Here is a 57,671-nt window from a genome sequence, read left to right as displayed (position 1 = left end):
TGAGTTCTTGGACAGAGTTGGGCTATGCGGTGGACAAGATTGTGGTGTGCGAGCTGAAGGACGATACATTTTACGCCACCATCACCCTGCGCAAAGATGAAGAAAGCGTTCACATCGACTCTCGGCCCAGCGATGCGATCGCCATTGCGCTGCGGGCGGATGCACCCATTTGGACGATGGAAGAGGTGATTGCAGAAGCCTCAATTCCCGTCGATCAGGATGCCGACGACGCCGAACGAGAAGCTTTCCGTCGCTTTTTGCAGGGGGTAAGCCCCAAGGATTTCATCGGCACTCGACCATCCGATTCGACAGATGCAGAGGCCAATTAGGCAAGAGTTGCAGCCCCATAGTTTTTTTTTCTCTCGGCAGGTGCCACATCTAAGTCGATCCTCTACAATGGTCGCCATAGGGTATTGAGTATATATACGTTCTGGCGGACAGCATGGAAAACTCCTATCGTACTAACGATAATTTGTCGGATCGTGAATTGCAGGTAGTCGAGCTGATTGCAACGGGTTTGACCAATCAGGATATTGCCAAGCGGCTAGAGATCAGCAAGCGCACGGTGGATAACCACATCAGCAATATCTTAGAAAAAACCCGAACTGCCAATCGTGTGGCATTGGTGCGTTGGGCCTTGCAGTGGGGCAAAGTCTGTCTGGACGATGTCAACTGTTGCACTCTATCTTCTGGCGAAGTCCAATCCCAAACGGCCTAGCTCCTCTATGCAATTCGCAATTCGGTATCGTGACATGCCCCTGGCAGTCTACCGCGAGTTAGCTGCCCACCTGCGTTGCGTGCCTGGAGTAGATGCCCAGTTGGAATGGAGTCAGGCCCAGCAGTTTCGCTATGGCGACAGCCAGATTGAAGCAATTGTGGTGAGTCAATCCCCCGAAGCCGAAGAGAAGCAATTGACTGCGGTGCTCGATCTCTACGGTTTGTGGCAGCGCAGCCAGGATGTCAGTTTGGCCGACGACGAAAATTGACAGTTGGGGCAAAAGTGAGCCGATCGCCCCGCCAATTTAATCCGCACAATCTCGCCATCGCAGCGCCGACAGGGTTTCCCCTTACGGCTGTAGACCCATGCATGCCCCAGATAATTGCCGTTAACGCCACCCAGATCGCGGTAGCTACTGAAGCTGGTGCCCCGCTGCTCGATACTGTCACTCAAGACCTGAATGAGGCAGGCGCGGAGTTGGGCACTCCAGGGGCGGGTGAAGCGATCGCAGGGGGTCTGCGGATGCGTCTGAGCGAGAAATAAGGCTTCATCTGCGTAGATGTTTCCCACCCCCGCCACTAACCGCTGGTCGAGTAAGGCATTTTTAATCGGGCGGCGGCTTGTTTGCAACTGCTGGTAAAAATACTCCTCTGAAAACTCGGGGCTTAAGGGTTCCGGCCCCAACTTGGCCAACCCTGTCACAATTGTCGCTGTGGGGATGCCGCTGGGCACCAACCAGATTTGGCCGAAGGTGCGACAATCGTTGAAGCGCAATTCGCGGCCCTGGGCGATCGCCATGCGCACCCGCGTGTGTTTGTGGACCGGTTCGTCGGAGGACTCCAGCCAGAGTAACTGTCCGGTCATGCGCAGGTGAACTCCGAGGCGATCGCCACTGCTGAGTTCCCCCAACAAATATTTACCCCGTCGCTGCCAGTCCACCAGTTGCTGGCCGCTCAAGCGACTGCAGAAGTCAGCAGGCGAGGGATGGGCGATGGTGCGATCGAGCAGGACTTCGACGCTGGCGATCGTTTGATGCAGCGTCGAGCGTTCGAGATCGCGCCGGACGGTTTCAACTTCAGGTAATTCAGGCACAAATCGATTCGCCTCAAAAAATTCGCTTCAGACAAACGCAGGCTGTCTAACTGGACCCACCGCCATTCAGTGCCGGGATTGCAGAAGATAGCGATCCCGTCAGTTTGATTGACCCCACAGGCGATACACCTCATCATACAAACGGGAAGTATTTCCATCTGTACAACAGTCTGGACCGTTTTTGAGATGGAGCCCGAAAAGCTCGACTTTCCGTGGGTATAGGGAGCTAGCCAGAGGGCTTGAATCTATCATCTATCGCTAGCGAACAACTCCCATTGAATATCAATACAGATAAGCCAAGTAAATCATGGACACCAACCCTGTAGACGAGCGAGAAAAATTATTAGAACCTGAAGGGGAGAGCCCTCCAGTCATGCAACCCGAAACCTCGCACCATAGGTTCTCAGAACATCTCAAGGCTCTAAGACCTCGGCAATGGACTAAAAATCTAATTGTCTTTGCGGTCCCATTATTTGCATTTCGGTTGGATTCCCTTGGGTCTTGCTTCATTGCCTTTCTATTATTTTGCTGTGTATCCAGTGGCTTCTACCTACTGAATGATATCGCCGATCTCGAATCCGATCGCCAGCACCCGGTGAAATGCAATCGTCCGATTGCAGCAGGTAAAGTAGCCATACCGACCGCAATTGCAATGGCAGGGGGATTATTAATTGGAGCTCTCCTAGTTAGCGGATTGTGGAAGCCCACTCTTGCTCTAACGCTTTTTGCCTACATCCTCCTGCAAACTGCCTACAACTTGAAACTCAAACACAAGCCCATTGCCGATATTGGAGCCATTGCAACCGGCTTTCTACTTCGAGCCTATGCAGGTTCAGCCAGTACTGATATCCCGGTCTCGCCCTGGTTTCTGCTTTGCACGGCCATGCTTTCTCTGTTTTTGGCGATCGAGAAACGCAAAGCTGAACTCAAGATGATGTTGAGATATGGAGGGAGTACGCGATTTGTGCTGCAGCGATATTCACTTCCCTTCTTATACCGCATGGAAAGTACGGCAACCACCAGCACAGTAATGTGCTATGCCCTTTGGAGCTCTGGGCCAGTAGTCAACGGTGCATCAACTGCTTGGATGCTATTCACATTACCGTTTGTTATGTTTGGAATCTTCCGATATCAGTTCTTAGTCGATACCATCGATCGCAAGCTCGAGCTGGGTCAAGAATCAACCAAATCGACAGAAAGACCCGAAGATGTTTTATTGTCAGATATACCTATTCTCGTAACCGTCATATCTTGGGTGGCTGTCATTGTGGGCATTCATATATGTCAAACGGCAGGACTGATCGCATAACATTTAAAATTTAACCTCTAGCAAAAAAGACTTAGGAATTAGATTGCAGAACTGAAATGAGATAGTCTTCATTAAGCCTTATTGTCGCATTCCAAACATCCAAACCAATGTCTAGAAGAACATTCAGAAGATGTACAAGTCTCTCATCCTTAGATCTCAATCAACTTAAACAAATTGGAATTCGCGGGATTATTCTAGATTTAGACAACACAATAGTATCAGAAGACGATCGCTATCTTTCACCAAATTCTGAATCTTGGATTGAGCGGGCGCAGGAGGAGGGTTTCAGTCTATTTATCTTATCAAATGGAAAGCGCGAGTATAGGGTGAATTACTGGTCCGAGCGATTAGGGATAGATGCGATCGGCAGAGCTAAAAAACCATTTCCAAAAAGTTTCAAGATCGCATTATATAGCATGAGATTACTACCGATTCAAGTGGTTGTTATTGGAGATGGTTTTCACACAGATGCGATCGGCGCACTATGGAATGGATGCCATTGCGTTCAAGTGGCAAGTTTACCTCATAAAGCAAGGTGGTGGGAGAAAATCATCGGTCGTTGGGTGCAAATCCCCTACCCGAAGCATGCTCCGTTATGGTCGTTCAATCCGCAATATTACTCGAGCTCCTTCACGAGAACTTTACCGTCTATTCAGAAAGATATAACCTAAATAATTTGGCTCTTCCGGTCCTGCTATGCCAAACAAGGCAAAAAGAACAAATCTACTAAAATCGGCTCTACCGGACTTGGTATGCTAGTTTCGGCCTGATAATCCCTCAAAGCCTTATTAGCTAAGAGTTTGTTGGCAAAACACCCTTTTCTGGAGACAACATGGCATATAAGCCTTACTGGGTAAGGGGTTTGGTCATTTACAAGCTTCCATCAGCATAACAGGTACCGAAGAACCCTAAAATCAAAACTTCTATTCCGAGGCCAGAGCTCTTACTGAGCATGGATTACAAGAGATTGAATCATATAAATATCTGAATGATAATGTAGATATCATCTTTAGAAGATCATAATATGCTCGCCATAGCCTGTCAAAAACTACTCACAGAGACATTGGATCTGCCTGGGTCTCGGGTCACAGGATATCAAACTCTTGAAGGTATCGGCATCTTCTTGGAACTAGAGTCAGAAAGTCGACAAGCCATTTGTCCTCATTGCGGTTAGACGAGTCGAAGACTGCACCAAAATCACCGGTACTTAGTTAGAGACTTGCCAATGAGTGGACAATCTGTTTATCTACGAATCAATCGCCGTCAATTTAAGCGTAAGAATTGTGGAAAGCCATTCAGTGAAGTGCTAGAGCATGTTGACAAGAATAGAACTTATACAAAGCGCTTAGCCAGAGCAATCATTGGTCAGGTTTTGGATAGTGATATCCGGAGTGTGGCAGAACGCAACGATCTAAGTGATGATGAGATCCAAACAATTCTCAATGAATTGGGCGAGCAATTAATTCAAGAAGTACCGGAAGGATTAAAGAGGTTAGGAATCGATGAGATTTCATTAGTCAAAGGACAGGGTAACTATTGTGCTGTCTTAGTGGACCTAGATCTTAGGAAGCCACTCATGTTGCTAGAGTCACGTCGTCAAGAGGAATTGCGTCAAGTCTTTACTGGATGGGGAGAAGAGGTGTTGAGTAGAATTGTGGAAGCCAGTATCGATCTGTGGAGGCCATACCGGGATCTATAGCGGTCCTAAGCCATTTGTAAACGTCAGGATGCCTGAAGCCCAGTGCTGGCAAGGATCAGCATTTACAATTCATATCGGATTGCTATAGTTGAAGAAATGATGCCAAATGCGACAGTGGTGGCAGATAGGTTCCATGTAATGAAGATAGTCAACGAAGAGCTAGACAAAGAGAGAAGAAAAGAGAAGAAAGCTGCGGGAAAGATTGAGAGCAAAGCAGAAAGAGAGGAAAAGCTAGAAGCAATCAATAAAACAAAATATATTTCTGCTTCTAACGGATTCTATGGCACCAGTGTATAGTGAAGTACCAATGGATGTTTGATAGAGCTAGCTTGTCGTGGATGAGACGCCGATCGTGCCTGCAGCCAAACGGGGAGACAAGAGCATCTGCATGCCAGTCGAGACTGAAGCCCAGTATCAGAGCTTGATGGAGAATGCCGATGCCTGCCGCAGCCATCTGATGCAACTGTGGAGGCGGCATCCGGAGCTATTGCCTGCCCATTTCGAACAGGGCTTCCGCTTTCACAGCTTTGTCTATTCGCGCAAGCTGGGGCTGCGCATGCGTCGAATTGAGTTGCATGCCACCCAAGAGGTCTATCAACTGCGGCCAGATTTTGTCATGCCCTACATGGTTGGGCGCACCGAGCAGGTGGAAAAAGGACTCTACCTGTGCCGCTTTGGCGTTCCCTTCGATGGCTTAGCTTACGTGCTGGGGCGCAACAGCATGTATTGGTATCGAGCCTATCGCTCGTTGGGTCGCTGCTCGATTGTGGGCTCCACGGTCAAAGCCCCCGAACGCTTGCCCGAGCATCTGCTGGCCGATGAGAAGCATACCTGGTGGCAAGGGCAACGAGTCTACCTGCCCACCACCGTGGCTCAGGGGTGCATTTTAGGGGCTAGTCTGACCACTGCCGCGAGTACAGAAGCCTTGCGCTGCGGCTATCTGGAGTTTGTGCAGCAGGCTCAAGCGCTGCAACCGGACTACAAGCCCCAAACAGTCAACACAGATGGCTGGGAAGCTACCCAACAAGCTTGGTGCATATTCATCCGACTTCGGGGTCTTGTCCGCTTTTGGTGATGCAGAGAAGGTATAGGAGAATACCAGGTGCAAACCCTCACTCTGCCAAGCCCGTGGAACTTTTACAGCATCTCCTGCCCAGCCAAACGGATGTGAGCTTGAACAGTTGGAGTATCGATCCGGCCAACCAACAGCTCGTTGTTAACCTCTGCTCGACTCAAACGGTGGCCTGTTGCCCGCTGTGTCATCGCTCCACCGATCGCATCCATAGCCACTATGAGAGAACGTTGAGGGATTTGCCATTGGTTCAATTCACGCTGACGATATTGCTCCAAGTCTGTAAGTTCTTCTGCCTCAACGAGCGTTGCCCTCGGCGTATCTTTACGGAGCGTCTGCCCGAGGTTGTCGCGCCTTGGGCCAGACGCACGACTCGCTACACGGCTCAACTGGAAGCGATGGGCTTAGCCCTCGGTGGTTCGGCAGCAGCCCGCTTGAGCCATCAGCTCGGATACGGATACAGCCGCAACACCATCTTGCGAGCCATCTCCAAATTGCCCCTACCAGTCATGGCCACGCCAAAGATATTGGGGGTGGATGATTTCGCGTTTCGCACGGGTCATCATTACGGAACGATCTTGGTCGACTTGGAGACCAACCAACCGATCGCACTACTCCCCGACCGGGCGGCTGGGACCTTAGCAGCCTGGTTGAAAGAGCATCCTGGCGTGAAGATTCTCTCGAGAGATCGCTCCAAAGCCTACAGGCGAGGCATGAGCGATGGAGCACCCGATGCCATCCAGGTAGCCGATCGCTTTCATCTGTTGCAGAATCTCGAAGAGGCTTTAGAGAAAGTCTTTAAGGGACAAACCCAGTCGCTCGAACAGGTTGAGCAGCAACAGATTCAAGCCCAACAGCCAACCGAAGCACCGACCCCCGAAGCTGCTCCGGATAGATATCGAACCCAAAGGGAAGTCAATCGGGCCATACGACTGGAGAAGTGGGAACAAACCCATGCTCTACGCAAGCAAGGCTATGCCATTAAAGACATTGCCCATCACCTCGGCATTGGCGAGCGAACGGTGTATACCTACCTGGCCGCGTCAACGTTTCCGGAATGGCAATATCCTGTGGGGCGGCGGAGAAACCCCAGTTGTTTGGATCCATACAAGGCTTACCTGTCAGAGCAATGGCAGCAAGGGCGCCAACAAACTAAACAGTTGTTTGGCGAGATCCAACAGCAAGGGTACCCGGGCAGCTATATGACCGTCGCCCGTTACACTCGGCAGTTGCGTTGCTCTCTGCCCTCCATCAAGCCCAGCCGAGAATCCCTCAATGACTTACCGGGTCGGGGACCAGCGCCATCACCCGCCACACCAGTGTCAGAGCCTTTGAGTGCCAAGCGGGCGGCTTGGCTGCTGTTGACACGGCCTGAAAACCTTACGCCTGAGGAGAAAACCCTGCTGGAAAAACTGGGCCAGCAGCCAAAGTTATCGGGGGCGATCGCTCTGGCTCAGGGGTTCATCAAACTGGTGCGCGAGCGACTGCCTGGGGAATTCGACGATTGGCTGGAGACAGCTGTGAGCAGCTCAATCAAGGCATTACGGAGTTTTGCCAAGGGTCTTCAAGAAGATTACGATGCGGTGAAAGCAGCTCTCACACTCGAGGTGAGCAATGGGCCAGTGGAGGGTCAAAACAACCGACTAAAAATGCTGAAACGGCAGATGTTTGGAAGGGCTGGGCTCGAGCTATTGGCCAAGCGCCTCATCCTAATCAGTTGATTCTTATACGAAATAAGCGCCTCATTTAGGACAGATTTAACGATCACCAAAAGCGGACAAGACCCCGAAGTTGGGCGTGATTAGGGTGCCGAAGTTGGGGTTATTTTGCAACAACAATACTTTCGGGAATTGGAGGTGTTCTCACATTTATTTTTAGTGGACTTGGTGGTGGTAGTGGCAGAACCCAATTCTAATCAACTTTATTCATGCCGAAGTCAGAGCACTTACTTGCATACAACAAAACGATCCTTAGAGGGTGTAAATATTTGTGAGATAGAGCCAGATCATAAAGCATTTAGCTAAAGTGAAACACCTCTCGCCTTTCGTGTGGAGATTTCGCAGCTGACTGAGTAGGAGTTTAGAGTGTGTCAAAAGAAGATTATGCAAAGCAGTTCGAACTTGCGATGGAGTTCCGTCAGCAGGGGAACTACAAAGCTGCCTACGAGGCGTTTGTTGAATTGGCCTCGCAGTATCCCGGAAGACCTGAAATACACGGTATGGCTGGCGATATGGCGAAAAGGCTCGGCTTACGTGACGAGGTGGAAAAGCATTTTAGGATTACGTCAACACTGAGCCCAAAGAAAGAACTTCCCTCAGTGCTCTATTTTCATGCATTGATGAAGAACTCAAAAATTCGTGAAGCTATATTAGAACTCAAACGATTCTATTCAGTTGGAGAACCTAAAGAGTATGAACTGTTGTTGGACGATCTTCGTGAAGGGGCAAAAACTTCTGAAGCAACTAGTGATTTCCTCGAGGCTATTGAGGCAGAGCTGCAATCAAATGACACTTGACTTGGAGGCAATGATTGTGAAAGACGAAGAATATGAAAAGCAGTTTATGCATGCAATGGCTTTACGAAGCTAAAAAAAATATCAAGCTGATTATAAGGCATTTGTCGCATTAATTTCCAAGTATCCGAAGAGAGGTTCCGCCTACCCGATGGCTGGTGAAATGGCTAAGGAAATAGGGCTGTTCGATGAATCGGAGTATTTTTTTCAAAATCACCTCAAAGATAAGTTCAACTAATGAGTTAAGCTCGGTCTGTTACTTTCATGCTTTGTTGAGGACCAGACATAACGAAGAAGCTATCCGAGAGATACAGCGCTTCTACTCAGTTGGGAAACCGGAAGAATACGAACGAATCCTGGAAGACTTCAGAGAAGCAGCCCAAAACTCGAACACTACTAAGACTTTTCTTGAGTCGGTGGAGAGAGCGAGCGGCGAAATTTAGCTGGAGGAGAGACATTACACCTCGGGAATCAGATACAGCAAGGCTTAATGATGGAGGTGCGATCGCCGAGTATCGCTATCAGTACGATGCGGCCAATCGCATTACTGAGTTAGTTTCAATCGATGGGGTCAGCAGCTTCAGCTATGACGAGCGCAGTCAACTCATCTCGGCAGAGCATAGCTTCCAGACTGATGAGGTTTACACCTATGACGCCAATGGCAATCGCACCAATGACGGCTCTCGCTCAGGCCCTGACAATCGATTGCTCGAAGACGAGCAATTCCTCTACGACTACGACAATGAGGGCAACCGCATTCGTCAGACGGACAGAGCGACTGGAGAGGTCACCGAATACGAGTTCGACCATCGCAATCAATTGAGAACAGTTGTTACCCGCGATAGCGATGGCAACACCATCCTCTCGGCGGAATATGACTACGATGTCTTCGGCCGTCGCATTCTCAGAACTGTCGATCTGGATGGAGATGGAGCTTTAGCCGCGCAAACGGAGCGTTTTGTGTATGACAAAGAGCACATTTCTCTTGTATTTGATGGCGAGGGCGATCTGACTGCTCGCTATTTGCACGGTCCGGTAACAGACCAAATACTGGCTCAGGAAGATGCTCAGGGCAGAGCACTCTTTACTCTGACCGATAATTTAGGGACCGTGCGAGATCTGGTCGATGCAGGGGGTAGTATTGTCAATCACATTCTCTACGATAGCTTTGGGAATATTACTGGACAAACTAATCCCAGTATTGAGTTTCGATTTAGTTTCACAGGCCGCGAGTTCAACGTAGAAACTGGGTTCTACTACAATAGAAGACGTTATTATGACTCGTCCAGTGGACAGTTTGTAAGTCAAGATCAATTAGGCTTCAGTGCAGGTGATTCTAACCTTTATAGATATGTTTTTAATAGCCCTACAACCTTCACCGATCCCACTGGTGAATTCGTTCCATTATTTGTGGTTACTGGCGGAATAGGGCTGCTGGCTGGGGCTGCTGGCTCGGTTGCAGGCCAACTTATTTCTACAGGAAGTATAGATATTGGCGATGTGGTAATCGCCGCTGGAGTAGGAGCTGCTGCTGGTGCACTGGCACCTGTTGTTGCAACAAGCGCCTTGGGAGCTGTTCTTTTGGGGACAGGTGCAAATGTATCTCAAGTTACACTGACTGAGTTTTCCAATGGTAATGCAACCAGATCGCAATTGAAGATGAGCTAGGGCGTATTACGACTTCGGTCTACGACGAGCTGAATCGTTTGGCCGAAGTGACGGATGCATTGGGAGAAACTAACCGTCTGAGTTACGACGGCGAAGGCAATCTCATCGAGACTATCGATGCATTAGGCCGTGTTAGCACCCTCAGCTATGACGGGCTCAACCGTTTGGTGGAAACCACCAATGCTGTAGGCGATCGTGTCACTTTGACCTACGACGCTGTTGGTAACGTTATCGCGCGGGAGGACGAGCTCGGTCGGGTGACGACGTTCGCATTCGATAATCTCAATCGCTTGACTCAAACCACTAATATTTTAGGTGATAGTTTCAGAAATACTTACGATGCTGTCGGTAATCTGATTGCATTCCAAGACGAATTAGGGCGGGTTACGACTTCGGAGTATGACGTTCTCAATCGATTGGTACAGACTACTAATGCTTTAGGCGACAGCGTCACCTTTACCTATGATTCTGTCGGTAATTTGACTGCCTCCCAAGATGAGTTAGGGCGCGTTACAACCTCAAACTATGACGAGCTCAATCGTTTGGTGCAAACCACCAATGCCTTGGATGACAGCACCAACTTCATCTACGATGCGGCGGGGAATTTAACTGCATTCCAAGACGAGCTAGGGCGTATCACAACTTCGGAGTATGACGAGCTCAATCGTCTGGTACAAACCACCAATGCTTTGGGTGACAGCACCAATTTCACCTACGATGCCGTCAGCAATCTGATTGCTTTCCAGGATGAATCAGGCCGGGTTACGACTTCGGAGTATGACAAACTCAACCGTCTAGTTCAAACTACTAACGCTTTGGGTGACAGCACCAATTTCACCTACGATGCGGCAGGGAATCTGACTGTCTTCCAAGATGAATTAGGACGTGTTACGACTTCGGAGTATGACGAGTTCAATCGGTTGGTACAAACCACCAATGCTTTGGGTGACAGCACCAATTTCACCTACGATGCGGCAGGAAATCTGACGGCTTTCCAGGATGAATTAGGGCGCGTCACGACTTCGGAGTATGACGAGCTAAACCGTCTGGTGCAAACCACCAATACCTTGGGTGACAGCACCAATTTCACCTACGATGCGGCAGGAAATCTGACGGCTTTCCAGGATGAATTAGGGCGCGTCACGACTTCGGAGTATGACGAGCTCAACCGTCTGGTACAAACTACTAACGCTTTGGGGGATAGCACCAACTTTACCTATGACGCTGTCGGAAATCTGACTGCATCCAAAGACGAGTTAGGGCGCATCACTAGTTTCGGTTACGACGCGCTCAATCAACAAATTCGCATCACCGATGCCCTCGGCAACTCCACCCTGTTTAACTACGACGCTGTCGGCAACCTTAACGCTATCGAGGATGCCTTAGGGCGAGTGACGACTTCTGAGTATGACGTCCTCAACCGCCTTACCCAAACCACCAATGCTTTGGGGAATAGCATCAACTTCATCTACGATGCTGTTGGCAATCAGACTGCCTTTACTGATGAGTTGGGGCGCACTACTCGCTTCGGTTATGACGAGCTCAACCGACAAACTCGCATCACCGATGCCTTGGGTAACTCGACACTGTTCAGCTACGACGCCGTCAGCAATTTGACCTCGCAAGCCGATGCTTTGGGCAATACCACCCGCTTTGTTTACGACGAGCTCAATCGAGAGATCGCTACTATCGATCCACTCGGGTTTACCACCACCTCCAGCTATACCGCTGTCGGTACCCTCGCATCCTTCACTGACGCCTCCGGCAACACCACCACGTATGAGTATGACGCCCGCGACCTATTGGTGCGCGAAACCAATCCTCTGGGCGACAGCCGCACTTTTAGCTACAACGCAGTCGGTAACTTAACTAGCCTCATCGATCGCAACGGTCGTCAAACCGATTACAGCTACGATTTACTCGATCGCCTCTCACAAGAACGCTTCTCAGACAGTGTAGGTAGCACAGTTGACCAGATCGACTATAGCTACGATGCCGCCAGTCAACTGATTGGCATCCGTGACTTCGACTCCAGCTATACCTACATATTAAATGTCAACCATCCTGGCCGGTCGGCGTCAATCATTCTGACCGGTTACTGTAACGCGCAGTAAGCGGATGATGGTCGCATCAGCCAAGAAGTGCTCGGTGAGAGCAGTGGCGTCAGCCATCCTGTCGAGTTGCGATCGCCAAAAATGCAAACCTCGACGGCCTGCTGTGGCTGGGAACTCTCAGTTGGAATCGCAGTGTTTGTCGCGCTATCCAAACAGCGATCGGTGAAAGCAGTGGCGTCAAGCATCCTGCCGGGTTGCGATCCGCTAAGAATGCGAGTCTCGACAGCCTGCTATGGCTGGGAACCTCAGTTGGAATCGCGATGTTTGTCGCGCTATCCAAACAGCGATCGGTGAAAGCAGTGGCGTCAACTATCCTGCCGGGTTGCGATCGCCAACAGAGTGAGACTCAACGGCCTTCTGTCGCCGGAAACTTTCAGTTTGAATCTCGATGATGGTGGCGTGATGCACGAGGCGATCGACCGCCGCAACCGTCATGATGGTGTCGGCAAAAATAGAATCCCAAGCACTGAAGGGATGATTGGAAGTGATGGCCAAACTGCGCCGTTCGTAGCGATGGGAGATCAGCTCGAAGAGCACCGACGTTTCAGCCTCCGAGCGTTTGACGTAACCAATATCGTCAAGCACCAACAACTCGAACTGATCGAGAGCCAGCAGCTGAGTCGGTAGTGAAAGCTCAAGCTTAGCCTGCTGTAACTGCTGCACCAGAGTGGTGGCACTGACGAACTTCACCCGAGCGCCTAACTCAATCAGGGAGCGGGATACAGCCGTAATGACATGAGTTTTCCCAACTCCACTGGGTCCGAACAAGAGCAAATTTTCTCCTCGCTCCAACCAACCCCGGTCATTAGCTAACTGCATCAGTTGAGTCTGATTGAGATGGGGGCAGTGGTCAAAGTTGAAATTGGTCAGCGACTTGCCGGGAGGCAACTGAGCCTGCTTGAGATAGCGCTGTACCCGGTTGTGGTAGCGCTGAGCCTGCTCCTGTTCGCACAGAGCGGCGAGAAATTGACCGTAGGACCATCCCTGCTCGCTAGCCTGTTGCTCCAGGGAGCTCCACTGTTTGAGCATGTGGGGCAGGCGCAGGGATTTGAGCAATAGCGGTAGGGTCTGCTGGATGCGGGGATTGGATAGAGTCATGGCAAATCAGTTGGTCGTAGTCGAATAAAGAATGTTGATGTACCTCCAGCGGATGGGGGGAGGATTGAGTCTGCCCGAACTGTTGCTGCAAGCCAGATAGGGTCAAGCTTTGGGCCGCAAACTGAGATTCGAGATACTCCAGCACCGCCTGTTGCTTGTCTTGTTTGGCGGCGATGTAGAGGGATGCCACCATCAACCGGCAAGCAGTATCGGAACCGAACTGCTCGAGAAACTGGCCCCACAAACGGCGGTAGTCCTCGCTGGGAAGGAGCTGCTCGCGCCATTGACAGTTGAGCAGGGCTCTCGGCTTGCTCCTCAAACTGTCAATCACATGCCGGTAATCGAGCTGGCGACCCCGGCGGCTGGGAGCCTCTTTGGGCACGTGCAATCGCTTCAACTCCACCACTGGTTGCAGACCCACAAACCCCACCAAGCGGTCGTGGTGTAAGTGGATCGTCAGTCGCTGGCCAATCAATCGAGAGGGGACGGTGTAGAGGATACAGCACACGCTGATGGTACTGTTGCGAGTCACCTTAACCGAGAGCACTTCGCAATCCGGGTGACGATGAGTCGGCAGAGCTCCCAGAAATTCTCGTTCGATGCCGAACTCTGCCTCGCAGCTCTGATTGAGAGAGGCCACCACTTCGGCAATACAAGCCTGATAGTCGGCTTTCGAGTCGAAGTCCGTGCTTCCCCGCAGCAGCAGGGCTTGGCGTAATCGCTGTTTGAAGTGACCGTGCGGGGATTCGATGGAACCGTTCTCGTGACCCTGACCCCGGTTATTCCGACTGGGCCGCATGCGGTAGTGTTCGCACAGCTTTTGGTAGCTGAAACTCAAGTCTTTTTCCGCTCGTCCTCCCAGGTTGCGATAGGCAGCACTGAGGCTATCGGTGCGATGTGCTTTGGGCACTCCGCCACATTCATGCAGGGCATTTTGCAGGCATTCGGAGAGACTGATGAAACTTTCCCCCCCTTCCACAATCTCCACATATTGCCAACCGCTGTAGGCCAGACGGTAGTGATAGAGCAGGTGGGCAAAGGCTTCTCCCCCGATGGTGACCTTCACCTGTTTCAGTTGCGTGTAATCCGACAGACCTTGCTCGCCTGGACGATGCTCCTGGGGAAACATCACTTCTTTGGCTGGGCCATGCTGGGCTCGCCATTGCTGCACTCGCCTTTGCAGCGTTCTCAAGATGGAACGGGAATACTCGCCAGGGTGCTTCCTCTGTAGATAGAGCAACAGGGTCATCGGTTTGAGCTTCGGTTCCCGACGCAGCAACGGTTCCAGCTCACTTTCCCACACAGCCTCTAGCGGATCTGGGCGACTGCGCCAGCGCTGACGCGCCTTTCCCGGTTGATGCTCCCCCCTCTCAATTCGTCGACTGCTTCGGGTTGATATTCCAGCTTTGGCTGCCGCAGCTTCCTGCTCGCAACCTCCCTCTCTTGCATTCATATAGATCTTGACCTGTCGTTGATTGATTCGTTGACCGGGCACTGTGCAGATGGGGATATGGGTTGCTGCTTAGTTTCCGCTTTCACCGGCCAAGATGATTGACACTTGGCGGCCAAGATCATTGTCGCCAGATAGTGCTAGCCTGCGATCGCCCTAATGGGTTTAGCTATTGTAAGTTGGCCATCAAACCTAACCATTCGCCGCAGCGGATGCTTGGCAAAACTATTGCTCTTCGTTGAGAGGTTATCTAGCACCGCTAACCTCAAGGACGTTAGGCGGACCGATACATCTGCCCAGTACACAAGGGCTATACTGGTTATAAATACAGGTGTATACTCGGCCCATGCGAGATTCCAAGATCGAGTGGACTGATCATACTTTCAATCCTTGGTGGGGATGTACCAAGGTTTCCCCTGCTTGCGACAACTGCTATGCCGAAGCCTGGGCAAAACGAACTGGCCATTCAGTATGGGGCCACAGAGCTGAAAGAAGGTCTCTCAGTGACAACTATTGGATGCAACCGCTAGTCTGGGATAAGGAGGCCGGTGAGTCTGGCCGTAAGCGAGTGTTTTGCGCTTCTATGGCTGACGTATTTGAATGGCGCCAAGACCTCAACAAGTATAGGAGGCGCCTCTGGCAGCTCATAGAGGACACTCCAAACTTGGACTGGCTCTTGCTCACAAAACGACCGCATCTCGCTGGGCGCTTGACTCCTTGGGGGGACAACTGGCCGACAAACGTGTGGTTAGGGACAACAGTTGAGGACCAAGCCGCAGCCCTGAAACGAATACCCAAACTCGTAGAGAGCAATGCTAGGGTGAAGTTTCTTTCTTGCGAACCATTGCTTGAAGATTTAGATCTTTCGCGATGGATTAGCAGTCTTTCTTGGGTAATTACTGGTGGCGAAACGGGCTCAAAGGCAAGGCCCACCTCCCCTGATTGGTTTAGACATATCCGGGACGTTTGCGTCCAGCACAATGTACCTTTTCACTTCAAGCAGTGGGGTGACTGGTTTCCCGCACAAGAGATGGGAGACCAGTTTGTCACAAAGAAAGTGGAAGTTTGGTATGGCGAGAAATTCGTCAAAGTTGGCAAGAAAAACACTGGTCGGTTGCTTGATGAATTAATGTGGAATCAGCTTCCGGCAACTTAGCAAAAAGAAAAGGACAAGGAATGTCCCCAAGTAGCAGCGATAAGTTTTTCGACGAATCCCAAGAGCAGTCAGTCGTAAAGGCGACCATCGTCGAGAAGTACTTTGTGGCTTGGGCGAAGATTATTATCGCAACTCAGAAACGTTTTCCAAGACGTACCCAGAAGCTGGGATATGTAGATCTGTTTGCTGGGCCAGGTAGATACAAAGATGGGTCAATATCTACTCCACTTCGAATTCTAAACCGAGCACTAGATGATCCGGAGATCAGCGAGAGACTGGTAACAATCCTCAACGATAAGAACGAAGATCACTCAAGCTCACTCCTATCCGCAATTGGCGAACTTGAGAATATTTCCCGATTAAAAAACTCTCCAATCGTCTGGAACGAAGAAGTGGGAGAGGATATTGCCAAGCAATTCGAAGAGATTATAACAATCCCTTTGTTTGCATTTATTGATCCTTGGGGATACAAAGGGCTTTCGCTGCGACTTGTCGATGCATTCCTGAAAGATTGGGGCTGTGACTGCATTTTTTTCTTCAACTACTCTCGGATAAATGCAGGGCTGTCTAATCCACTAGTCAAACAACACATGGAAGCATTATTCGGCGATGAAGCTGAAGCTCTGTCAGCCAGGTTGAATGGCATGTCATCACAGGAAAGAGAAACAACCATAGTCGAAAGTTTGGCACAGGTCCTCAAATCCTTCGGGCACCGATACGTCCTACCGTTTTGTTTCAAGAATCAAAGCGGCAAGCGTACTACGCACCACCTGATCTTCGTATCCAAGGCTTTTAAGGGTTATGAAGTGATGAAAGAGGTCATGGCGAAGGAATCATCGAAAGAGAATCAAGGTGTTCCATCGTTTGAATTTGTTCCACCGTCTTCTGCGGAACAGAAGTTGCTATTCGAGCTCAACCGGCCATTGGATGAACTGGAGCAACTTCTCCTCAGTTCGTTCAGAGGCCGCACGTTAACGATGAAAGAGATCTACGAGCAACACTGCGTTGACACCCCGTATATCAGCAGGAACTACAAGGAGGTGTTAAAGAAGATGGAGGATGAATCCAGAATTTCAACAACGGGCAGGAGGAGCAATAGGGGGTTTGCAGACTACATCCAGGTGACGTTTCCAGATTAGCAATCTAAAAGTCCGCCTAACAACAGCTTGTACGCGGACACTTGACTGCTGCCTCCCTTCGCTGCCGCTCCGGTCGTTGCCGTCAAGTGCCGGTGAAGCCAGGCGTTCGACTGCTTTAATTGTCGAGTAGACATGCGTATATTTTTTGAAATCTGGAGATAATTGCATGGTTTCGAGAAGTGATGACAGCAATCTTCTAGCGATTGCTCTTGTCTTATCTAGACTGGCAAATACCAGTGAGCGGAGATATGCAATGCTTCTGGACAGATTTCTGGAAAGGCGATTACCTCAAATGCTAGATATACACACAGGAGAAAAAGAATTAGATATTCTACTTGAAGATCTAATTCAGAGTGGTGACTTTGAGGATCTGATTTTGAGAGAAGATCCTAGAGGCAGGAAAGATCTTTACTCAAGAAGGGCATTAAGAGACGAAGCACAGGAAGTAGCAGAATTTACAGTTCAGCGTTTCCGTAGAGAATTAGAAGATTCAGTATTTCATCGGTTGGATGGTGTAAATAGACAATTGGAATCGATTCAACAAGCACAGACAAGATTAGATTCCGAGAACTTAAATAGAAATAATCAATTAGAGCTTTCTAAAGCTGAAATTCAATCTTATTTATGGCTTTTGACTACAGGAGCTGATATTGCTAGTATTGATATAAAACGGTATATACCTGTACGAATTTACGTTTCTGATCCTGTACCAAGTTCTGATGAGCTAAGTAATTTGCTCATCGCTCTTGATGAGATGTCTGGATTAATTGGCTTTGAAAAAACTGGTGAATTCCCAAGTGAGCAGGGATCATGGTGGAAGCAAATATTTTATCGAACTCAAGACGCTGTTTCGCAGAAACATGTACAGAAGAGACTTAAAAAAATAGAACGAGCGATCCAGACAAATTATTTAGATAAGCCACAAGCTGAGGCAAATGAACATCAAGCAGATGCTGTTTCCTCCCTTGTAAATGTGCTGAAAGAAGTACCAGATGCATGTATTCAAGTCGGTTCATTATTGATGGTAAAAACTACAAGTTCTGATGGTAAATCCATGATAGTAGCCCGAACTTTGACAGCTCAAGAACTAAAGTTATTGGAAGAAAATCAACCTATGCTGCGCTGTCCTGATCGCATTCTCGAATGGCTGAATAATAGAGATAAACCTTTGTTTGGAGGAGTGGAAGATGGAGGCGACAGCGGTCGAACACTTCGTTGGAGCGGACAGTCAGAAGATCCTGGTGGTGATGCATAGGTTATTTGCTGCCGCTGATCTTGGGCGTTAGGTCTCTGTTGTCCTTAAGTTTTGTGGGTGAAATTGGGAGGTGCTAGCCTGCGATCGCCTTAATTGGTTTGGCTATTGCAAGTGAGCCATCAAACCTAACCCTTCACCGCAGCGGATGCTTAGCAAAATTATTACTCTTCGTTGAGAGTTGATCTAGCACCGCCAACCTCAAGACCGTTGGCCTTAGTTTCTCCACTCATATTTTTGCTTCGCCTTTAGTCTTTTGGTTGCTTCATTTTCAGCCTTTGTGTTCTGATTTAAAGCTTTTGATATAAATCTAATCTATATGGAGATCTGGAGTTTTTAGGTATTGCACTCGGCCCCCTAAATCTCCCACTAGTGGGGGGGGGGTAGGGGGGAAATATAGTATTTGACGACGTTAGTGAGAAGAACTGAAAAGTGCTCATTAAAACTATAAGTTTCTGACTAGATTGGGTTTAGGTGCGATTATTCTTAATCTTTTTTGCGTATTAGCATTGTTTTATTGCGATCGGTTCTAGTGCAATTCTAGACAGTGTAAATCAGCATCATTCAAAAGTGCTTGCGTTGCTTCCTTGCTACCCCGTATTAAAGCTTCAACTTGACTGGTTGATGTATTGCCACACCGTAGCCACACCACCTTAGGTGGAGAACCATACAATCGGCTTCTTTCTGCAAAGTCTGCATCTTGGGTCACAATACAGAAATCATTTTGCTTCGAAAACTCCCAGATCTCCGTATCTGTCTTCTCCGCTAGCCTATGAAATTGTACGTGGCTAGATCCAGGGAAAATATCATCCAAACGGCTTACCAACTTTCGGCTCAAGTTCTGGTCAAACAGTAACTTCAAGTTGCACTCACTGAAGTAACTAGGCGATGATCGCGATCGGCTGCAAACTCTAGACATGCTCTTATGTCTGTTTCCGTCAACTCTGGGAAATCGTCAGTAATCTCAGCGAAGGACATTCCAGCAGCTAACCAGCCCAACACATCGTAGACCGTGATCCGCATCCGGCGAATACAGGGTTTTCCGCCACGCTTATCCGGCTCAATGGTGATTATGTCACGATAGTCCATAAGACAGTGAGGACGCTTACATTTTGTTTAAGTATAGGACAGGCTAACACTGTGTTGCAAGGAACGCTTAATTTATACGTCATTCGTTTGAATTCTAGGTTACTTCCGCGCCCCTGAGTACGACCGTTAGGTTTCTACTGTCCTTAAATTTTGTGGGCAAAATTGGGAGTGCTAACCTGCGATCGCCCTAATTGGTCTAGCTACCGCAAGTTGGCCATCAAACCTAACCATAGGCCCTGAGGCAGGGTTATTTCATTCAAAGATAGTCCTGAGCTCGACTTTATCCATCTAGGCCGCATAGGTGAGCACGTCAGTCATACGGTTCAGCAAGGAGCGTGGAACTTTTACCATCTCAGGTGAATCATGAGACATGGAAAAAGTCGAAACCCAAAGCTCAGAGCGGACCCAAGCGATCGCATCTGCAAAGGTGGGCAAAGACTTGGAATACCATGCTGCCTGTCGGATCTTGAAGCGAGATTGCCGTTGCAATTGATCGGCCATTAGAGTGACGAAGGAGAACAAGCCAAACAATGCCGGAGTTGTGCGAGCGATCGCTAAATCCGACCATTGCCTCTGCGTCTCGACGCCCAAGTGAGCCCGCACTTGCTCGAACGTGACTTCTACTTGCCAGCGGCGTACGAACCACCGCACAATTTGTTCTGGCGAGTAATCCAAATTTGTAAAGAGCAAAGCTTGAGGCTCAAACTGACCTTGAGGGTCCCGCAGCAAGACCCATCGAATCGGCACCACTGGCTTGCCGACGTGATACCAGACCGCAGTCCCCGTAGCCATGTCAACCTCACGGGTGTCTCCACCATACCAAGGGGAGATACTTGCCCTGAACCATTGAGTATCGGCACTGCTCAAGACTTGTGCGAGAGTGGGCAGTCTTCGACCCTTACGTCGGGGACGACCCATCTGCCCTGGTTGGCGAACAGGAGCGGGTTCATACAAAGCAGCATCCAGCCGTAAGCGAGTAATCACATGGACTGGTTGGGGCAATCGGCGCAAAGCATCCAGGAAATCCAAAGCAGCAAAGCTGCTATCGCAGGTAACGACCATCTCACGAGAGGGTAGCCAGCGTCGAACTCGAACGACTACCTGCCTGCCCCAGTCAGTCAGAGTCTTGTGTCGACAATTGCGGCTGTGGTTGTAGCGCTCGGACGGAGCTAATGCCGTTAACACCGGTAAAGCCCAAACCCGCTCTGCCCAGGGAATCTCAGCCAGTAGCATCAAGCTCAACCAACGCAGGCCACTGGCTTTGACAAAATGACTGCGGCTGGAGCGCACCGGATCTCGATAGATGCCTTTGGCCTTGATTTAGGCTCCTCTGTGTCGCTCGAGCGTATCGTCCAAGCCAAAGACCAGCGGGCCCACTGGATGAAAGAAGGCCAACAGCAGATGTAACAGAACCTGGCTAACCGCCAAGCTAGACCATTGGGCGCGATTGAGGACGCGGTGGTAATTCTGAAACTGCCGCTGCTGGCCCAACCCCATGACTCGCAGTATTGCGCTTACGGTCCGCTTGCCGGGGGCGAGGATGGCTCCGACAACTAGCACTTGGGCTGAATTCCAGACGCTGGTTGAAAACAAGTTGGCAAATGGCAGCAGCAAGCTGGCTAGTTCCGTTGGCAGATTCAACATCAACAAGAAGGCTTTGACAGAGATACCAGCTTAGCTCTGCAGCAGTGCTCATACCCAAGAGGACTACCTGTCACTTACTGCTCGTTGCTGGATAAAGTCGAGCTTACAAACGGCTTGCCCTTAACGAGCATCTGTTGGACTTATTTATTTCCATGTTTGAGTTGGAGCCAAGTTCAATTAAATCCCACCCCAGCTACCAGAACCTGCTTGGCTACGGGGCTATAGCAGCCTAATTCTGTCCGGAGCATTGATACAGATGGTGTGGAGAAAATATAAATATAAGCCCCAGGTGCATACGGGGCAAAGACTAGAGGGTTTATTCTTATTCATAAGAGAGCTCTATATTCAAGAGTAAAAGCTTTCCACAACTTTAAATCCGATCGTCAAACTGAAGGCAAATGCAGAGATGAAATCCTCAAATCCTTACAGAACAGCTATTACAGGCGAGTAGCATTCTTTTTTCAAGTAGCTCAATCCTAAAAAAGTTATCTATCAATTTATCGAGCTTATCCCAATATGACAGAAGAGGGATATAGCAGCCCTAAATCAGTTGTGATTTTTCAAGATGTTATAATCAAGTTAGATATCTTGAGAGGTGTATGAAATGTCTAAAAGTAGTCAGACAGGCAATATAGAGAAGGCTGAAGTAGATGCATTAAAGGAACTAAGAGAGTTTATTGAAAGCAATCCTGACTCTCGAGAGCTCAAAAGGGCTTTGGCTGTTCGGATGCTGATTGAGGGTATGAGCCGAGCTCAGATTCAGGCGATACTAGAGGTATCGCTTCCCTTTATCAGCAAGTGGAAAGTAAATTTTGCTCTGGGAGGTATTGAAGCATTAAGGCTGGGTTATCAAGGTTCTGTAGGATATCTCAATCCAGAAGAACGTGAAGAAATTATTGAGTGGATCAAAACTCAGAATTCTTGGAGCTTGCCAGAATTAGAAAATCATATTGAAGATAATTATAATGTCTGTTTCAAGTCAAAGCAAAGCTACTACGAGCTTTTTAAAGAAGCAGGCATCAGTTGGAAGAAGTCGCAAAAAAAGAATCCAAAAAGAGATGATGAAGCAGTCAAGAAGAAACATCAAGAGATCTGTGAATTGCTGGAGTCCAATCGAGAAGACATAGAGTCTGGAAAGCTTGTGGTGTATTTGATTGACGAGTGTCATCTTCTCTGGGGAGATGTTTGTGGTTACGTGTGGGGTCCAAAGGGAGAACGAATAGAACTGGTTCTAACGGATTTTGTGGTCAGTCAGTGTGAGGCTGTCTACGTCCATTCATGGAGGAGGCCAGCAGCAAGTTGCGCAACCAGTTGTCGTGATAGCAGAAGCCATTGAGCTCGGCAAAAGGAGAATGGCGCTGTGGACAACGGTCTCGGGTGCGGGTGCCATAGGGATGGAAGTTCCACAGTAGAGCCATTGAGCGCAGGTAGAGTTTTGCCGAGTCCTGCGTGCCATGAAAATACTGCATGGCAAACAACAGTCGGTCTTGATAATTCATTAAGCGGTCAAGATGAGCACTAGTGCGATAGGCACCTGGCCAGTCGTAGGCCAAGGCAAAGCGGTCTCCCTGCTGCCAGAAGCGGCGGATGCGCAGTTGTTGTAGAGCCTCAAGGTTGGGCTGGGTCTTACTCCACTCATAAAAGCGCCGCAGCCGTTGAGAAAACTGGGCTTTAGTGGAGGCGTGATAGATGTGCCACAGTCGCTGGTTGAGTTGCGCGAACAACTGGGGTAGACGGCGGCACCCTCGGCGGAGCTTGAGCACCTAGTGCAGAAAACAGCTCACAATCGTAATGGCGGGCAACAGAATCTGCCAAGTGCAAAATAACGCCAACTTCGGGGTCTTGTCCGCTTTTGGTGATCGTTAAATCTGTCCTAAATGAGGCGCTTATTTCGTATAAGAATCAACTGATTAGGATGAGGCGCTTGGCCAATAGCTCGAGCCCAGCCCTTCCAAACATCTGCCGTTTCAGCATTTTTAGTCGGTTGTTTTGACCCTCCACTGGCCCATTGCTCACCTCGAGTGTGAGAGCTGCTTTCACCGCATCGTAATCTTCTTGAAGACCCTTGGCAAAACTCCGTAATGCCTTGATTGAGCTGCTCACAGCTGTCTCCAGCCAATCGTCGAATTCCCCAGGCAGTCGCTCGCGCACCAGTTTGATGAACCCCTGAGCCAGAGCGATCGCCCCCGATAACTTTGGCTGCTGGCCCAGTTTTTCCAGCAGGGTTTTCTCCTCAGGCGTAAGGTTTTCAGGCCGTGTCAACAGCAGCCAAGCCGCCCGCTTGGCACTCAAAGGCTCTGACACTGGTGTGGCGGGTGATGGCGCTGGTCCCCGACCCGGTAAGTCATTGAGGGATTCTCGGCTGGGCTTGATGGAGGGCAGAGAGCAACGCAACTGCCGAGTGTAACGGGCGACGGTCATATAGCTGCCCGGGTACCCTTGCTGTTGGATCTCGCCAAACAACTGTTTAGTTTGTTGGCGCCCTTGCTGCCATTGCTCTGACAGGTAAGCCTTGTATGGATCCAAACAACTGGGGTTTCTCCGCCGCCCCACAGGATATTGCCATTCCGGAAACGTTGACGCGGCCAGGTAGGTATACACCGTTCGCTCGCCAATGCCGAGGTGATGGGCAATGTCTTTAATGGCATAGCCTTGCTTGCGTAGAGCATGGGTTTGTTCCCACTTCTCCAGTCGTATGGCCCGATTGACTTCCCTTTGGGTTCGATATCTATCCGGAGCAGCTTCGGGGGTCGGTGCTTCGGTTGGCTGTTGGGCTTGAATCTGTTGCTGCTCAACCTGTTCGAGCGACTGGGTTTGTCCCTTAAAGACTTTCTCTAAAGCCTCTTCGAGATTCTGCAACAGATGAAAGCGATCGGCTACCTGGATGGCATCGGGTGCTCCATCGCTCATGCCTCGCCTGTAGGCTTTGGAGCGATCTCTCGAGAAAATCTTCACCGCCCAGGATGCTCTTTCAACCAGGCTGCTAAGGTCCCAGCCGCCCGGTCGGGGAGTTAGTGCGATCGGTTGGGTGGTCTCCCAGTTCGACCCAGGATCGTTCCGTAATGATGACCCGTGCGAAACGGCGAAATTAATCCCCCCCCCCATATCTTTGGCGTGGCCATGACTGGTAGGGGCAATTTGGAGATGGCTCGCAAGATGGTGTGCGGGCTGTATCCGTATCCGAGCTGATGGCTCAAGCGGGCTGCTGCCGAACCACCGAGGGCTAAGCCCATCGCTTCCAGTTGAGCCGTGTAGCGAGTCGTGCGTCTGGCCCAAGGCGCGACAACCTCGGGCAGACGCTCCGTAAAGATACGCCGAGGGCAACGCTCGTTGAGGCAGAAGAACTTACAGACTTGGAGCAATATCGTCAGCGTGAATTGAACTAATGGCAGATCCCTCAACGTTCTCTCATAGTGGCTATGGATGCGATCGGTGGAGCGATGACACAGCGGGCAACAGGCCACCGTTTGAGTCGAGCAGAGGTTAACAACGAGCTGTTGGTTGGCCGGATCGATACTCCAACTGTTCAAGCTCACATCCGTTTGGCTGGGCAGGAGATGCTGTAAAAGTTCCACGGGCTTGGCAGAGTGAGGGTTTGCACCTGGTATTCTCCTATACCTTCTCTGCATCACCAAAAGCGGACAAGACCCCGAAGTTGGGCGTGATTAGGGTGCCGAAGTTGGCGTTATTTTGCACCTGATGGTTTTATCCCCGCGCCAAGCAGCTACGGCGGGTGGGTGGGTGCGTTGCCCCCGCTTCGTTGATGGCACTGTTGGGCATTAGCGGGGTTGCGCGGGGGCGGCTTGGCGCGAATTGGGAGGCGCGATTAGCGCGGGTGGGGGGACTAGCATTGCCGTTGCACGACCGTGCGCTTGATCACCGGCGATGCGGAACAGGCGGAGCAAAGCGACTTCATTACAGTATCAGCCTCGGGGACGGACATGAGTCTGAGCTCCAATTCCGTGGACAGGAGCCACCCTACACTGCTCCCTACCCCCAGATGATGCCGTGGGTGGTACCCACCCAGCTACTTTTATGAAGAATATAGCCTGCCGTTATCACCCACCCAGAGTATTACAGGGATTTCATAAAAGTAAGTATTTAAGTCTACGTCATTTTCATCTTTAGCACTTTTTGGCCAACGATCTAGCAAGTATTGGATAATCGTACTTGTATCTTCATCCCAAATAATTCGACTCCCAAATTTTGACTTTGGATCTTCAAAATATATTTTCTTCTCGTCAAGTAGCTTCTTTAAAATATAAAAGAACACTTCTTTTTGGTCGCCAAAACTTATGCCTGGATTGTAAGCCGGAATGTTTCCAAATAAGGCTGTAATCCACATGCCAAATGAGGTCGATATGATATCATTTAAGCCATCTATTTTAATCATTATTACGTATCCAAAAATTATCTCAAGAACTTTATTTCAGCAGTCCCTCTTCTTCCGACTCCTCTTGGTAGATCGATCGTAAATGCTTGGCCTGTCTCTGATGCCGAGTTAGAGAAGTTTCGCAAGGTAAATGTACCATCAGGTGTACTTATAGAGATAACTTCACCTCTGCCTGGTATGACTCTGGGAGGTGGCAGCCGATCTACACCAGATAGTTCAGCAAAAACCTGCTTGACTTCAGCCTCAGAAGCACCTTGAAAAATCGGTGTATTTCTACTATTTGGCTTGGGAAGTAACGTTCTATCTCCTATCTCTATTCCACTTCGAGGATTAGATGAGTCAAATAAGTCTGCGACTTCTTGGCGTCGATTGATAACACCACCTGCTGAATTATTTGTGTCTTCTGATAAAAGGATGTGAGCTTGAGCAATAAGTTCGTCTGCCGCACCGAGGTCGGTTGGGCCAAGAATAGAGTCGACTACATCTTGCAAATCTTGGATGGAGTCTCCTCCAAGGACTTGATTTACTAATTCTCCAAGCTGTATGCCCTCAAGACCAGGTATATCTACAGGAATAAGAGGCAATTGGCTCGGAGTATTGGCATCGCCAACATCTGGAGTGAGATCGATCGCCAACCTAGCATTAAGTGTTATCTGACTGCTTGCTTGTCGGGCTTGCTGGTCTAGTGCAACCCCAATCGCTCCTCCCACCACAGCCGCTCCAACAGTACCGCCGACAATAACGGGCAGCGAAACCGGAGCCGTCGCAATCACTGCAGCTGCAGCTGCAGTAGTTAATGCTGCTTGAGCGACCACACTCACAATGGGTAGTGCTAGAGCTGGCGCAAACGCGTTACCTGACGGATCGGTAAAGTTGAGTGGAGAATTGGCGACATATCGATAGAGATTGGTATCGCCAGCACCGAAACCTAATGGATCTTGACTGATGAACTGTCCGGTTGAGGGGTCGAGGTAGCGAGCCCGGTTATAGAACAAGCCGGTTTCGTCATCAAACTCGCGGCCTGCATAGCTAAAGCGGAACTCAACCTCAGGATTGCTTTGACTGGTAATGTTGCCAAAACTGTCGTAGGTGAGGTGGTTAACGACATTTCCCTCCGCATCAACAAGGTCTCGAACACTCCCCAGATGGTCGGTCAGAGCAAACAGTACTGTGCCTTCGGCATCTTCCTGAGCCAATACTCGATCGATCGCCGGACCGTGCAAATAGCGGTAAGCCAGATTGCCCTCGCCATCAAACACCAAAGCGATATGCTCGCCATCATAAACAAACCGCTCCGTTTGCGCGGCTAAAGCTCCGTCCCCATCTGAGTCAACCGTTCTGAGAATGCGACGACCGAAGACATCGTAATCATATTCCGCCGAGAGAATGGTGTTGCCATTGCTATCGCGGGTGACTACTGCTCTCAATTGATTGCGATGGTCGAACTCGTATTCGGTGACCTCTCCAGTCGCTCTGTCCGTCTGGCGAATGCGGTTGCCCTCGTCATCGTAGTCGTAGAGGAATTGCTCGTCTTCGAGCAATCGATTGTCAGGGCCTGAGCGAGAGCCGTCATTGGTGCGATTGCCATTGGCGTCATAGGTGTAAACCTCATCAGTCTGGAAGCTATGCTCTGCCGAGATGAGCTGACTGCGCTCGTCATAGCTGAAGCTGCTGACCCCATCGATTGAAACTAACTCAGTAATGCGATTGGCCGCATCGTACTGATAGCGATACCGATACTCGGCGATCGCACCTCCATCATTCGATTGCGAGATCTGCTCCAGCCTGCCCGCGAGATCGTAGGTATAGGTAGAACTCACCGTTCGAGCATTTTGGATCGAGTCCCCGAATTATCCACGGTGGAATCAGTGTTTCAGGGCCTTTGCAATTAGTTGACAAAATACCAGCAGTATGATCTATGCCTGTTTTAATGCGGTCGATGGATATCAGTTTTTCGACACGCTACATGTAGTGCTTATCTGTAGGAAATAAAATCCCGTTACACCAGGAAAAATGTTCGAACGGACAGGTAGAACTGGCGACCAACTGAGTTTGAGCTAAATCGCTAAAACTGTCCAACTGCGTCAGTTGACTGGTAGCATCGTAAGCAAAATTTTTCTTGCGCTTACCTTAATCCCTAGTCGATCTATTGCATCTAATAGATCGTTGTCTAACAAACCATTAGAAATATCAAGTCCACTACCAGCAATTTCACTACTTGGACCCTATGATAACTGCGTTAAGCATATTCTTCATTTGATCTACGGCTTGCCATATTTCTTTCTGGTTTGCTTCTGAAAAATGAGTTTCTCCTCGGGCTGAAGTAATAGAATAAATTTCTTCCAGAACCCACCAGGCTCGACTGAATGAAGTCTTCCATTCCTTTTCTGGTTCTTCCAATACATCAATCAAGCCTCGAAGAGAGTTGATCAAGACATTTATCTTGACATTACCAGACTCAAAACCCTCTAAACATTGCCTCATCAGAATATATTGACGCTGGTCGTATTGATTCATGATTCAGTCACCTCACAAAATTCCCAAAGTCAGCAGTAATGACAGAACCTGTTGCATTATCTACGACAACAGTGACATTATTTTCAGGACTGAAGAAAAGATCGGTCCCATCCCGACCAGCAGATCTTTGTCCATTCTGAATCGCGTCTTCAACAACTGAAGGAACAAGACCTTGTTCTTGCATACGGTCAAGTGTATGACCACTAAACTCACGGTTTCCTATCGTCGTTCTTGTGTTAGCTGGAGGAGGTACTTGGATAGGTCCTCCTCTTGTTGGGTCTCCTCCTCGCCTTCCCACTGGGGTAGAGGGATTTACATTATCTACGCTTGAAAGGAAAGGAGCACTAGGGTTAATGGCTTGAAAACGCTCTAAGGCCGCTCTCCCAACATTATCTGCGGCAGTGAGATTTCGGGGATTAAGTATTGTGTCAGCTCCAGATCGCGCAGCGCTCTCTGCGGCATTCTCCAATGCTTCTCGGGCACTTCCTTGGACAACAGCAAAGGCTAGCTGTTCGCTACTCTCTCTTGTCAATGCTTCAACTGTCGCACTGAATAATGTTTCTCCTAGAGGAGCAACATTTCCTGTAAATAGCGCAGCCCCAGTCTCAATAGTAGCTTCAAGCGCAGCACGCTCGAGATCTCGACTTTGCTGCACGTCAGTTCCATCTGGAATGGCATCTGGCAATATCAATTCGGTAGCAATACTCACGACTATGGCGGTCACTAACGCCGTCACAATAATCTGGCCGGAGGGATCGGTGAAAGCAAGAGGGGAATTGAAGACGTATCGATAAAGGTTGGCATCTCCAGCACCGAAACTTAGTGGATCTTGACTGATGAACTGCCCAGCAGAGGGATCGTAATAGCGAGCTCGATAATAATACAGCCCGGTTTCCCCATCGAACTCACGACCTGTGTAAGCAAAGCGGAATTCAATATTGGGATTGGTCTGTCCGGTAATATTGCCAAAACTGCCGTAGCTGAGGTGGTTGACAACATTTCCATCGGCAGCCAACAGATCCCGCACGGTCCCGAGATGGTCGGTCAAAGAAAACAGGACTGTGCCTTCTGAATCTTCCTGAGCCAATACTCGATCGATCGACAGACCGTGCAAATAGCGATAAGTCAGATTGCCTTCGCCATCAAACACCAAAGCGATATGCTCGCCATCATAAACAAACCGCTCCGTTTCTGCGGCTAGGGCTCCATCCCCATCTGAGTCAACCGTTCTGAGAATGCGACGACCGAAGACATCGTAATCATATTCCGCCGAGAGAATGGTGTTGCCATTGCTATCGCGGGTAGCAACCGCTCTCAATTGATTGCGATGGTCCCAGTCATATTCGGTGACTTCGCCAGTCACTTTCTCCGTCTGACGAATGCGATTGCCTTCGCCGTCGTAGTCGTATCGATATTGCTCGTCTTCCAGGAGTTGATTGTTAGGTCCCGTGAGATAGCCAACATTCGTGCGATTGCCATTGGCATCGTAGCTGTAAGCCTCATCTGTCTGAAAGCCGTGCTCTGCCGAGGTCAACTGGTCGCGAGCATCGTAGGTGAAGTTGCTCACTCCATCGGGGGATACCAGTTGGGTAATCCGATTGGCAGCATCGTACTGATAGCGATACTCGGCGATCGCACCTCCATCATTCGATTGCGAGATCTGCTCCAGCCTGCCAGCGAGATCGTAGCTGTAGAGAGAGCTAGCGACCAACTGAGTTTGGGCTAAGTCGCTAAAGCTGTCCAACTGCGTCAGTTGACTAGCTGCATCGTAAGCAAAGGTAACAGCCTTTTCTGACACTCCTGTACCCGATTGAGTGATGCGCGTGACTCGATCGAGCAGATCGTACTCGAAGATTTCTATTCCTGCTTCCACTCCGTTGATGGTGTCGGTCACAGAAGTGAGGTTGTTCTGGCGATCGTAGGTATAGTCCAACGTCACTTCGGGAGCACCCACCGAGCCGACATTCGAGACCGAAGTGAGCCGCCCGGCTAGATCGTAATCGTAGCTATAGGTGTAGAGAGCGTCGCCAGCAGCGCGCAATTGGCTGGCCGCATCGTAGGTGTAAGTGAAACTGCGCTCGATCGCCCCACTATCCCCCAAGAACTGTTCGTTCGTCAGTCGGTTGAGTGGATCGTAGATATAGACCGTGCGGCGGTTGTTGCGATCGGTGCGACCCACCAAGTTGCCGACTTCGTCATAATCGAAGCTACGGCTATCCCCCAATTGATTGGTTTCCAACACCAAGCGATTGAGGCGATCGTATTGATAGGTGGTTAGGTTGCCAGCGGGGTCGAGCAGAGAGGTTAAATTGCCCTCGGCATCATAGGTGTAAGTTGCCTCATCTCCATTAGCATCAGTGGTGCTCAGTAGCCGGTTGAGTTCGTCGTAGGTGGAGACAGTGGTGTCGCCCAGTGCATCGGTAACGGATACGGCATTACCGATGCTGTCATAGGCAGTGGTGATGCTGTTTTCGAAAGGATCGATAACACTGGTTTGGAAATTCCGAGCATCGTAAGTGAAAGTAATAGTGCGAGCGAGTTCGTCCGTGATGGAGGTCAGATTGCCGTTGCTGTCATAGCCATAAGCAATGGCATCGTCCAAGGCATTGGTAATGGTGGTCAGGCGATTGAGTTCGTCGTAAGCGTACTCAACAGTACGATTTAACTCGCCATCAACTCCGACTAAATTCCCAACAAGGTCGTATCTAAATTGAGTAGACTGCAGCAGGGGATCGAGGATTTCAACTTGGCGATTGAGCGCATCGTAACGAAACTGGGTGGTTCGGTCTAATTCATCAGTTTCTGAGAGTAAGTTACTCGCTCCGTCGTAAGCATAGGAAATTTGACCGTTCAGTGCATCGGTTGTCCTAACAAGCCGGTTGCGAGCATCGTATTCGAGCTCGAAGCTGAATCCGCGCCGGTTGGTTTGACGTACTAGATTGCCAAGCTTGTCATATTCAAATAGAGCGCTATTGCTATCGGCATCGATTTGCTCGATAAGGCGATCGAGTTCGTCATATCGAAACTCAGTCCGATTGTTATTGCGATCGCCTAGAGAAATCAAATTAGGTTCTTCGGTACCTGTTATGCTGATGGAAGCTTGTAACTGACCAAACCCCTTACTCAGTAAGGCTTATATGCGATTTTGTCTCCAGAAAAGGGTGTTTTGCCAACAAACCCTTAGCTAATAAGGCTTTGAGGGATTATCAGGTCGGAACTAGCATACCAAGTCCGGTAGAGCCAGAAATCAAAGGGATATTTTCCTGAAAGCTATGGGACAATTGTGAGATGGTGTGGAGAGATCTGTGGTTACTTTGACCAGAAAACAAGCAGCGGTATAGTTGAAAGAATCAACAACAAGCTTAAACTGATTAAGAGATTAGGCTATGGCTTTAGAAACTTTGAAAACTTCAAAACTAGAGCTCTACTTTGTTGGTGGTACTTTGAGTCAAAAATAGCATAGTCAGAACCGATTAGCCCCTATTATTTTAAGTAGTATTTAAGGCATCTTCTATTTGTAAAAGGAATTTTTTTGATGACTCTGATTTTATTGCTCCTTCTTTGAGGTCTTTAATTAATTGTCTGTATTCATTTGGTTTTCCAACTGAGTAGAAGCGCTTCATTTCTAAGATGGCATCGGATTTTCTTCCATTGTCCAAAAGTGCATGAAAGTATAATACAGATGCAAACTCATGTGTTGGATATAACCTTGATGCATTTTTAAAATGCTTTTCTTTTTCCTCAAATCGGTTTGTTTTATCTGCCATATCACCAGCCATTAAGTGCATTCCAAATTTCTGCGGAAATCTTGAAATGAGCTCAACAAATAAATGATATGCAGCTTCATAATCCCCGTTTCTTCGGAGCCGCATTGCAAGTTCGCCCTTACGTCGATACTCATCATCTGACATGGCTCTAACTCCAAGCTCTTGTAACCGTTCACCTTCCCCCCTCAAAAGAGTGGCTAGCTAGCCAGTATTAGAGAATCAGGAAAGGGTGGTGCATCCAAGCCCTTGCGTCTGTCTGCAATCACCTGAGCGAGATAAGTCCAAGGATTGATACCTCTGAGCCGACAAGTCTCCATCACACTGAGTAGGGCTGCATAAGCCTGGCTCCCTTCGGCAGAGCGGGTGCCATAGCCAATGCGTCGGGCAATGACAGCATGACGTAAAGCCCGCTCAGCTTGATGATTGGTGACGGGTAAGTGTGGATTGTAGACAAAAGCTACAACCGCATCCCAATCATTGAGGATCTCCTGAGCTAAGGCCTTGAGCTTAGGATGCTCACTGCCAGTAGCGATCAGAGCGACCTTTTGTAAGCGGATAACGCCAGGGTCGTCAGGGTCGTCACTAGCCGCTGTGGCCATAGCATGGATCAGCTCTCGCATCTCCTCTAAAAGCCACTGTGCCAATTGTCTAGCCTCTCGCTCAACAGCTTGGGCTAAGGCCAGCGCTTTACGAATCAAATGGGCTAAGCAGCGCTGGCGATGTTCGTACCAGCGGTAGGCCCCATAACCATCGCTGACCAACCAGCCCACAAACGCTGTCGTCACGATGTGCAACAGCATCTGTTTGGTGCGTCGGCCAATGAAGAAGACTGCGATGGTACTGCTGGTGGCAACCCACAGCCAACAGAGCCGTCCCCATTCGTACCAGGGAGTCTCATCCAGATGGAGGACATCCGCTGGCTGCAACTGCTCACTCAACTCCTCCACCACCGGTCGACAAGCCAGACCTGCTTCTCGGATACTGCGGTCAATGCTGCCAACACTTAACTCGATGCCTGCCCAGTCCTGTAGAAATTCCTGAATCTTCGCTCTGGACAGACGATAGCGCACCGACAAACTGGCGAGAAAGCTCCCCAGCATCGGTCCCACCAACGTATACTCCTTCAATTGCAACTGCACTTGGCGACCGGTCACGGTTGAACAGTCCCCCTTGCCTGGAGCTGCTTGAGTGTGATGACCACAGCTACAGGTAGCACCGTAATAGTGATGCAGTTGGCACTCAATCCTAAACCCGCTGCCTTCGCTCACCAGCTCGAACTGGTAGTAGCCCATATAAGGAGCAGGGTTCACTTGAGCATTGTCTAATTGGGCATTACAAGCAGCGCACTGCTGAGGATAATGCTCGATGGTTCGCTCTGCTTTGAGCGGCTGAGTGCGCCATTTCCCTTGGGCTCCAGGTTGCTTGCCGGCTTTGCGCTTGCCCGCTTCTTTGCCAGAGTCTGGGCTATCGGCACTACCGGCACTGGCACTCTCAGGCGTCTGGGCTGGCTCGGGCGTCTGCTCGCAGAGCCCATCCTGGCAAGCGTCCGCAGATTCCTCTTGCCGCTTCGATGAGTGATAGGGATTGTCTGACGAGGGCGGACGCGAACTCGTCTGAGAGGTTTCCTCAAGCTTTTCTAACTGCTCGACAGCTAGCCCGTGCAGGTTCTTGGCCACTTCCACTAAACGCTCTGGGTCGAGAGCACGAAAATACTCCTCTCCCATTTGTTCCAGGTCTGCTTTGCTCAGTCGAGCCATCTCGCTAGCCGTTGTCTGATAGCCAAAGTATGAGCCCTAAACAGGCTATACAGAGTTCAAGAATCACTGAGATTTATGGCGACTGCCTTAATCTAGGAAGCTGCATTCAAGGGGGGAAGGTGAGCGGTTACATGACACATGTCCTAACTGATGACAAGCCCTAGATGTATACGGGGCAAAGACTAGAGAGTTTATTCTTATTCATAAGAGAGCTCTATATTCAAGAGTAAAAGCTTTCCACAACTTTAAATCTGATCGTCAAACTGACGGCAAATGCAGGGATGAAATCCTCAAATTCTTACAGAACAGCTATTACAGGCGAGGAGCATTCTTTTTTCAAGTAGCTCAATCCTAAAAAAGTTATCTATCAATTTATTGAGCTTATCCCAATATGACAAAAGAGGACTATAGCAGTCATAAGTCAGTCGTGAATGCTGAGAGACCTGAAACCCAGTGCCGGCAAGGATCGAGATTTACAATTCATTTAGGATCGCTATATGTATATCGAGTCGAGTTCCCACGCGAGTCTGTAACAGCAATCAGGTTATCATCGAGATTGCAGAAGAATTGGGTCAATACTCCGGGCAGTTTTTAGATCCGGCCGATCAGCGACGAGAGAATGAGGGTTTCAGCCCTCTGCACACCAAGCTTCGCCTACGAGAAATCAAGCGTTTCAGGCTTAATGCCAAAACTGTCCAGACTAATGTAAATTCCATATCGTTATTTTTAGTTTTAGTGGAGCGTAGAATTGATGATTGATATGGCTGCATACAATCCAGAAAAGCATGAAGTTATTCTATCCATTATTGAGGTTAGGCCCTGGGATGGTAGTGTCAATCAACTTCTTGAATTACAAGACAAAATCAATAGCTATATGGAGTTTATAGTTGATGGACATTTACAAAAGATGTATTCTAATGTAAGGATCGATAATGTAACGATTCAAATCGACTGTAGTCATGAACCAGATGCAAAGACCAGTGAGTTTCTAGAAGCTATCAGACTACAGCTTAGTCCTTACAATGTAAATATTGATTTGCAGTGTAAGAGCTAATTTGCAAAGTAAACCTTAAGGTATCTCTAGGCTTTACCAGGACTGGTTTTTAGTCAATTCACTTCAAAACAGGCAAAAACACTGAAACCCTTATGGGATAAGAGGTACACATTTGTTTACAAATCAGCTCTAAGACTCTTTAAATTTATCGAGTTTCTTATATGACCGAAAGAAGAAAGTTAAACATTAGGGGCCCTCGAAAAATTGCTTTCGCCAAAAAATCAAAGGCTGAAACTATTGAAAACTCGTTGAGTATTCTCAATAAATCGACTCTATTCTCAACAAACTTGAATTAATCGAGGTGCCCATTAAACTAGGTTAGACAGGGTTTAGACAGGTCGGTAGACCTAACATTTATCATCGCTCTAGGTGTTCGTCATCAGATATAATGTTTGCACCCAGAATACTACGGGCATACTCTATATTCTTGCGTACTAATGTATCCAAGTTCTGCTGCTTTTCAGAGTAGTATGAAACAAATTCATGATCATAGTCTTTCCAAATCCAGAGACTCGATGGTCTATCGAAACGCGATTTCGATTTAATAAATCGTCTCAGCTTTTCAAACACTGCTATGAACTCAGGATTGACAGAGCCCGTCCATAAACGGGCCTGGTGTGTGTCTTTACCCAGACTATCCGAGTATTGAATAACGTCTGATTCGAACCAATTATCTCCTGGCTTTTGATAGGCAAACCAGCACCCATTTAGATCGTTATATTGTTTCAAACCCAAGTGTTTACACGCATCAATGATACGTGCCTCTATTGCATTATTTCGGTATAGATTTATTTGTTTCCCCATCATGATTACATTGAAGATAATAGACTACTAGCTGCAAGGATATATCTCTAATCTCCTAGTATCATCCTAGATGTTTCATTCTGTCAAGTTTTCATACAAAACAGCACAAGAATGGCAGGAACTATTATCATGTCTGTCTGTTCAATTGGCAAGAGAAGTCAGCCTCACTTTCGAGCAATTGGTTGAATGGTGGCTGTTTAATCTAATCTGATGTGAGGTAGTATACCCCAGCGAGAACACTATATTTATGGCGGGAGAAAAAATATCCTTGCTCATGGTTAAGTTTATGGTTGAATAACACTTGGCCGATTAACATCAACAAATCGAATCGTTGAAGGTGAAAAGTTTTGAATATCTGGAGAAAAGATTATGTCATCAAGCGCTCTCCGCTCGCGAATGATAGGAACGCGATTATCGCTCCGTAAGGTTCTTCCAATTTGTATGCTCTCAACTTGACCTGTTTGAGGATTTGTGCCAACTACATCAGCAAACCTATTTCTACCCTGTCCTTGAGATCCTGTACGGAAATGAACTTCGGTTTGAATCGAAGTAAATCCACGATTCCTTAGATCATTAATAACTTCCTGGGTCTTCGCACGCGTTTGTACATTTCCTAAACGACCTCCTGGGTTTGGAACTCGTCTGCCTGAGCTACCACCTGCTGCTGAATTTGGAACTGGTCTTGTTGGGCCACCAACCACTGTTGAATTTGGAGCTGGCCTAGTTGAGCCACCGCCTGCTGCTGAATTTGGAACTGGTCTCGTTGGGCCACCACCTGGTCCAGCACTTGTAGGGAGCCTGCCTGGTCCAGCACTTGTAGGGAGCCTGCCAGGGCCACCACTTGTAGGGAGCCTGCCAGGGCCACCACCTCTGGGAAGACTGCCAGGGCCACTAGGTGATGCGGGAATGTTAAATCTAGGAGCCGATCCACCTGTTGGTGGCCGAGGGTCGACAAAACTGGTTTCAGAGTCCAAAAAGGTTCCAGAAATTAAATTGGAGGGTAAATCCCCCGTGGATTGCCCTGAGGGACCTGAACTCAAACTGTTGCCTAGAGTAGAGGTGCTAACTAATCCAGAGGGATCGGTATAGTTCAACGGTGAGTTAAAAACATAGCGAGATAGATTGGTATCGCCTGTCTCAAAACCAAGGAGATCTTCACTGAGGAAACGTCCTTGCTCGGCAGTATAATAACAAGCTCGATAGTAGTAAAAGCCTGTCTCCTTATCAAGTTCCCGACCCGACCGTATTAGCTTCGAGGGTGGGAATAAGCAGCTAACCTGAAAAAGAAACTTTTTCTTTTACTCCTCTCAATATCTCCCCAGGCTGGCAAAACAATTCACCATTTTCTATCGAGAAGAACTCATATGAATTGTCACCTTCATCATTAATGATCTCACAAATTATTTCGCCTTTACAATCAACAATAATAGCAGCCAACTCAGCAAAGAAACGAACAACATAATGATTTTTATCGCGTCCTGAATAATCAAATTCAAAATAATTCTCTCCAATATCAACTTCTAACTTGAATCTATTGGCAATTCCTTTGATCAAGGATATTGTACTTTGATCTATTTTATTAAGAATTAAGTATGCTGAATAATCTTTCATTGGCCTTCTTAGTTTTGACAAATTATTTATAATTTGACAAATTATTTATAAGGAGTATTAGTCAATCACCTCTATTTGGAAATTAACGTTCCTCCGTTGTGCGTTTCTGGAAATAAAATCTAAGACTGACCGATCTGGAGTCCCTCCTCTAAACCGGAAAAAAGCATCTCGTTCAATTGAAGCAGCAGCATCCAGTGTGGTTCTGATTTGTGTTCGTCTCGACTTACTTAAAAAGTTGCTTGGATTACCTTGAAATGATGGTGTCGCTCCTGGCTCGCTTGGACCAAAAGCTTGAGCAATAAATTGATCGCTCACCGCATCAAACTCTCTATTCCCAAACCCATCTATTTCTACGCTAGCCTGCCCACCAAGGCTAGATGCAAGATCTTGAGCATCGGGATCTTGCATATTAGTTAGTCTGATTCTCGGGTCATTAGCAACTCCACTATTTGGGGTTTCGGAGAGAAGGATATGACTATTCTCAATAATCTCCCTTGCCGCATCGAGATCCGTTGATTCGAGAATAGCGTCAGCGATATCTTGCGCAGTTTGAATCGCATCATTTCCCAAAACCAAAATTTGACCGATATTCTCTCCAAGCGGTATACCCTCCAGGCTTGGTAAATCCACAGGAATATCAGGTAACTGACTGGGAGTATTGGCATCGCCAACATCTGGAGTGAGCTCGATAGGCGTCGGCGACGGTAAATTAATTGGGGAAGCGGGCGCCCGCAGAATGGAGAGCCCCGCTAAAGCCGAGCCAAATAACTCAGAGGCAAGACCGCTATCGTCGATTTCCCCATCGCCATCTAAATCGATTGCCCCTGGCTCTGACGAATCGTCCCTGCCATCAAAGTCTTGATCGTTTAGAGATAAGGTTGGCACGAACGCTTGCAGACCACTGGGATCATTGAAAGAGAGAGGATTATTGAAGACATAGCGATAGAGATTGGTATCGCCAGCACCAAAGCCTAATGGATCTTGACTGATGAACTGTCCGGTTGAGGGGTCGAGGTAGCGAGCCCGGTTATAGAACAAGCCGGTTTCATCATCAAACTCGCGGCCTGCATAGCTAAAGCGGAACTCAACCTCAGGATTGCTTTGACTGGTAATGTTGCCAAAACTGTCGTAGGTGAGGTGGTTAACGACATTTCCCTCCGCATCAACAAGGTCTCGAACACTCCCCAGATGGTTGGTCAGAGCAAACAGTACTGTGCCTTCGGCATCTTCCTGAGCCAATACTCGATCGATCGCCGGACCGTGCAAATAGCGATAAGCCAGATTGCCCTCGCCATCAAACACCAAAGCGATATGCTCGCCATCATAAACAAACCGCTCCGTTTGCGCGGCTAAAGCTCCGTCCCCATCTGAGTCAACCGTTCTGAGAATGCGACGACCGAAGACATCGTAATCATATTCCGCCGAGAGAATGGTGTTGCCATTGCTATCGCGGGTGACAACCGCTCTCAATTGATTGCGATGGTCGAACTCGTATTCGGTGACCTCTCCAGTCGCTCTGTCCGTCTGACGAATGCGGTTGCCCTCATTGTCGTAGTCGTAGAGGAATTGCTCGTCTTCGAGCAATCGATTGTCAGGGCCTGAGCGAGAGCCGTCATTGGTGCGATTGCCATTGGCGTCATAGGTGTAAACCTCATCAGTCTGGAAGCTATGCTCTGCCGAGATGAGTTGACTGCGCTCGTCATAGCTGAAGCTGCTGACCCCATCGATTGAAACTAACTCAGTAATGCGATTGGCCGCATCGTACTGATAGCGATACTCGGCGATCGCACCTCCATCATTCGACTGCTCGATCAACTCCAGCCTGCCCGCGAGATCGTAGCTGTAGCGAGAGCTAGCGACCAACTGAGTTTGGGCTAGGTCGCTAAAGCTGTCTAACTGCGTCAGTTGACTAGCTGCATCGTAAGCAAAGGTAACAGCCTTTTCTGACACTCCTGTACCCGATTGAGTGATGCGCGTGACGCGATCGAGTCGGTCATATTCGAAGGTTTCTATCCCTGCTTCGACACCATTGATCGTATCGGTGACGGAAGTGAGGTTGTTTTGGCGATCGTAACTGTAGTTCAATGCCACCTCCGGAACACCCACCGAGCCTACGTTTGAAACCAAGGTGAGCCGACCGGCTAGATCGTAATCGTAAGTATAGGTATAAAGGCTGTCTCCCGCACTCATCAGTTGGCTAGCGGCGTCGTAGTTATAGGCAAAACTGCGCTCTACCGCCCCTCCATCACTCAAGAACTAGGATGATTACTTTGTCCCTTAGGTTCACCAGATTTCTGCGTTGCCCATAAAACCTCCTTAGTGCAGGCAAGACAGGCATTTCAGCCAGTTTATGGGTGACATAGAAGTTGCATGAATCGGAAAGGCCATCACTGACTGTGTCTACTTGCCAAACTACACAAGCATTATAGATTAAGCTTTTGTGTAGAGATCCAAGGACACAAAAAGTGCAGGAAACCTTGTTTACAGGCTGATCACCCTACCCAAGAACTGCTCGTTCGCCAGTCGGTCGAGCGGGTCGTAGGTATAGATGGTGCGGCGGTTGTTGCGGTCGGTCAGACCCACCAGATTGCCGACTTCGTCATAATCGTAGAGACGGCTATCCAGCAGTTGATTGGTTTCTAGCACCAAGCGATTGAGGCTATCATAGGTTACCGGCAAGGTCGAGCAGGGAGGCTAACTTCCCCTCCGCATTGTAGGTGTGGCTGGTCAGGCATTCATTGGTATTGAGTAGTGCGTTACTGGAAAATTCGAGTGAAGCCACTTCATATATCTTTATGTGGCGGATATAAAACAACTATGATATCCAATGGTATAGCAGTAAGCCTCTTAAGAAGATTAGAATCGAGGAAAAACTCTCCTTGATCGTCCAGATCTTTCGGAAAAAATCCACAATAAATATCTATTTTGGTGATTTTCGCTATCTCTTGAAATTCGTCTATTTTAGATTCAATTATAGAAGCCAATTCTTCAATGTGCTCTTCTAAAGAATCTGATATTGAGCCACTATCTAAGATCCAAGATGCTGCATTCCTAAGTCTTCCACCTGGACGACTCTTGTTGTAAGGGGTGCCTTTTTCATGAAACTCACTGGGTTGAATCTCCAATTTTTCTGATATTTCATGGGCACTCATTTGTTCACTTAGAATACAGAGACTAGCCTGACAAGATTTAGTTCTATTCATGTTCTCTCCTTTGCTTCCTAGTCAAATATATTGCCAATAGCGTCTCCGGAAAATATACCTTTTCCGAGTTCGACAATTTCAATAAAGATATCACCAGTTTCGGGATCAACCCCAATATCTGGATTTCTCCGGCCTTGATTTGCACGTACACTAGGATCTCTTTTGGCTCTATGAATCCTCGTATTCACCTCATCAATGTCGAGATCGAGTGCTCTTGCTATTTGTCCAGGTCTGCTCAATAGCTGCTCTGGATTTGGATGTAGAAACTCATCAAAATCAGATGATAATATATTTTGAATAAGTTCCTTTCCGACACTTAGATCGATCGGAGGGAGAAGAACGTTGATCGCATCCTTGATAGAGTCTTCTCCTCCAAAGACTTGAGGTAATAGATTTTCAAGCGGTATGCCCTTAAGATCGGTGATATCTAAAGGTATAGGAGGAGCTTGGCTCAGAGTGTTTGAGTCACCAACAGATTGAGTCAGATCGATTACTGCCGATGCTGCCAGATTAAAAGTCGTTTGACTGCTCGCTTGTCGCGCTTGCTGCTCTAGCGCCAATCCAACCACGCCTCCCACCACAGCCGCTCCAACAATACTGCCTGCGATAACAGGAACCGAAACAGGCGCAGTCGCAACCGCTGCTGTAGCAGCTGCAGCAGTTAATGCAGCTTTGGCGATGACAGTCAGAACGGGTGGAGCTAGAGCTGGTGCAAAAACATTACCAGAAGGATCGGTAAAGTTGAGGGGAGAATTCCCAACATAGCGGTTTAGGTTGGCATCTCCAGCACCGAAACTTAGTGGATCTTGGCTGATGAACTGTCCGAGGGAGGGATCGTAGTAGCGAGCTCGATAATAGTACAGCCCCGTTTCTACATCGAACTCGCGACCTGTATAGGCAAAGCGGAATTCAATATTGGAATTGGTCTGTCCGGTAATATTGCCAAAACTGTCGTAGCTGATGTGGTTGGCTACATTGCCTTGCGTATCAACCAGATCTCGAACACTCCCGAGATGATCAGTCAGGGCAAACAGTACCGACCCCTCAGCATCTTCCTGAGCCAATACCTGGTCGATCGCCGGTCCATGCAAATACCGATAAGCCAGATTACCGTTGCCATCAAACACCAGCGCAATATGCTCGCCATCATAAACAAACCGTTCCGTTTCCGCCGCTAAGATCCCATCCCCATCAGAGTCCACCGTTTTGAGGATGCGGCGACCGAACACGTCGTAGTCATATTCCGCCGAGAGGGTGATGTTACCTGCCGCATCGCGGGTGACTACTGCTATCAGTTGATTGCGATGGTCCCAGTCATATTCGGTGACTTCGCCAGTCACTTTCTCCGTCTGACGAATGCGATTGCCTTCGCCGTCGTAGTCGTATCGATATTGCTCGTCTTCCAGGAGTTGATTGTTAGGTCCCGTGAGATAGCCAACATTCGTGCGATTGCCATTGGCATCGTAGCTGTAAGCCTCATCTGTCTGAAAGCCTTGCTCTGCAGAGGTCAACTGGTCGCGAGCATCGTAGGTGAAGTTGCTCACTCCATCGGGAGACACCAGTTGGGTAATCCGATTGGCAGCATCGTACTGATAGCGATACTTGGCGATCGCACCTCCATCATTCGACTGCTCGATCTGCTCCAGCCTGCCAGCGAGATCGTAGCTGTAGAGAGAGCTAGCGACCAACTGAGTTTGGGCCAGGTCGCTAAAGCTGTCCAACTGCGTCAGCTGACTGGCCGCATCATAGGCAAAGGCGACCGCCTTCTCAGCTACACCATTACCTGACTGAGTGATGCGAGTGACACGATCGAGCAAGTCATACTCAAAGGTTTCCAACCCAGCTTCGACGCCATTGATGCTGTCGGTCACAGAGGTGAGGTTGTTCTGGCGATCGTAACTGTAGTCCAACATCACTTCGGGGACACCGACCGAGCCGACGTTCGAGACCGAAGTGAGCCGACCGGCCAGATCGTAATCGTAGCTATAGGTGTAGAGAGCGTCGCCAGCAGCGCGCAATTGGCTGGCCGCATCGTAGGTGTAAGTGAAACTGCGCTCGATCGCCCCTCCATCCCCAAGAACTGTTCGTTCGTCAGTCGGTTGAGTGGATCGTAGATATAGACCGTGCGGCGGTTGTTGCGATCGGTGCGACTCACTAAATTGCCGACTTCGTCATAGTCATAGCTGCGGCTATTCAGCAGTTGATTGGTTTCCAACACCAAGCGATTGAGGCGATCGTACTCGTAGGTAGTTAGGTTACCGGCAGGGTCGAGCAGGGAAGCTAAATTCCCCTCCGCATCGTAGGTGTAAGTTGTTGGATCTCCATTGGCGTCGGTATTGCTTGCCAAGCGATTGAGTTCGTCGTAGGCGAAGGTAATGGTGTTGCCTAAGGCATCGGCAACGGATACCACATTGCCATTTCCGTCATAGGTAGTAGTTGTAGTGTTTTCTAGCGGATCGGTAACGCTGGTCTGGAGATTCCGACCGTCATAGGTGAAGGCGATCGTGCGATTCAGTTCGTCAGTAATGGACGTGAGACTGCTGTTTTCGTCGTAGCCGTACTCAACGGTATCTTCAAAGGCGTTGGTAATGGTCGTGAGACGATTGAGTGGGTCGTAAGCGTACTCAACAGTGCGACCTAACTCTTCGTCAACACCTAGCAAATTTCCAATGGGATCGTACCTAAACTGTGTGGATTGCAATAAGGGATCGAGGATTTCAGTTTGGCGATTGAGGGCATCGTAGCTGAACTGAGTCGTTCGGTTTAATTCATCGGTCACAGACAATAGATTGTTGGCATTATCATAGGAAAACAAAACTTGTCCGTCTAATGGATCTCTGGTTTTAACTAGACGATTGCGAGCATCGTATTCAAATTCGAGAGCGAATCCGCGCCGGTTGGTTTGACGTACTAGATTGCCGAGCTTGTCATCTTCAAATAGAGCGCTATTGCTATCGGCATCGATTTGCTCGATAAGGCGATCGAGCTCGTCGTATGCAAATTCCGTTCGATTAGTGTTGCGATCTGCTACAGAAATTAGGTTGTCCGCTAGATCGTATTCGTATCGAGTTGAATTCCCAACGGCATCAACTATTTCCGTCAAGCGATCGCGGGCATCGTACTCGTACCGTGTAGTATTTCCACGCGGATCGGTCACAGAGAGCAAGTTGCCATTTCGGTCATAGGAGAACTGAGTTGAGAATCCTTCAGCATCAATTTCTTCAATGCGACGACTGCGGCTATCGTAGCGATATTCAGTCAGATTTCCGTTGAAATCTGTTTCAGCGATGAGGTTGCCCCGCAAATCATAGGCAAACGTGGCCTGTTGTTCGAGAGCATCGAGGGTGGCAACAACCCGATCGCGTTCGTCATACTCAAACCGTGTGAGATTGCCATTCGCGTCCCGAACTGAGAGGACATTACCCCGTTCATCGTAATCAAAGAGAGTCACGGGAGAGCTTAAGGGTCCCTCCCCATCGGGATCGGCTTCAACAATTTGAGTTAGGCGATTGTTCGAATCGAACTCGTACTCGGTGCGATTGCCCAGTTCGTTTGTGAAGGCTGAGATGTTGCCGCTCAGATCGTCATATTCTTGACGGACGGTGGCTTCATCGGTCGTGCCGACAGCAAAGGTAGTGGCAATCAAGCGACCAAATGCGTCATAGTCGTTGTCGATGACGCGACCGAGGGCATCGGTGATGGTGTCCACCAATCCCAATGCGGTATAGGTGAACTGGGTTACGACATCATCAGTTTCACCAGAGATGCGATCGTCTTGGCCCACAACCTGTCGGGCCACCAATACATTGCCCGTAGTAGGATCGAGTTCGAAGAACGTGTCGCGCCCCAACTCATCGGTAGAGCGAGTCAGCTGATTGAAAACCGAATCGTACTCAAACGTTTGTCTGGTTTGAACTGCCCGACCATTGCGCCGAAAAGCGATGCGACGCTCGGACTGACTGAACCCGACCAGATCGTCCGCTCCATCCCCATCCAAATCTGCCAGCGAGAGATCGGTAATGCCTGCATCATTGGCAAATTCATTCCCCAATTGATTGAAGACAAACTGCCCCTCTCCATCCGTACTGAAGACAAACAGCTCGTCACCACCCGAGAGAGTAGAAACCGCCACATCGAGATTGCCATCGCGATCGACATCCCCGATCGCCAGGGAATCGGTGAAAAGATTGACCCTTCGGAAAGCATTCAAGCTGAAGTTTCCGCTGCCATTACCCAACCAGATCGAGACGCGATCGGTAGAGCTCATTCTAGGCCCAGAAGGAGCAAAGAAGGCTCCACTCGTCAAGGTGACTAAATCGAGGAAGCCATCGTTATCGAAATCGGCTAACTCGATCTCAGAAAGATTTGGAAAAACTGCATCAGGGGCAGCAAGAAACGTATTATCAGCAGTAAAAGTTCCATCCCCATCCCCTAGAGCAACAGAGATGCTCGAACGTGAAAAGTAGATCAGATCGGCATCGCCATCCAGATCGATATCTCCTAACTGAATTTGGTCTGCTTCTGCACGCAGCTCGAACTCTCCCAGTTGAGCGAGGCTGCCATCGGTCTCTCTAGAGAAGGTAAAGACGCGTTCGTAATCTTCAAAGATGGTCGTGAAACCACCGCCATAGCCCCCTCCGTAGCCACCCCCATAACCGCCGCCATAACCGCCACCAGTGTCGGGCACCCGGATACTTTGCCTGCCTGTACCGCTGACTGCAATGTCGAGCTCGCCATCCCCATCGAGGTCTGCCACCGCAATGTCCGTCAACTCCAACGAAGCAGCCCCATCTGTAGAGTCATCTGGCACTGAGATGGCAAAGCGATCTTCAAATTCAAACCTGCCCGCACCGTCACCTCGATAAATCGACAGGCTATCCTCGCCAAAGTTAACTGCAGCTAGATCTAGGAGAGCGTCACCATTGAAATCTCCCAAAACAAACATGGATGGCTCGAAACCAATCTCCGAGAGCATCCGAGGGCCAAATTGAGCCCTGCCATTGCCCAATTGGACAGAGAGCTCTGTGTTTGTGGCTGCAACGATATCGATATGTCCATCGTGATTGATATCTGCAGTGACCGGGGAGCGAGGGATATCAATGCCGTTATTGAAGAGGGTTTGAGTGGGCAAGAAGTCGAACTGACTCGGCTGCGATGCTGCAACCGAGAATATTTCATCGCTACTCTCAATAACATTGCCACGCTCGTCATAGACAAAGTTGGTGGTGGCTCCCCTTGCATCTGTGGATGCTGAGACTTGGTTCTGTTCGCTAAAAAACAGCACATCTGCATCGCCCAATCGGTCGCTAATCCCAGTGGGTTGACCGGCCCGGTCTAGGCTGATGCTGGTAACGTTCCCACTGCCATCGGCATAGTTGGCCGTGGGCTCGAGACGGGGGAGAACCTCTGGCGCAGTCTCTAGATTGCTCGTCAGCTCGGGTCGGAATAGTCCTTGTTGTGCGCTAGCGATCTGGATAGTGGAACCATCTTTTCTGAGTGCCCCCGTGGCGCGACCGGCAAAATCGTAGTAGGTTTCTTCGCGGTTGTCTAACTGGTCGACTTCGGCAGTTAGGTTGTGCTCCCGGTCGTACTCGAAGCTGCGGCTACTGCCGTCTGGGTCGGTGATACGAGTCAGATTTCCAAATTCGTCGTGCTCCAGTTGCGTCACCCGCTCAGCCGGATCGGTAATCGTATCGACGCGACCGTCCGCACCATAGGTAAAGCTGGTTTCCAGACCCACTGGATCGACGATCGCCTGTAACTGCCCCAACTCGTTGTAGACGTATTGGGTCTGGTTACTATTGCGATCGGTCACGGAGAGTAGCTGGTTGTCGGCGTTAAAACGATGCACGGTGCGATCTGTGAAAGTCCGTTGGAAGCTACCGTCAGCCAGCCGCTCTAGGGTGGAGAAATCTCCAGCGGGCGATTGATATACATCTCCTCCAGCAGCAGGCGCATCAAACACCAACTCGCTCCCATCGCCATCGATCAGTAGCAGAGAGCCATCGGCATTCTCAACAATCTCCTGCAAGCCCTGCAATCCCCAACCGGCCCCAAAGAAGCTCGCAACCGTATTGACCACAATCAGCTCGCCAGATTGCGAATCGAGGCTGCCCCGAAAACGCTCGCCGGGTCGGAAGAGGATGCCGCTCTCTAAGGTGTAAGCATATTGACCGGAGGCTACCTCCTGCAGCTCTGCCTGAAGCGCGCCGCGAAAGCTGCCAAAGATAGTGTCGCCATCCGCTCTCCAAAAATGGAATCCGGCTCCCAGACCTCCCCCACCCGAGAAGCCAGGGACGACATAGTCGAAGCCGTCGAGATTCAGCGTCAGTCTAGCGGTGAGGAAGTCTTCTGTTGCGCGCCCCTGGCGAGCGCTTTCGCGACCGAAGTAAACAATCGGTGACGGATTGGCTCGCTCCGAGTCGTAGGTCAGTTGAAGGCTGCGCTCTACTCCCACCGACAAGTAGCTGACCAAATCGTGAGTTTCCGTTAACCTGCCGGAAAAGGCATCGACTGAAGAAGTAGCTGGTAAGGGACAAGGGTGTTCCTCTGCACTGAGATCGTGGTTCAGGTTGAGGGATTCTGACTCAATGGGGTTACCTGAGGCCGGAATGCCAAAACCGTGCCAACTACTGGTGCGAATGCCCCCTTCAATGGTTTCGATGACCGAGCCATCGTCGCTGACCCGTCCCGTCCCCACAATGACAAACTCGCCCGTATTCGGATCGATGGAGTGCAGATCGAGTAACTCTCCGGGACCATATCCTGTCAGGTTGGGCAGAGTGAGTGCGGCGGGAATCTCGAACACCAACTCGGCAGGCTGAATCGTCACCACCAAATCCGGCAGCAAGCCCTCCGGTAGAGCAGCAGGAGTCAATTCGGGTGGCACCTCAGTAATGCTCAAACTGCCTGCGAAATCCTGAAACTGGCCGCTCTCGTCCACCACCTTGAGCGAGTTCGCACTCACCTCAACCGCTGCCCCCGGAATCGCCTCCGTGGTGACGAGAACATCCACAGCCGGATCGATCGCCTGACCGTTCGCAAGATCGATCGGGGGCAGATAAATCGGTCGAGTAATGACGTTTGTTCACTCCAGCGATCGCCTCTTGCCCCAGAAGTAGGGGCAATTGTTCGGCAATGAAGGGAAAAGTTCCTTCTACTGAATCGCCATGTACCTGCAGAATCTCGTCCCCCTGCAATTCCCCAAGCAATTCGATGGCGAACGACCCATCCGCACTCGTAAACGTTTCAGCATTGCCCAACGTCACCCGTACCCCCTCCAGGCGCAGTTGATCCCCCGTCACCGGATCGGCTTCGGTGCTGGCCACCGTGCCCGAAAAACGAGTGGTGGTAACCGGGTCGGCCACCACATCGAGCGTCACTTGCTGACGAACCTCAGCTCCGCCATCGGTGGCCACCAACGTGAAGCTGTAACTGCCAATCTCATCCAGTTGAGGCCGGAACACCAGACGGCCATTACCCTCCAACGTGCCCGCAGGCAGAGGACCATCCGCCTGAATTCGGAAGGTGACCGTATCCCCATCCGCATCCGTTGCCGTCAGCGGCAGCGATAGCGTGTCCCCCGGCATGACCTCCAGAGGCGGTAGGGGTTCGAAGACCGGCGCTCGGTTAGCTCCCCCCGACAGCACAGTCGCCTGCAAATCGAGCTGCAGCAGTTCGGGATTGCTGAAGCTGAGGGTCACCACATCGGAGAACTGACCGATATCCAATCCGCCCGAGAAGATGGCATTGCCCAAATTGATGTAAGGATTGCCCTCGCCATCAAAGCCAGAGGCAGACAATAACTCCACCCCCTCCGGCAAATTGGAGAAGACGATCGCCACCCGACGACCCAAGACTTCAGTCCCGGCATTGCGAATTTGCACTTCTGCCTGGTAGAGCCCCGTCTCGGCTTCCAAGCTGACGGTGTCGAAGTTGAGCTCAATCGTGTCGGCGCTTGCCACCGTCAGCTGGCTCAAATCCAGTTCGCCTGCTGCTGTCGCAAAGGCGTCGTTCTCGGGGAAGAGGGGTGCTTCATTCCCTTCGGGGTCAATCTCGACCGTAATGTTACTCAACTGCACCGAGGAGCCGGTATCCCCATCGGCATTAACCAACTGCACCACCAGTTGAGCGGAGTTGACCTCGCTCAAACGGGTGAGGTCGATCTCGACCGCCGAGCCGTCGAAGCGCACCAAGCCAGGGATAAAGTCAGCGCGATCGCCTGCGAGTGAGAAAAGCGCTGTTCCGTCTTCACCTAGCAGCGTTGCGCCCGTAACTGGATCGAGCAAATAAACCAACAGTTGGTCTTCAACCGCACCTCCCGTGGCAGAAGTATCGAAGTCTGTCTCTAGGTCAAAGCGGAGGGTGCGCGAGCCTTCGCCTAGGGGCAGGTCAATCGTGCGGTCGGTCTGAACGAGGAAACTATCGCGTTCGTCGAGCACAATGGCATCTTCAGTCCGAACGCCAAACCCAGTGCCGTCATTGGGACCGAGCACGAAATCGGGGGAGACTTGGAAGGAGAGTTGGGTTTGGCTGCGATTGCCCGCGAGATCGGTGGCCTCCAAGGTCAGTTGATAAGTACCTTCTGCCAGAGGAGTGCTGCCGATCGCCACATCGAAGCTGCCATCAGACTGCAAGTCCACCGCAGTCGCAGCTTGGCCGTCGAGACTGAACTGGGCCGTCAGAGGGCCGGAGGTATCGCCCACCGAGCCAATCAGTCGAGCCGTACCGCTGTGCTCGGCATTGACGATGGGAGCCAGAATCGTCAGGTCGGGACCGGTGGTGTCGAGGGTAAAAGTCAGAGCGGCGATCGCCGACACATTGCCAAATTCATCCGCTGCCACAAAGCTGAGGGTGTGCTCGCCATCGGCTAGCTCGCCAAACAGTTGCAGCAATTGCTCGGCAGACAGGGCAAAACTGCCATCGGGATTGAGTGCTGTAGAGATATCCACAAACTCGGCTACCGGCACGCCATCCAGACCTGCCCGCAGCAACGTTATTGCAGATTCATCTGAAACTGTGCCCGCAACAGCCACCTCGGACGTAATCCCATCCCCATCAACTCCGGTATCGCTCGTCAGTTCCACCGACAGCTCGGGCGGGGCAACATCCTCGTCTCCCGCCAGCAGCACCGTTACGGCAAAGGTCGAAACAATTTCATTTCTTGCCACATCGACCGCTCTAACCGTCAGACTCTGGGCTCCCTCGATCGCCCCCGCCAAACTTATCGCCACATCAAAACTGCCATCGGGATTCACCGGCACCTCAACTGCAGCCGTGCCCTCAAACTGATAGCTCAAACTGGCGATCGCCGAGCCCGTCCCGGCAACTGTCCCCTGCAAGCGAGCCCCTTCAGCAATCTCAGCCCCATCGGCAATGCTCTCCACCGCCGCCTGCGGTGCTTGACGGTCTACCGTCACCGCGATCGCCTCTGACGTGTTGCTGTTCCCCGCTGCATCGGTCGCGGTTGCGGTGACTTCGCGCTCCCTTCAGCTAGCTGAGCGATCGCAAACACAGTCGCGACATCGGTGGCGATCGCCTGAGACACGAGCTGCCCGTCCACAAATAGCTGAACGCTACTGCCTACTTCTGCTGCAACAGCAAACTCCAATGGCTCGGCATTGCTCATCCCATCGGCATCGCTCGAACCGCTGTCACTCCCAGCCAACAACTCGGGTGTCCCCAGCCCAGGTGCAGCCGTATCGAGCACAAATGCCAACTCCACAGGCTCCGAGAGATTGCCCGAGCTATCCTGTGCCACCAACTGCAGCGTTAATGGCCCATCGGGCAATGCGCCGCCATAAATGCTCGCCAGTTGGTCGTTCGTGAAGCTAAAGCTGCCATCTGCCTGCACATTGGCCAGCACATCCACAAACTCGGGATTGAGCCCATTGGCAAACCGAGCCACCAACCCCGCTACAGTGCGATTGTCAGTCACTTGACCGCTTATGGCGGAGTCATTGGTAATCCCATCCCCACTCTCAGCCCCCGTATCGTTAGCTAACCCAGCCGTTACTACGGGGGCGATCGTATCCGGCTGGGGATTGCCCGCAGGTTCGGCAACAACCGTAATGCTTTCGTTAAAAGTGAGATTGCCCCGAGTCAACACTGACCCCACCAACATCGCGGGGCTGTTAAACGAGACATTCCCCCCCGCCACCAACTGAGCGCGAGTATCCGCCACCCCATTGAAGGTCAGTCGCCACCGTAGGAGCTTCGGGGTTATATCATAGGATAATGTCATGAGCTGAAACACAACCCAAGATCAACACTTCGGACAGTTTTTCAGAGGCAACGGTAGAATGCGGGTTTCAGCCCCTCTGGATGCCCCAATCATCAACGGTAGAATGCGGGTTTCAGCCATTTTCGTAAAAACTGTCCGGACTATTGCCAAGATAAGAGGTCTATTTAGAACTCTTGCTAAAAAGATTTAATGGTACAACAAAAGACTTTTCAAGATATTTACATCTTCAGCACTTCAGGTGTGAACGTTAATGTCACAGAGGAAAATAGATTTTTATAGTTGGACTTATATTGTATCACAAAAACAATTGTGCAAGGGATCTAATATATGAGTAATTCACTAATGGTAGTCTTCCCATATAAATATCAGGATACATGGGTATTTGACGACGCTGAAATGGGGCTTACGAAAGAACCATTTGTCTTTGGAATACCTGAAATGATTGATCGTATTTCAAAAGATATGCCAGAAGCCAATAAAGGCTTTAAACTTATTTTCTCGGCCAAACCATTTCCTGGCTTTCAACAAAGCTTGATCTGGGTTAAGGAAGAGTATGAGGGTAACTGGTACAAGTCCTCTGAGTGGGATTTGGAAGGCTGGCTATGCCCAGCCTTATTATATTACTTTGAAGAAGCACCAAAAGAGATATATATAAAGGCAGAAAGGAAGCACAATAGAAGTACAAGTTAGTCATGCTAACACATTGAATTTATGATGTTCTTATGCAAGTCAGAGATTGATTTTTCGCAGACTCACCCAGATCTCTTTCAAAGCTATTGTCAAAGTTTCGTTTTTTCAATGGGTCTGTTCTCATTCACCCTATTTGATGTTGAGGGGAAACATTTGTAGGATATTCATTAGAGCGAACAGCTCAGATCCAGCAGGAGCCCAAACTGTGACGCCTAAGTTAGCCAGTGATATAAACTCACTTTCTTTGACACTATTAGATTGATTAGAACCATTGCTTCCATTTCTTTTGATCTTTACTTTTTTCTGAACGAGATCTAGTTCACCTGAGCGTAACTTACCGTCATAGAAGGATACTACTTCATTTGTTGTGAGTAAAGTCCAAAGTTCACTATTTCTAAAGAAAAGTAAAACTGGAATACCTTTATACTTTGAACAAGATTCAATCACCTCTTTTACCTTTTCAGGAGCATCTACATACCTCAGACATCTTTTATCAAATAATTTGTGTTGTTCGGCACGCCAAAGAATCCTGTTCTCGTACCATTTATCTCGTTTTATATTTTGATTCATAGGTCAAAATCAATAATGAAATCTGTATTGGGTGAGTCACTAAGTCTTACTCTACCTCCTTGAAAGCTTCGTCCTCTTTCTGCAAGCCTAGTCAAAGTATTAGCCAGTTTTTCATTTACGATAAATCCTGACTCAATGCTTACTCTAGTTGCCCCCTGCTCTCTAAAGACATTGAGAAGTAAATCGATATCATCTCTTGCTAAAGTTTCAGAGACATCAATTCTTGCAGTGACAGTTCCATCTGGAGAAAGATTGATACTACTTGGATCTACTCCCAATCGATCTATAGCACCCAGAACATTATCATCTAACAAACTATTATTCAGTCCAAGCGACGACCGATATTATTCAAAGTCGTCCCGAGGGCTACCACACCGAGAATGGTGGCTGCTACTGGTAGTGCTGCTGGGGCTAGTGCTGTAAACCCTGCGATCGCTATCCCCACAGCAGCTCCAGTGACAACGCCACCGGTAACCACTTCTCGTACAAACTGGTCTGGGTTAATTGGCTGGGGCTCAGTTAAAGGAGCTGTTTCAGGAGTAGTCGAAGGTTGGATTCCAGCAACATCTGGTCCATCGGTGCCATTCACAGCATCGGGAGACACCACAAAGGGTCCAACTCGGCGACGAGGATCGCGGGGACGATTGGGGCGGGGATCCCGAGGTGGTAGGGGCTCTTCTGGCTCGTTGATTTCTGCTTCCGGCTCGTCGACCGCAGGCTCGGGCACGGGGTTGTGCTCGCTATTGGACAGCTCGGTGCCTTGATTGGGAGAGGGAGCGCGCGGGGGTAGATCGTCCTGCGTGATGATGATATCGGCCCCTTCGTCAATGATTGGCTCGGGAGTTAGAGTGGGCTGTTCGGGAGCTTCGGCAATCGGCGGTTCGGGGGCTTCAGCGCTTGGTGATACAGAAGTCCTCTCATCAAAAGACACAGGCTCGGGGTTGACTGGGCTGAATTCCGTTGCTCTCAGCTCGGCGATCTCTCGATCTCTCGCAAGTGTCTGGTTAATGGTTGTTTCGGGAAGGGATGTCTTACTACCTTCAGCGATCTCGTTGGAGCGATCGCGTAGCTCGTTAATAGTTGCTTGGGGAATAGTAGAGCCGCTCTCCACGCTCAAATTAAATTGAAGTGGCGACTCTGCCTGATTGCCACTGGGGTCGATAAAGTTGAGCGGGCTGTTGCCCACATAGCGATATAAATGGAACTTTGGGCATTAGCGGGGTTGCGCGGGCGATGGGAGGTGCGATTAGCGCGGGTGGGGGGACTAGCATTGCCGTTGCACGACCGTGCGCTTGATGAGCGGCGATGCGGAACAGGCGGAACAAAGCGACTTCATTACCGTATCAGCCTCGGGACAAACTTGTAGTGGCCTTCAGGAGGGTCCTGCTGTTTAAATGAAATGGGTTCTGAAAACTCTGGCTGGAGCCTTATATTAGCAATGGTAATTTCTCACAAACAAATCAGGGCTATGTACAATGACACAACTATTCGCGTTTACCAGGCTTATGGAGACGCTATTGCTGACGCAGCACTTGAAAATGGTACTTTTGTAGCGCCATCATTCCAATTTGCGCGAATGACATGGATTAAGCCATCTTTCCTTTGGATGATGTATCGCTCTGGCTGGGGTATGAAGGAGAGTGGGCAAAGTAGAATCCTTGCTATTGATATTTCGAGAGAAGGCTTTAATTGGGCGTTAGAGCATAGTTTTTTAAGTCATCAATCTAGAAAATTTGTAAATAGAGAAGAATGGCTAAAAAACAAGAATAAAACTCCCGTCCGTATTCAATGGGATCCCGAACGTAATTTGAACTTACAGCCACTCGAATATCGATCTATCCAAATAGGCTTATCGAAGTTGGCTGTTGATTTATATGTTAACGAGTGGATTCAAAGCATTACTGAAATCACTATGTTAGCAAGGCAAATTTATTGCTTAATAGAGAATAGTAAAATTAAAGAAGCAGAGAAGCTATTGCCAAAAGAAGAAGAATATCCTCTTTCTCAATCACTTAAAGAAAAAATAGAAGCCGACTAGAATTTTCTCCGATCAAAAATTAGTATGATGAAAATGGACTATAGATTACTAACCCTGACTTCATGGCTTTTTCAAAATCCTTCTGCCTGGGAAGATCATTAACATTTTCTAGCCAGGTATTCCTTAGATATTCTTCCCAATCGGATAGCTTCATTTCGTTAATTGGCTGCAAAATTTCCTCGGGATGAAGTCCATCATCTGCAAGTTTCTTCAATGCTTTTTCGACAGCATCAACATAATCAATAGAATAAACAAAGCAGCTTACATAAGCTCCATTGAACTGTTTTGGCATTATAGAATCATTTAATACCTTTACATGAAAAGGGATGATAAAAACTTTCTGCATTACTTTCATGAGACAACTTGAGAAAAGATTATGAGCTGTCCATTGAGGCCAGGACATCTTGTGCCGCAAAGATTACAACCTCATAGAGTCAGACTTGATCTAATAAGTGTTCTAGCCATTATAGGCCAAGAAGAAACTGTTCTGACTGTCTCGCTTTAAGTTCCAAGCCAAACTATGCGAGCAACCTTAGTTAAGTATATACATTAATCGCTCCTTGAAATCGATCATAGCCTAAGAGTACTTGTATAATGACTTCAGGAATTTATAGATCATTTGGGTCTACCACCCTGCCGCTTCCAGGAATGATGGAATTTCTAAGAGCGTGTCTGAAAAGGTCAGCAGATAAAGTTGAGAGGCTGAGTTAGAGCCTCCCAACCAATGACACGCCAATCCTACGACACCGATCTAACCCCTGCCCAGTGCGAGCTTCTAGCTCCGCTATTACCGCCAGCTAAGCCAGGCGGTCGTCCCCGCAGCGTCAACGTTTTCGAAGTGGTCAATGCCATCTTCTATCTGTTGAGAGCCGGATGTGCCTGGCGTCTGCTGCCCCACGACTTCCCCGCTTGGCAAACGGTCTACCATTACTTCCGTCAGTGGGAAGCCGATGGCACCTGGGAAGCTCTCAACCATGCTCTGCGCCAGCAACTGAGAGAAACGGTGGGGCGCAATCCTTCTCCCTCGGCAGCCTGCCTGGATTCCCAATCGGTCAAAACAGCTGGTGCCGCTCAAGAAACAGGCTTTGATGGAGGCAAAAAAGTTAAAGGTCGCAAGCGCACTATCCTGGTTGATACGATGGGTCTACTGCTGGGTGCCAAGGTCCACAGTGCCCGACGCTCCGACCATGACGGCCTCACCTTGCTGGGGATTTGGTTTGCCAGTATGTGGAGTTGCTTGCAATTGATTTGGACCGATAAAACCTTTGGTGGCAAATCTTTTGTGGCTTGGGTTGAGCAAGCGTTTGGCTGGACTATTGAAGTCGTACAACGGCCTGCTGAGCAAAAAGGGTTCCAGCTTTTACCTCGGCGATGGGTGGTTGAGCGCACCTTTGCCTGGTTTGGTCGATACCGTCGCTTGAGCAAGGACTACGAATATTTGCCCACTACGAGTGAGACGATGCTTTACGCTGCTATGGTCAATCTCATGCTTCGTAGGCTGGCTTGAGACTTTTCAGACACGTTCTAAACAACTGAATATCTTCAGGTGTTCGCAGGCCAAATTGATCAGGTGCTTGATTAATATCAACTCTCAATGGTGAACTGGAATCAGTTAAAACCTGTTCACCTCTATCAAAGATTGACCGCTGCCTTAGATTTTCTAAGAGTGATGTATCTACATCGACAGCTGTAACAGTAGCATTGCCCTGTCTATTTTCGAGAGCAAATTGTCTAGCTCGCTGTGGCTGGTCAAAATTTAGGAATAAAGCCCTCTCACCTCCACTTCTTGTAGTTATAGTAGGGACATCTATTTGGCCATTTTCTCCGACATTGATACGGGCAGGAAATGCATTCTCATCAACTCGAAAAACCGTTACTGCTGAATTATTTGGGCCAATATCCTATGTCGTGAGCACATTCATCGACTAGAAAATGAGCTTTACTTAGTATTTCTTTCTTATTTTCAACTGCTGATATATCAACAATCTTGCCATTTCTTATAACTATCTTTACCCAGTTTCGAGCCTGCCCACAATTCGGGCAATCCCACATGTCAATTAAAATTATATCTTTTCCTTCATCAGGAAGGCGAAGAGTTTCGTACCCTCCACCCTTGAGATCTTCCAAGGTGGCCTCCAAAATATCACCAATCCCGAAGCATTCAAATGATGGCTGTTTGCGAATTTTAATCTGTATATTTGTTGAGCTATCTGCCTTTGACACAAAAGCACAGTTGGGGCATTTTAAAAGGCCAACAAAAAAGTCAAATGCCATAATTAACCTTGGTTTTATGGTGTTTCTATCGGTATAACACGAATTGTTCTTGAATTGATTGTTACATCAAATCCCTGTGGAAAAGCCCTGGGTATGGTAAGACCGTTGAGTTTGGCTGGGTTTATATTTGCAATTCTGGCTAAATTATTGAACATACTTCGATCCGCTGTGATGAGTTGAGGAACTACACCGGATTCAACATCAGCAAAGAATGCTTCAGCTACAATTTGTCTGTCAGCAGTCCCTCTTGGTCCGCCTACAATGCGACCAGGTTGTTGTAATTCAGTTAGTAAAGACTGGAATTCAGGGCTACTGCTACTAACAGTTGTAGGTACTTGTCCTAGACCAGATGGTGCTGTCGGTAATTCTCCAGCACCTCTACTAGTTATTCTTAGATCCGATCCTAGGCTCTGCAGTCGGTCGACTGTGGCCTGATCAATAGGATTGAGACTAGCCCCTTGGCTCTGGTTCCTCAAGGCAATTGCAGCGTTAGAATCAAGAACTACTGAATTAGAGCTGAGAGGCGTGTTTAGACCTGGACTCGCTACTCTATTTGGGCCAGTAGCCTGCCTATTAACTACTTGAACTTTGATATTGCTGTTATGTATTGCATTACGTTCTCAATATGACTAGTCTCTGCCAAAACTTGTTCTTTCGAAAATATTCCATCTAATGAATTACAGGCAGAGTCCAAAGCCTCAGCATATTTTCTCCAGTCTTGAGGATCATCAAAAAAGGTCAATACAACTGTTGAAATTTTTAATGTAGAGGAGTGTTTGGCAAGCTTTTTAAGTTTTTCTATTTTGAGGTTATTCTGAAGAAGAATCTGTTTTGAAAAAATAGTCTTCCAGTAGAGTCCAGGCACTTTCTTGAAAGGGTTTCTACCAACCCATGATTCAATTGTATTTTTGCCGATTACTTTGACAACTCTGTTTCTGTGATCTCGTTCTTCTCCTTCGCAGATACATCCAAAGAAAGGATTCATATTACAAATTTCTTCTATCAATAAATCCAAAGAGGAGCTACGTGGAGAAGAAAAATTATCGATAAAAAGAGCTGCATAACTTTCTCTAAGCAAAAAGTTGTATCGACAAAAATCTGATGAAAGGAAGTATTTTTGAGGTGGTTGACTTAGTATTTTCTTGGCACTTCCCTCATTGAATTTTCTTGTATTTTTCGAACTAGGCTCTTCATCCTCGCTATAAGAAATAGGTCTTAATGGAACAGGAAAGGAAAATAATGTTTTCAGAACTTCTTTAGCTCTGATTTCTTCAAAGTAAATTATGCCAACTAACATTTATGCCTCCTTGAATATTATGGTCCAAGATCTGGACGACGAATAGCTTGATCAAATGATTCTTGAGCATTTCTCGACACCCGAGTATTTTCTCCTGTAATTAAAGTGGATCTTCTTCCCGATTCTCGTGCTGCATCCGTCTGTATTCGTATCTGTCGAGTGTTTGAAACAGTTTGAGTGTCCTTAATCTCAACAGAGACATCATCTGTTAGAGCGTCAGGAATGGAATTGCCTTCCGGAGAACTTACTCGTTGATTATTACTCGGAAGGTCAAGTTCCTCCAAAATTCTTGCCTCTGATTCACGTCCACGCTGTTGAGGGCTCTGGGTTCTACTATTTGGGTCAATAATTGAGTCAGAGGCAATTCACTTTTTAGATGTGATTTTCTCCGATAAATACTGGGTTTGAGCGGCTAAAGGAAAAAGACGGTGATGATTGTTA

General features: G+C 48.9%; 51 protein-coding genes and 4 pseudogenes (1 of these 55 running past the window's edge). 22 read left to right on the top strand and 33 right to left on the bottom strand.

Annotated elements, in window-relative coordinates:
* The 3 genes from SYN7336_RS16905 to SYN7336_RS16895 form a co-directional block, all read left to right on the top strand.
* Positions 1 to 329: the 3' portion of a bifunctional nuclease family protein gene (locus SYN7336_RS16905; RefSeq protein WP_026101092.1), read on the top strand. Its footprint begins 184 nt before the window's first position; the window shows 329 of its 513 coding nt (coding positions 185–513); its start codon lies beyond the left edge, outside the window; the stop codon is at positions 327 to 329.
* Positions 330 to 442: 113 nt separating this feature from the next.
* Positions 443 to 718: a LuxR C-terminal-related transcriptional regulator gene (locus SYN7336_RS16900; RefSeq protein ID WP_017327121.1), complete on the top strand. Its 276-nt coding sequence runs from the start codon at positions 443 to 445 to the stop codon at positions 716 to 718.
* 34 nt (positions 719 to 752) lie between these two features.
* Complete coding sequence (locus SYN7336_RS16895; RefSeq protein ID WP_017327120.1) at positions 753 to 986, top strand: hypothetical protein; 234 nt, start codon at positions 753 to 755, stop codon at positions 984 to 986.
* On the opposite strand, the gene SYN7336_RS16890 is transcribed toward SYN7336_RS16895, so the two are convergent.
* Complete coding sequence (locus SYN7336_RS16890) at positions 932 to 1,810, bottom strand: DNA-formamidopyrimidine glycosylase (protein ID WP_017327119.1); 879 nt, start codon at positions 1,808 to 1,810, stop codon at positions 932 to 934. The two genes, SYN7336_RS16895 and SYN7336_RS16890, sit on opposite strands and share 55 nt — an antisense overlap.
* Before the next feature lie 307 nt (positions 1,811 to 2,117).
* On the opposite strand from SYN7336_RS16890, the gene SYN7336_RS16885 reads away from it, so the two are divergent.
* The 10 genes from SYN7336_RS16885 to SYN7336_RS30040 all read left to right on the top strand — a co-directional run bounded on the left by SYN7336_RS16885 (position 2,118) and on the right by SYN7336_RS30040 (position 12,478).
* Positions 2,118 to 3,119, top strand: a complete 1,002-nt coding sequence (locus SYN7336_RS16885; RefSeq protein WP_017327118.1) for a decaprenyl-phosphate phosphoribosyltransferase — start codon at positions 2,118 to 2,120, stop codon at positions 3,117 to 3,119.
* 107 nt (positions 3,120 to 3,226) lie between these two features.
* Positions 3,227 to 3,790 carry a YqeG family HAD IIIA-type phosphatase gene (locus SYN7336_RS33075; protein WP_071590802.1) on the top strand — a complete coding sequence of 188 codons (564 nt, stop codon included), beginning with the start codon at positions 3,227 to 3,229 and terminating at the stop codon, positions 3,788 to 3,790.
* Between the two features lie 515 nt (positions 3,791 to 4,305).
* Positions 4,306 to 4,818, top strand: coding sequence for a transposase (locus tag SYN7336_RS32740; protein WP_369791885.1), 513 nt, complete (start codon positions 4,306 to 4,308; stop codon positions 4,816 to 4,818).
* Positions 4,819 to 4,860: 42 nt separating this feature from the next.
* Positions 4,861 to 5,115, top strand: a complete 255-nt coding sequence (locus tag SYN7336_RS32735) for a transposase (RefSeq protein WP_017327116.1) — start codon at positions 4,861 to 4,863, stop codon at positions 5,113 to 5,115.
* 37 nt (positions 5,116 to 5,152) lie between these two features.
* Complete coding sequence (locus SYN7336_RS31900) at positions 5,153 to 5,893, top strand: hypothetical protein (protein WP_017327115.1); 741 nt, start codon at positions 5,153 to 5,155, stop codon at positions 5,891 to 5,893.
* Positions 5,894 to 5,946: 53 nt separating this feature from the next.
* Positions 5,947 to 7,611 carry an ISL3 family transposase gene (locus SYN7336_RS16870; protein ID WP_017324316.1) on the top strand — a complete coding sequence of 555 codons (1,665 nt, stop codon included), beginning with the start codon at positions 5,947 to 5,949 and terminating at the stop codon, positions 7,609 to 7,611.
* A 365-nt stretch (positions 7,612 to 7,976) separates the two neighbouring features.
* Positions 7,977 to 8,405: a hypothetical protein gene (locus SYN7336_RS16865; RefSeq protein WP_017327114.1), complete on the top strand. Its 429-nt coding sequence runs from the start codon at positions 7,977 to 7,979 to the stop codon at positions 8,403 to 8,405.
* Positions 8,406 to 8,810: 405 nt separating this feature from the next.
* On the top strand, positions 8,811 to 10,070 hold the full coding sequence (locus SYN7336_RS16850) for an RHS repeat domain-containing protein (RefSeq protein ID WP_017327113.1): 1,260 nt from the start codon (positions 8,811 to 8,813) through the stop codon (positions 10,068 to 10,070).
* Entirely contained in the window at positions 10,049 to 12,184 is a 2,136-nt protein-coding gene (locus SYN7336_RS31105) for a hypothetical protein (protein WP_369791884.1), read from the top strand. The genes SYN7336_RS16850 and SYN7336_RS31105 overlap by 22 nt, the downstream gene beginning before the upstream one ends.
* Positions 12,185 to 12,211: 27 nt before the next feature.
* Positions 12,212 to 12,478: a hypothetical protein gene (locus SYN7336_RS30040; protein WP_156820197.1), complete on the top strand. Its 267-nt coding sequence runs from the start codon at positions 12,212 to 12,214 to the stop codon at positions 12,476 to 12,478.
* A 15-nt stretch (positions 12,479 to 12,493) separates the two neighbouring features.
* Here the strand turns inward: SYN7336_RS30040 and istB are convergent, their stop codons facing one another.
* Positions 12,494 to 13,282, bottom strand: a complete 789-nt coding sequence (gene istB, locus SYN7336_RS16835; protein WP_083885715.1) for an IS21-like element helper ATPase IstB — start codon at positions 13,280 to 13,282, stop codon at positions 12,494 to 12,496.
* Complete coding sequence (istA, locus tag SYN7336_RS26380; protein ID WP_017327111.1) at positions 13,176 to 14,735, bottom strand: IS21 family transposase; 1,560 nt, start codon at positions 14,733 to 14,735, stop codon at positions 13,176 to 13,178. Before istA ends, istB begins: the two co-directional genes overlap by 107 nt.
* A 343-nt stretch (positions 14,736 to 15,078) precedes the next feature.
* Between istA and SYN7336_RS16825 the strand changes: the two genes are divergently transcribed.
* From SYN7336_RS16825 to SYN7336_RS16815, 3 genes are all read left to right on the top strand, one after another.
* Positions 15,079 to 15,888, top strand: coding sequence for a DUF5131 family protein (locus tag SYN7336_RS16825; RefSeq protein ID WP_017327110.1), 810 nt, complete (start codon positions 15,079 to 15,081; stop codon positions 15,886 to 15,888).
* Entirely contained in the window at positions 15,864 to 17,027 is a 1,164-nt protein-coding gene (locus tag SYN7336_RS16820) for a three-Cys-motif partner protein TcmP (protein WP_227498529.1), read from the top strand. Before SYN7336_RS16825 ends, SYN7336_RS16820 begins: the two co-directional genes overlap by 25 nt.
* Before the next feature lie 166 nt (positions 17,028 to 17,193).
* On the top strand, positions 17,194 to 18,282 hold the full coding sequence (locus SYN7336_RS16815) for a hypothetical protein (protein WP_038026057.1): 1,089 nt from the start codon (positions 17,194 to 17,196) through the stop codon (positions 18,280 to 18,282).
* 526 nt (positions 18,283 to 18,808) lie between these two features.
* Here the strand turns inward: SYN7336_RS16815 and SYN7336_RS33070 are convergent.
* The 3 genes and pseudogenes from SYN7336_RS33070 to SYN7336_RS26375 all read right to left on the bottom strand — a co-directional run bounded on the left by SYN7336_RS33070 (position 18,809) and on the right by SYN7336_RS26375 (position 21,012).
* Entirely contained in the window at positions 18,809 to 19,198 is a 390-nt protein-coding gene (locus tag SYN7336_RS33070; protein ID WP_227498528.1) for a DUF5615 family PIN-like protein, read from the bottom strand.
* Entirely contained in the window at positions 19,138 to 19,368 is a 231-nt protein-coding gene (locus SYN7336_RS16805) for a DUF433 domain-containing protein (RefSeq protein ID WP_026101090.1), read from the bottom strand. The genes SYN7336_RS33070 and SYN7336_RS16805 overlap by 61 nt, the downstream gene beginning before the upstream one ends.
* 288 nt (positions 19,369 to 19,656) lie before the next feature.
* Positions 19,657 to 21,012: pseudogene (locus tag SYN7336_RS26375) on the bottom strand (transposase).
* Between the two features lie 604 nt (positions 21,013 to 21,616).
* Here SYN7336_RS26375 and SYN7336_RS26370 point away from each other — a divergent pair.
* Positions 21,617 to 22,240: pseudogene (locus SYN7336_RS26370) on the top strand (transposase); the annotation flags it as partial.
* A 19-nt stretch (positions 22,241 to 22,259) separates the two neighbouring features.
* On the opposite strand, the gene SYN7336_RS30035 reads toward SYN7336_RS26370, so the two are convergent.
* The 7 genes from SYN7336_RS30035 to SYN7336_RS26360 form a co-directional block, all read right to left on the bottom strand.
* Positions 22,260 to 22,775: a hypothetical protein gene (locus tag SYN7336_RS30035; RefSeq protein WP_202951115.1), complete on the bottom strand. Its 516-nt coding sequence runs from the start codon at positions 22,773 to 22,775 to the stop codon at positions 22,260 to 22,262.
* A 139-nt stretch (positions 22,776 to 22,914) separates the two neighbouring features.
* Positions 22,915 to 24,117, bottom strand: a complete 1,203-nt coding sequence (locus tag SYN7336_RS26365; protein ID WP_255346680.1) for an ISL3 family transposase — start codon at positions 24,115 to 24,117, stop codon at positions 22,915 to 22,917.
* Positions 24,024 to 24,587: a transposase family protein gene (locus SYN7336_RS32730; RefSeq protein ID WP_255346679.1), complete on the bottom strand. Its 564-nt coding sequence runs from the start codon at positions 24,585 to 24,587 to the stop codon at positions 24,024 to 24,026. Before SYN7336_RS32730 ends, SYN7336_RS26365 begins: the two co-directional genes overlap by 94 nt.
* Before the next feature lie 458 nt (positions 24,588 to 25,045).
* Positions 25,046 to 25,405 (bottom strand): hypothetical protein, encoded by a 360-nt coding sequence (locus SYN7336_RS16785; RefSeq protein ID WP_017327102.1) that lies wholly within the window; start codon positions 25,403 to 25,405, stop codon positions 25,046 to 25,048.
* Positions 25,406 to 25,422: 17 nt separating this feature from the next.
* Positions 25,423 to 27,225, bottom strand: coding sequence for an RHS repeat domain-containing protein (locus tag SYN7336_RS16780; protein WP_017327101.1), 1,803 nt, complete (start codon positions 27,223 to 27,225; stop codon positions 25,423 to 25,425).
* Positions 27,226 to 27,619: 394 nt separating this feature from the next.
* Entirely contained in the window at positions 27,620 to 27,922 is a 303-nt protein-coding gene (locus tag SYN7336_RS16775) for a hypothetical protein (protein ID WP_017327100.1), read from the bottom strand.
* A 7-nt stretch (positions 27,923 to 27,929) separates the two neighbouring features.
* Entirely contained in the window at positions 27,930 to 30,986 is a 3,057-nt protein-coding gene (locus tag SYN7336_RS26360; RefSeq protein WP_017327099.1) for an RHS repeat-associated core domain-containing protein, read from the bottom strand.
* A 192-nt stretch (positions 30,987 to 31,178) separates the two neighbouring features.
* On the opposite strand from SYN7336_RS26360, the pseudogene SYN7336_RS29095 reads away from it, so the two are divergent.
* Positions 31,179 to 31,385, top strand: a pseudogene (locus SYN7336_RS29095) (transposase); the annotation flags it as partial.
* Between the two features lie 25 nt (positions 31,386 to 31,410).
* On the opposite strand, the gene SYN7336_RS16765 reads toward SYN7336_RS29095, so the two are convergent.
* The 3 genes from SYN7336_RS16765 to SYN7336_RS33065 all read right to left on the bottom strand — a co-directional run bounded on the left by SYN7336_RS16765 (position 31,411) and on the right by SYN7336_RS33065 (position 34,022).
* On the bottom strand, positions 31,411 to 31,833 hold the full coding sequence (locus tag SYN7336_RS16765; RefSeq protein WP_017327098.1) for a M48 family metallopeptidase: 423 nt from the start codon (positions 31,831 to 31,833) through the stop codon (positions 31,411 to 31,413).
* A 53-nt stretch (positions 31,834 to 31,886) separates the two neighbouring features.
* A complete protein-coding gene (locus SYN7336_RS16760; protein ID WP_017327097.1) occupies positions 31,887 to 33,446 on the bottom strand; it encodes an IS66 family transposase in 1,560 nt (519 codons plus the stop codon).
* A 480-nt stretch (positions 33,447 to 33,926) separates the two neighbouring features.
* The gene (locus tag SYN7336_RS33065; RefSeq protein WP_162139117.1) at positions 33,927 to 34,022 is read right to left on the bottom strand and encodes a hypothetical protein; all 96 of its coding nucleotides are present in this window, start codon (positions 34,020 to 34,022) and stop codon (positions 33,927 to 33,929) included.
* A gap of 175 nt (positions 34,023 to 34,197) precedes the next feature.
* On the opposite strand from SYN7336_RS33065, the gene SYN7336_RS26355 reads away from it, so the two are divergent.
* Positions 34,198 to 34,500 carry a DUF6572 domain-containing protein gene (locus tag SYN7336_RS26355; protein ID WP_017327096.1) on the top strand — a complete coding sequence of 101 codons (303 nt, stop codon included), beginning with the start codon at positions 34,198 to 34,200 and terminating at the stop codon, positions 34,498 to 34,500.
* A gap of 1,417 nt (positions 34,501 to 35,917) precedes the next feature.
* Here the strand turns inward: SYN7336_RS26355 and SYN7336_RS32415 are convergent.
* The 10 genes and pseudogenes from SYN7336_RS32415 to SYN7336_RS16705 all read right to left on the bottom strand — a co-directional run bounded on the left by SYN7336_RS32415 (position 35,918) and on the right by SYN7336_RS16705 (position 50,361).
* On the bottom strand, positions 35,918 to 36,259 hold the full coding sequence (locus SYN7336_RS32415; RefSeq protein ID WP_038026055.1) for a hypothetical protein: 342 nt from the start codon (positions 36,257 to 36,259) through the stop codon (positions 35,918 to 35,920).
* A gap of 124 nt (positions 36,260 to 36,383) precedes the next feature.
* A pseudogene (locus tag SYN7336_RS32410) lies at positions 36,384 to 36,551 on the bottom strand (RHS repeat-associated core domain-containing protein); the annotation flags it as partial.
* Between the two features lie 25 nt (positions 36,552 to 36,576).
* Positions 36,577 to 36,915 (bottom strand): hypothetical protein, encoded by a 339-nt coding sequence (locus SYN7336_RS16740; RefSeq protein WP_017327093.1) that lies wholly within the window; start codon positions 36,913 to 36,915, stop codon positions 36,577 to 36,579.
* Positions 36,916 to 36,972: 57 nt separating this feature from the next.
* The gene (locus SYN7336_RS16735; protein WP_020480089.1) at positions 36,973 to 39,168 is read right to left on the bottom strand and encodes an RHS repeat domain-containing protein; all 2,196 of its coding nucleotides are present in this window, start codon (positions 39,166 to 39,168) and stop codon (positions 36,973 to 36,975) included.
* Positions 39,169 to 39,396: 228 nt separating this feature from the next.
* Positions 39,397 to 39,594 (bottom strand): RHS repeat domain-containing protein, encoded by a 198-nt coding sequence (locus tag SYN7336_RS16730; protein ID WP_017327092.1) that lies wholly within the window; start codon positions 39,592 to 39,594, stop codon positions 39,397 to 39,399.
* A 104-nt stretch (positions 39,595 to 39,698) separates the two neighbouring features.
* Entirely contained in the window at positions 39,699 to 40,118 is a 420-nt protein-coding gene (locus SYN7336_RS16725; protein WP_083885789.1) for a DUF4279 domain-containing protein, read from the bottom strand.
* A 17-nt stretch (positions 40,119 to 40,135) separates the two neighbouring features.
* The gene (locus SYN7336_RS16720; protein WP_071590799.1) at positions 40,136 to 42,136 is read right to left on the bottom strand and encodes an RHS repeat domain-containing protein; all 2,001 of its coding nucleotides are present in this window, start codon (positions 42,134 to 42,136) and stop codon (positions 40,136 to 40,138) included.
* Positions 42,031 to 47,133 (bottom strand): FG-GAP-like repeat-containing protein, encoded by a 5,103-nt coding sequence (locus tag SYN7336_RS32040; protein WP_020480087.1) that lies wholly within the window; start codon positions 47,131 to 47,133, stop codon positions 42,031 to 42,033. The genes SYN7336_RS16720 and SYN7336_RS32040 overlap by 106 nt, the downstream gene beginning before the upstream one ends.
* Positions 47,087 to 49,537: an Ig-like domain-containing protein gene (locus tag SYN7336_RS16710; protein WP_020480086.1), complete on the bottom strand. Its 2,451-nt coding sequence runs from the start codon at positions 49,535 to 49,537 to the stop codon at positions 47,087 to 47,089. Before SYN7336_RS16710 ends, SYN7336_RS32040 begins: the two co-directional genes overlap by 47 nt.
* Entirely contained in the window at positions 49,534 to 50,361 is an 828-nt protein-coding gene (locus SYN7336_RS16705) for an Ig-like domain-containing protein (protein ID WP_156820195.1), read from the bottom strand. Before SYN7336_RS16705 ends, SYN7336_RS16710 begins: the two co-directional genes overlap by 4 nt.
* Before the next feature lie 327 nt (positions 50,362 to 50,688).
* Here SYN7336_RS16705 and SYN7336_RS16700 point away from each other — a divergent pair, with 327 nt between their 5' ends.
* A complete protein-coding gene (locus SYN7336_RS16700; protein WP_026101087.1) occupies positions 50,689 to 51,051 on the top strand; it encodes a DUF6717 family protein in 363 nt (120 codons plus the stop codon).
* A 129-nt stretch (positions 51,052 to 51,180) separates the two neighbouring features.
* Here the strand turns inward: SYN7336_RS16700 and SYN7336_RS16695 are convergent, their stop codons facing one another.
* Genes SYN7336_RS16695 through SYN7336_RS16690 form a run of 3 tightly spaced genes read right to left on the bottom strand, consistent with a single transcriptional unit; the run spans position 51,181 to position 52,807 of the window.
* The gene (locus SYN7336_RS16695; protein ID WP_017327089.1) at positions 51,181 to 51,621 is read right to left on the bottom strand and encodes a hypothetical protein; all 441 of its coding nucleotides are present in this window, start codon (positions 51,619 to 51,621) and stop codon (positions 51,181 to 51,183) included.
* Complete coding sequence (locus SYN7336_RS31080; RefSeq protein WP_156820194.1) at positions 51,618 to 51,935, bottom strand: hypothetical protein; 318 nt, start codon at positions 51,933 to 51,935, stop codon at positions 51,618 to 51,620. Before SYN7336_RS31080 ends, SYN7336_RS16695 begins: the two co-directional genes overlap by 4 nt.
* 8 nt (positions 51,936 to 51,943) lie before the next feature.
* Positions 51,944 to 52,807: a hypothetical protein gene (locus tag SYN7336_RS16690; RefSeq protein ID WP_017327088.1), complete on the bottom strand. Its 864-nt coding sequence runs from the start codon at positions 52,805 to 52,807 to the stop codon at positions 51,944 to 51,946.
* A gap of 213 nt (positions 52,808 to 53,020) precedes the next feature.
* Between SYN7336_RS16690 and SYN7336_RS16685 the strand changes: the two genes are divergently transcribed.
* Positions 53,021 to 53,659, top strand: coding sequence for a DUF4291 domain-containing protein (locus SYN7336_RS16685; RefSeq protein WP_202951114.1), 639 nt, complete (start codon positions 53,021 to 53,023; stop codon positions 53,657 to 53,659).
* 19 nt (positions 53,660 to 53,678) lie between these two features.
* Here the strand turns inward: SYN7336_RS16685 and SYN7336_RS16680 are convergent, their stop codons facing one another.
* On the bottom strand, positions 53,679 to 54,014 hold the full coding sequence (locus SYN7336_RS16680) for a hypothetical protein (protein ID WP_017327086.1): 336 nt from the start codon (positions 54,012 to 54,014) through the stop codon (positions 53,679 to 53,681).
* Between the two features lie 369 nt (positions 54,015 to 54,383).
* Here SYN7336_RS16680 and SYN7336_RS16675 point away from each other — a divergent pair, with 369 nt between their 5' ends.
* A complete protein-coding gene (locus SYN7336_RS16675; RefSeq protein ID WP_017324155.1) occupies positions 54,384 to 55,166 on the top strand; it encodes an IS5 family transposase in 783 nt (260 codons plus the stop codon).
* A gap of 377 nt (positions 55,167 to 55,543) precedes the next feature.
* On the opposite strand, the gene SYN7336_RS16670 is transcribed toward SYN7336_RS16675, so the two are convergent.
* The 3 genes from SYN7336_RS16670 to SYN7336_RS33060 all read right to left on the bottom strand — a co-directional run bounded on the left by SYN7336_RS16670 (position 55,544) and on the right by SYN7336_RS33060 (position 57,577).
* Positions 55,544 to 55,933, bottom strand: a complete 390-nt coding sequence (locus tag SYN7336_RS16670; RefSeq protein ID WP_017327085.1) for a hypothetical protein — start codon at positions 55,931 to 55,933, stop codon at positions 55,544 to 55,546.
* A gap of 577 nt (positions 55,934 to 56,510) precedes the next feature.
* Complete coding sequence (locus tag SYN7336_RS31075; RefSeq protein ID WP_156820193.1) at positions 56,511 to 57,230, bottom strand: hypothetical protein; 720 nt, start codon at positions 57,228 to 57,230, stop codon at positions 56,511 to 56,513.
* 17 nt (positions 57,231 to 57,247) lie between these two features.
* Positions 57,248 to 57,577, bottom strand: coding sequence for a putative toxin (locus SYN7336_RS33060; protein WP_227498687.1), 330 nt, complete (start codon positions 57,575 to 57,577; stop codon positions 57,248 to 57,250).
* Positions 57,578 to 57,671: the final 94 nt, after the last annotated feature.

It is taken from the genome of Synechococcus sp. PCC 7336, from assembly GCF_000332275.1.
In the GTDB taxonomy this organism is placed as follows: Bacteria; Cyanobacteriota; Cyanobacteriia; order Thermostichales; family PCC-7336; genus PCC-7336.
Note: the sequence above shows the minus strand (reverse complement) of the source record. Positions and strands in the feature narration are given on the sequence as shown.

Excerpts from the sequence above, each read along its gene's own strand:
- SYN7336_RS16900 (WP_017327121.1), top strand. The coding sequence starts at position 443 with ATGGAAAACTCCTATCGTACTAACGATAATTTGTCGGATCGTGAATTG.
- SYN7336_RS16895 (WP_017327120.1), top strand. The coding sequence starts at position 753 with ATGCCCCTGGCAGTCTACCGCGAGTTAGCTGCCCACCTGCGTTGCGTG.
- SYN7336_RS16885 (WP_017327118.1), top strand. The coding sequence starts at position 2,118 with ATGGACACCAACCCTGTAGACGAGCGAGAAAAATTATTAGAACCTGAA.
- SYN7336_RS33075 (WP_071590802.1), top strand. The coding sequence starts at position 3,227 with ATGTCTAGAAGAACATTCAGAAGATGTACAAGTCTCTCATCCTTAGAT.
- istB (WP_083885715.1), bottom strand. The coding sequence starts at position 13,282 with ATGACTCTATCCAATCCCCGCATCCAGCAGACCCTACCGCTATTGCTC.
- istA (WP_017327111.1), bottom strand. The coding sequence starts at position 14,735 with ATGAATGCAAGAGAGGGAGGTTGCGAGCAGGAAGCTGCGGCAGCCAAA.
- SYN7336_RS16825 (WP_017327110.1), top strand. The coding sequence starts at position 15,079 with ATGCGAGATTCCAAGATCGAGTGGACTGATCATACTTTCAATCCTTGG.
- SYN7336_RS16815 (WP_038026057.1), top strand. The coding sequence starts at position 17,194 with ATGGTTTCGAGAAGTGATGACAGCAATCTTCTAGCGATTGCTCTTGTC.
- SYN7336_RS33070 (WP_227498528.1), bottom strand. The coding sequence starts at position 19,198 with ATGTCTAGAGTTTGCAGCCGATCGCGATCATCGCCTAGTTACTTCAGT.
- SYN7336_RS16805 (WP_026101090.1), bottom strand. The coding sequence starts at position 19,368 with ATGGACTATCGTGACATAATCACCATTGAGCCGGATAAGCGTGGCGGA.
- SYN7336_RS26365 (WP_255346680.1), bottom strand. The coding sequence starts at position 24,117 with ATGGGGGGGGGGATTAATTTCGCCGTTTCGCACGGGTCATCATTACGG.
- SYN7336_RS16785 (WP_017327102.1), bottom strand. The coding sequence starts at position 25,405 with ATGATTAAAATAGATGGCTTAAATGATATCATATCGACCTCATTTGGC.
- SYN7336_RS16775 (WP_017327100.1), bottom strand. The coding sequence starts at position 27,922 with ATGAATCAATACGACCAGCGTCAATATATTCTGATGAGGCAATGTTTA.
- SYN7336_RS16765 (WP_017327098.1), bottom strand. The coding sequence starts at position 31,833 with ATGTCAGATGATGAGTATCGACGTAAGGGCGAACTTGCAATGCGGCTC.
- SYN7336_RS16760 (WP_017327097.1), bottom strand. The coding sequence starts at position 33,446 with ATGGCTCGACTGAGCAAAGCAGACCTGGAACAAATGGGAGAGGAGTAT.
- SYN7336_RS26355 (WP_017327096.1), top strand. The coding sequence starts at position 34,198 with ATGATTGATATGGCTGCATACAATCCAGAAAAGCATGAAGTTATTCTA.
- SYN7336_RS16740 (WP_017327093.1), bottom strand. The coding sequence starts at position 36,915 with ATGAAAGATTATTCAGCATACTTAATTCTTAATAAAATAGATCAAAGT.
- SYN7336_RS16725 (WP_083885789.1), bottom strand. The coding sequence starts at position 40,118 with ATGAATAGAACTAAATCTTGTCAGGCTAGTCTCTGTATTCTAAGTGAA.
- SYN7336_RS16705 (WP_156820195.1), bottom strand. The coding sequence starts at position 50,361 with ATGACATTATCCTATGATATAACCCCGAAGCTCCTACGGTGGCGACTG.
- SYN7336_RS16700 (WP_026101087.1), top strand. The coding sequence starts at position 50,689 with ATGAGTAATTCACTAATGGTAGTCTTCCCATATAAATATCAGGATACA.
- SYN7336_RS16695 (WP_017327089.1), bottom strand. The coding sequence starts at position 51,621 with ATGAATCAAAATATAAAACGAGATAAATGGTACGAGAACAGGATTCTT.
- SYN7336_RS16685 (WP_202951114.1), top strand. The coding sequence starts at position 53,021 with ATGGGTTCTGAAAACTCTGGCTGGAGCCTTATATTAGCAATGGTAATT.
- SYN7336_RS16680 (WP_017327086.1), bottom strand. The coding sequence starts at position 54,014 with ATGAAAGTAATGCAGAAAGTTTTTATCATCCCTTTTCATGTAAAGGTA.
- SYN7336_RS16675 (WP_017324155.1), top strand. The coding sequence starts at position 54,384 with ATGACACGCCAATCCTACGACACCGATCTAACCCCTGCCCAGTGCGAG.
- SYN7336_RS16670 (WP_017327085.1), bottom strand. The coding sequence starts at position 55,933 with ATGGCATTTGACTTTTTTGTTGGCCTTTTAAAATGCCCCAACTGTGCT.
- SYN7336_RS31075 (WP_156820193.1), bottom strand. The coding sequence starts at position 57,230 with ATGTTAGTTGGCATAATTTACTTTGAAGAAATCAGAGCTAAAGAAGTT.